66 protein-coding genes and 1 tRNA gene (2 of these 67 cut by a window edge) are annotated in these 53165 nt (G+C 67.1%); 37 read left to right on the plus strand and 30 right to left on the minus strand.

The annotated features are described in order from the left end of the window. A protein-coding gene (locus AC1U89_RS02415; protein WP_479898069.1) for a replicative DNA helicase crosses the window boundary here: on the plus strand, positions 1–545 show its 3' portion. The gene continues 934 nt to the left of window position 1, outside the view; the window shows 545 of its 1479 coding nt (coding positions 935–1479); the start codon falls outside the window, past its left edge; its stop codon occupies positions 543–545. Next, a complete protein-coding gene (locus AC1U89_RS02420) occupies positions 542–1492 on the plus strand; it encodes a DUF1376 domain-containing protein (protein WP_479898070.1) in 951 nt (316 codons plus the stop codon). Before AC1U89_RS02415 ends, AC1U89_RS02420 begins: the two co-directional genes overlap by 4 nt. Positions 1493–1512: 20 nt before the next feature. On the opposite strand, the gene AC1U89_RS02425 is transcribed toward AC1U89_RS02420, so the two are convergent. Then, entirely contained in the window at positions 1513–2067 is a 555-nt protein-coding gene (locus tag AC1U89_RS02425) for a hypothetical protein (RefSeq protein WP_479898071.1), read from the minus strand. Positions 2068–2139: 72 nt separating this feature from the next. Beyond that, positions 2140–2640 (minus strand): hypothetical protein, encoded by a 501-nt coding sequence (locus AC1U89_RS02430; protein ID WP_479898073.1) that lies wholly within the window; start codon positions 2638–2640, stop codon positions 2140–2142. Positions 2641–2914: 274 nt separating this feature from the next. Here AC1U89_RS02430 and AC1U89_RS02435 point away from each other — a divergent pair, with 274 nt between their 5' ends. Continuing rightward, the gene (locus AC1U89_RS02435) at positions 2915–3109 is read left to right on the plus strand and encodes a hypothetical protein (protein WP_479898074.1); all 195 of its coding nucleotides are present in this window, start codon (positions 2915–2917) and stop codon (positions 3107–3109) included. After that, complete coding sequence (locus AC1U89_RS02440) at positions 3106–4251, plus strand: hypothetical protein (protein ID WP_479898075.1); 1146 nt, start codon at positions 3106–3108, stop codon at positions 4249–4251. The genes AC1U89_RS02435 and AC1U89_RS02440 overlap by 4 nt, the downstream gene beginning before the upstream one ends. 238 nt (positions 4252–4489) lie before the next feature. On the opposite strand, the gene AC1U89_RS02445 is transcribed toward AC1U89_RS02440, so the two are convergent. Beyond that, positions 4490–5062 carry a hypothetical protein gene (locus AC1U89_RS02445; protein WP_479898076.1) on the minus strand — a complete coding sequence of 191 codons (573 nt, stop codon included), beginning with the start codon at positions 5060–5062 and terminating at the stop codon, positions 4490–4492. A gap of 452 nt (positions 5063–5514) precedes the next feature. Here AC1U89_RS02445 and AC1U89_RS02450 point away from each other — a divergent pair, with 452 nt between their 5' ends. The 6 genes from AC1U89_RS02450 (at position 5515) to AC1U89_RS02475 (ending at position 10765) form a co-directional block, all read left to right on the plus strand. Further along, positions 5515–5727 carry a hypothetical protein gene (locus AC1U89_RS02450; protein WP_479898077.1) on the plus strand — a complete coding sequence of 71 codons (213 nt, stop codon included), beginning with the start codon at positions 5515–5517 and terminating at the stop codon, positions 5725–5727. 249 nt (positions 5728–5976) lie between these two features. Next, entirely contained in the window at positions 5977–6453 is a 477-nt protein-coding gene (locus AC1U89_RS02455; protein WP_479898078.1) for a terminase small subunit-like protein, read from the plus strand. Beyond that, positions 6440–7786: a hypothetical protein gene (locus tag AC1U89_RS02460; RefSeq protein WP_479898079.1), complete on the plus strand. Its 1347-nt coding sequence runs from the start codon at positions 6440–6442 to the stop codon at positions 7784–7786. The genes AC1U89_RS02455 and AC1U89_RS02460 overlap by 14 nt, the downstream gene beginning before the upstream one ends. A gap of 8 nt (positions 7787–7794) precedes the next feature. Beyond that, the gene (locus AC1U89_RS02465) at positions 7795–9219 is read left to right on the plus strand and encodes a DUF4055 domain-containing protein (RefSeq protein ID WP_479898080.1); all 1425 of its coding nucleotides are present in this window, start codon (positions 7795–7797) and stop codon (positions 9217–9219) included. 2 nt (positions 9220–9221) lie between these two features. Further along, complete coding sequence (locus AC1U89_RS02470) at positions 9222–10340, plus strand: phage minor head protein (protein WP_479898081.1); 1119 nt, start codon at positions 9222–9224, stop codon at positions 10338–10340. Positions 10341–10516: 176 nt separating this feature from the next. After that, positions 10517–10765 (plus strand): hypothetical protein, encoded by a 249-nt coding sequence (locus AC1U89_RS02475; protein ID WP_479898082.1) that lies wholly within the window; start codon positions 10517–10519, stop codon positions 10763–10765. Here AC1U89_RS02475 and AC1U89_RS02480 read toward each other — a convergent pair. Then, on the minus strand, positions 10762–10998 hold the full coding sequence (locus AC1U89_RS02480) for a hypothetical protein (protein WP_479898083.1): 237 nt from the start codon (positions 10996–10998) through the stop codon (positions 10762–10764). The genes AC1U89_RS02475 and AC1U89_RS02480 overlap by 4 nt on opposite strands. 175 nt (positions 10999–11173) lie before the next feature. Here AC1U89_RS02480 and AC1U89_RS02485 point away from each other — a divergent pair, with 175 nt between their 5' ends. From AC1U89_RS02485 to AC1U89_RS02580, 20 genes are all read left to right on the plus strand, one after another. Next, on the plus strand, positions 11174–11938 hold the full coding sequence (locus AC1U89_RS02485; RefSeq protein WP_479898084.1) for a DUF6651 domain-containing protein: 765 nt from the start codon (positions 11174–11176) through the stop codon (positions 11936–11938). Between the two features lie 117 nt (positions 11939–12055). After that, positions 12056–13183, plus strand: coding sequence for a major capsid protein (locus AC1U89_RS02490; protein WP_479898085.1), 1128 nt, complete (start codon positions 12056–12058; stop codon positions 13181–13183). Between the two features lie 70 nt (positions 13184–13253). Beyond that, the gene (locus tag AC1U89_RS02495; protein WP_479898086.1) at positions 13254–14060 is read left to right on the plus strand and encodes a hypothetical protein; all 807 of its coding nucleotides are present in this window, start codon (positions 13254–13256) and stop codon (positions 14058–14060) included. 3 nt (positions 14061–14063) lie between these two features. Then, positions 14064–14480 carry a hypothetical protein gene (locus AC1U89_RS02500; protein WP_479898087.1) on the plus strand — a complete coding sequence of 139 codons (417 nt, stop codon included), beginning with the start codon at positions 14064–14066 and terminating at the stop codon, positions 14478–14480. Positions 14481–14482: 2 nt separating this feature from the next. Then, the gene (locus AC1U89_RS02505; protein ID WP_479898089.1) at positions 14483–15010 is read left to right on the plus strand and encodes a DnaT-like ssDNA-binding protein; all 528 of its coding nucleotides are present in this window, start codon (positions 14483–14485) and stop codon (positions 15008–15010) included. A gap of 9 nt (positions 15011–15019) precedes the next feature. After that, a complete protein-coding gene (locus AC1U89_RS02510) occupies positions 15020–15175 on the plus strand; it encodes a hypothetical protein (protein WP_479898090.1) in 156 nt (51 codons plus the stop codon). Next, positions 15172–15579: a hypothetical protein gene (locus AC1U89_RS02515; RefSeq protein ID WP_479898091.1), complete on the plus strand. Its 408-nt coding sequence runs from the start codon at positions 15172–15174 to the stop codon at positions 15577–15579. The genes AC1U89_RS02510 and AC1U89_RS02515 overlap by 4 nt, the downstream gene beginning before the upstream one ends. Then, positions 15579–16001: a hypothetical protein gene (locus AC1U89_RS02520; protein WP_479898092.1), complete on the plus strand. Its 423-nt coding sequence runs from the start codon at positions 15579–15581 to the stop codon at positions 15999–16001. Before AC1U89_RS02515 ends, AC1U89_RS02520 begins: the two co-directional genes overlap by 1 nt. Continuing rightward, on the plus strand, positions 15998–16396 hold the full coding sequence (locus AC1U89_RS02525) for a phage tail terminator-like protein (protein WP_479898094.1): 399 nt from the start codon (positions 15998–16000) through the stop codon (positions 16394–16396). Before AC1U89_RS02520 ends, AC1U89_RS02525 begins: the two co-directional genes overlap by 4 nt. A 113-nt stretch (positions 16397–16509) precedes the next feature. Further along, complete coding sequence (locus AC1U89_RS02530) at positions 16510–17727, plus strand: phage tail tube protein (RefSeq protein WP_479898095.1); 1218 nt, start codon at positions 16510–16512, stop codon at positions 17725–17727. An 82-nt stretch (positions 17728–17809) separates the two neighbouring features. Beyond that, positions 17810–18238 (plus strand): hypothetical protein, encoded by a 429-nt coding sequence (locus tag AC1U89_RS02535; RefSeq protein WP_479898096.1) that lies wholly within the window; start codon positions 17810–17812, stop codon positions 18236–18238. Between the two features lie 122 nt (positions 18239–18360). Next, positions 18361–18594, plus strand: a complete 234-nt coding sequence (locus AC1U89_RS02540) for a phage tail assembly chaperone (RefSeq protein ID WP_479898097.1) — start codon at positions 18361–18363, stop codon at positions 18592–18594. A 51-nt stretch (positions 18595–18645) separates the two neighbouring features. Continuing rightward, complete coding sequence (locus tag AC1U89_RS02545) at positions 18646–19035, plus strand: hypothetical protein (RefSeq protein WP_479898098.1); 390 nt, start codon at positions 18646–18648, stop codon at positions 19033–19035. A 79-nt stretch (positions 19036–19114) separates the two neighbouring features. Beyond that, a complete protein-coding gene (locus tag AC1U89_RS02550) occupies positions 19115–24259 on the plus strand; it encodes a hypothetical protein (RefSeq protein WP_479898099.1) in 5145 nt (1714 codons plus the stop codon). After that, the gene (locus AC1U89_RS02555) at positions 24256–25800 is read left to right on the plus strand and encodes a hypothetical protein (protein ID WP_479898100.1); all 1545 of its coding nucleotides are present in this window, start codon (positions 24256–24258) and stop codon (positions 25798–25800) included. Before AC1U89_RS02550 ends, AC1U89_RS02555 begins: the two co-directional genes overlap by 4 nt. Before the next feature lie 2 nt (positions 25801–25802). Continuing rightward, positions 25803–27221: a phage head spike fiber domain-containing protein gene (locus AC1U89_RS02560; RefSeq protein WP_479898101.1), complete on the plus strand. Its 1419-nt coding sequence runs from the start codon at positions 25803–25805 to the stop codon at positions 27219–27221. Between the two features lie 71 nt (positions 27222–27292). Next, on the plus strand, positions 27293–27643 hold the full coding sequence (locus AC1U89_RS02565) for a hypothetical protein (RefSeq protein ID WP_479898102.1): 351 nt from the start codon (positions 27293–27295) through the stop codon (positions 27641–27643). Further along, positions 27640–27930, plus strand: coding sequence for a hypothetical protein (locus AC1U89_RS02570; protein WP_479898104.1), 291 nt, complete (start codon positions 27640–27642; stop codon positions 27928–27930). The genes AC1U89_RS02565 and AC1U89_RS02570 overlap by 4 nt, the downstream gene beginning before the upstream one ends. Before the next feature lie 9 nt (positions 27931–27939). Further along, positions 27940–28485 carry a glycoside hydrolase family protein gene (locus AC1U89_RS02575; RefSeq protein ID WP_479898105.1) on the plus strand — a complete coding sequence of 182 codons (546 nt, stop codon included), beginning with the start codon at positions 27940–27942 and terminating at the stop codon, positions 28483–28485. Between the two features lie 112 nt (positions 28486–28597). Beyond that, positions 28598–29182 (plus strand): hypothetical protein, encoded by a 585-nt coding sequence (locus AC1U89_RS02580; RefSeq protein ID WP_479898106.1) that lies wholly within the window; start codon positions 28598–28600, stop codon positions 29180–29182. 63 nt (positions 29183–29245) lie between these two features. Here the strand turns inward: AC1U89_RS02580 and AC1U89_RS02585 are convergent, their stop codons facing one another. From AC1U89_RS02585 to AC1U89_RS02605, 5 genes are all read right to left on the minus strand, one after another. Then, positions 29246–30031 (minus strand): hypothetical protein, encoded by a 786-nt coding sequence (locus AC1U89_RS02585; RefSeq protein ID WP_479898107.1) that lies wholly within the window; start codon positions 30029–30031, stop codon positions 29246–29248. Between the two features lie 337 nt (positions 30032–30368). Then, positions 30369–31016 (minus strand): hypothetical protein, encoded by a 648-nt coding sequence (locus AC1U89_RS02590; protein ID WP_479898108.1) that lies wholly within the window; start codon positions 31014–31016, stop codon positions 30369–30371. 566 nt (positions 31017–31582) lie between these two features. Beyond that, entirely contained in the window at positions 31583–32029 is a 447-nt protein-coding gene (locus tag AC1U89_RS02595; protein WP_479898110.1) for a hypothetical protein, read from the minus strand. 42 nt (positions 32030–32071) lie between these two features. Further along, positions 32072–32683 (minus strand): SOS response-associated peptidase family protein, encoded by a 612-nt coding sequence (locus AC1U89_RS02600; protein WP_479898111.1) that lies wholly within the window; start codon positions 32681–32683, stop codon positions 32072–32074. 2 nt (positions 32684–32685) lie between these two features. Beyond that, positions 32686–33060: a hypothetical protein gene (locus AC1U89_RS02605; protein WP_479898112.1), complete on the minus strand. Its 375-nt coding sequence runs from the start codon at positions 33058–33060 to the stop codon at positions 32686–32688. A 38-nt stretch (positions 33061–33098) separates the two neighbouring features. Here AC1U89_RS02605 and AC1U89_RS02610 point away from each other — a divergent pair, with 38 nt between their 5' ends. Continuing rightward, positions 33099–33359, plus strand: a complete 261-nt coding sequence (locus AC1U89_RS02610) for a hypothetical protein (RefSeq protein WP_479898114.1) — start codon at positions 33099–33101, stop codon at positions 33357–33359. On the opposite strand, the gene AC1U89_RS02615 is transcribed toward AC1U89_RS02610, so the two are convergent. After that, the gene (locus AC1U89_RS02615) at positions 33356–33535 is read right to left on the minus strand and encodes a DUF3606 domain-containing protein (RefSeq protein ID WP_479898115.1); all 180 of its coding nucleotides are present in this window, start codon (positions 33533–33535) and stop codon (positions 33356–33358) included. The genes AC1U89_RS02610 and AC1U89_RS02615 overlap by 4 nt on opposite strands. A 307-nt stretch (positions 33536–33842) precedes the next feature. Here AC1U89_RS02615 and AC1U89_RS02620 point away from each other — a divergent pair, with 307 nt between their 5' ends. After that, entirely contained in the window at positions 33843–34115 is a 273-nt protein-coding gene (locus AC1U89_RS02620; protein WP_479898116.1) for a hypothetical protein, read from the plus strand. A 126-nt stretch (positions 34116–34241) separates the two neighbouring features. Here the strand turns inward: AC1U89_RS02620 and AC1U89_RS02625 are convergent, their stop codons facing one another. The 6 genes from AC1U89_RS02625 to AC1U89_RS02650 form a co-directional block, all read right to left on the minus strand. Continuing rightward, positions 34242–35459, minus strand: a complete 1218-nt coding sequence (locus AC1U89_RS02625) for a hypothetical protein (RefSeq protein WP_479898117.1) — start codon at positions 35457–35459, stop codon at positions 34242–34244. A 30-nt stretch (positions 35460–35489) separates the two neighbouring features. Then, complete coding sequence (locus AC1U89_RS02630; protein ID WP_479898118.1) at positions 35490–35702, minus strand: hypothetical protein; 213 nt, start codon at positions 35700–35702, stop codon at positions 35490–35492. A 3-nt stretch (positions 35703–35705) separates the two neighbouring features. After that, a complete protein-coding gene (locus AC1U89_RS02635) occupies positions 35706–36092 on the minus strand; it encodes a hypothetical protein (protein ID WP_479898120.1) in 387 nt (128 codons plus the stop codon). Beyond that, the gene (locus tag AC1U89_RS02640; RefSeq protein WP_479898121.1) at positions 36079–36330 is read right to left on the minus strand and encodes a hypothetical protein; all 252 of its coding nucleotides are present in this window, start codon (positions 36328–36330) and stop codon (positions 36079–36081) included. The genes AC1U89_RS02635 and AC1U89_RS02640 overlap by 14 nt, the downstream gene beginning before the upstream one ends. 2 nt (positions 36331–36332) lie before the next feature. After that, positions 36333–37523 carry a tyrosine-type recombinase/integrase gene (locus AC1U89_RS02645; RefSeq protein WP_479898123.1) on the minus strand — a complete coding sequence of 397 codons (1191 nt, stop codon included), beginning with the start codon at positions 37521–37523 and terminating at the stop codon, positions 36333–36335. A 183-nt stretch (positions 37524–37706) separates the two neighbouring features. Then, positions 37707–37796: transfer RNA gene (locus AC1U89_RS02650), tRNA-Ser, on the minus strand. A gap of 154 nt (positions 37797–37950) precedes the next feature. Here AC1U89_RS02650 and msrA point away from each other — a divergent pair. Then, on the plus strand, positions 37951–38604 hold the full coding sequence (msrA, locus tag AC1U89_RS02655; protein WP_479898124.1) for a peptide-methionine (S)-S-oxide reductase MsrA: 654 nt from the start codon (positions 37951–37953) through the stop codon (positions 38602–38604). Next, positions 38601–38936, plus strand: a complete 336-nt coding sequence (locus AC1U89_RS02660; RefSeq protein WP_479898126.1) for an MmcQ/YjbR family DNA-binding protein — start codon at positions 38601–38603, stop codon at positions 38934–38936. Before msrA ends, AC1U89_RS02660 begins: the two co-directional genes overlap by 4 nt. On the opposite strand, the gene AC1U89_RS02665 is transcribed toward AC1U89_RS02660, so the two are convergent. From AC1U89_RS02665 to AC1U89_RS02700, 8 genes are all read right to left on the minus strand, one after another. After that, entirely contained in the window at positions 38933–39670 is a 738-nt protein-coding gene (locus AC1U89_RS02665; RefSeq protein WP_479898351.1) for a DUF599 domain-containing protein, read from the minus strand. The genes AC1U89_RS02660 and AC1U89_RS02665 overlap by 4 nt on opposite strands. A gap of 112 nt (positions 39671–39782) precedes the next feature. Continuing rightward, positions 39783–41237 carry an MFS transporter gene (locus tag AC1U89_RS02670; RefSeq protein WP_479898127.1) on the minus strand — a complete coding sequence of 485 codons (1455 nt, stop codon included), beginning with the start codon at positions 41235–41237 and terminating at the stop codon, positions 39783–39785. A gap of 108 nt (positions 41238–41345) precedes the next feature. Further along, positions 41346–41501 carry a DUF3309 family protein gene (locus AC1U89_RS02675; RefSeq protein WP_081916837.1) on the minus strand — a complete coding sequence of 52 codons (156 nt, stop codon included), beginning with the start codon at positions 41499–41501 and terminating at the stop codon, positions 41346–41348. Between the two features lie 89 nt (positions 41502–41590). After that, entirely contained in the window at positions 41591–42448 is an 858-nt protein-coding gene (locus tag AC1U89_RS02680) for a hypothetical protein (RefSeq protein ID WP_479898128.1), read from the minus strand. A gap of 108 nt (positions 42449–42556) precedes the next feature. Next, positions 42557–42958, minus strand: a complete 402-nt coding sequence (locus AC1U89_RS02685) for a DUF983 domain-containing protein (protein ID WP_479898129.1) — start codon at positions 42956–42958, stop codon at positions 42557–42559. Between the two features lie 299 nt (positions 42959–43257). Next, the gene (locus AC1U89_RS02690) at positions 43258–43392 is read right to left on the minus strand and encodes an entericidin A/B family lipoprotein (protein WP_018061959.1); all 135 of its coding nucleotides are present in this window, start codon (positions 43390–43392) and stop codon (positions 43258–43260) included. 98 nt (positions 43393–43490) lie between these two features. Then, a complete protein-coding gene (locus AC1U89_RS02695) occupies positions 43491–45608 on the minus strand; it encodes an acylase (protein WP_479898130.1) in 2118 nt (705 codons plus the stop codon). A gap of 116 nt (positions 45609–45724) precedes the next feature. Further along, positions 45725–45964 (minus strand): hypothetical protein, encoded by a 240-nt coding sequence (locus AC1U89_RS02700; protein WP_479898131.1) that lies wholly within the window; start codon positions 45962–45964, stop codon positions 45725–45727. Positions 45965–46306: 342 nt separating this feature from the next. Here AC1U89_RS02700 and AC1U89_RS02705 point away from each other — a divergent pair, with 342 nt between their 5' ends. Then, positions 46307–47050, plus strand: coding sequence for a sensor histidine kinase (locus AC1U89_RS02705; protein WP_479898132.1), 744 nt, complete (start codon positions 46307–46309; stop codon positions 47048–47050). A 392-nt stretch (positions 47051–47442) separates the two neighbouring features. Here the strand turns inward: AC1U89_RS02705 and AC1U89_RS02710 are convergent, their stop codons facing one another. Both AC1U89_RS02710 and AC1U89_RS02715 read right to left on the minus strand, forming a co-directional pair. Continuing rightward, positions 47443–48018 (minus strand): hypothetical protein, encoded by a 576-nt coding sequence (locus AC1U89_RS02710; protein ID WP_479898133.1) that lies wholly within the window; start codon positions 48016–48018, stop codon positions 47443–47445. Positions 48019–48070: 52 nt separating this feature from the next. Beyond that, positions 48071–48241 (minus strand): hypothetical protein, encoded by a 171-nt coding sequence (locus AC1U89_RS02715; protein ID WP_479898134.1) that lies wholly within the window; start codon positions 48239–48241, stop codon positions 48071–48073. 71 nt (positions 48242–48312) lie between these two features. Between AC1U89_RS02715 and AC1U89_RS02720 the strand changes: the two genes are divergently transcribed. Beyond that, positions 48313–49200, plus strand: a complete 888-nt coding sequence (locus AC1U89_RS02720) for a protein NO VEIN domain-containing protein (protein ID WP_479898135.1) — start codon at positions 48313–48315, stop codon at positions 49198–49200. On the opposite strand, the gene AC1U89_RS02725 is transcribed toward AC1U89_RS02720, so the two are convergent. Then, positions 49158–50306 (minus strand): acyl-CoA dehydrogenase family protein, encoded by a 1149-nt coding sequence (locus tag AC1U89_RS02725; RefSeq protein ID WP_479898136.1) that lies wholly within the window; start codon positions 50304–50306, stop codon positions 49158–49160. The two genes, AC1U89_RS02720 and AC1U89_RS02725, sit on opposite strands and share 43 nt — an antisense overlap. A gap of 173 nt (positions 50307–50479) precedes the next feature. On the opposite strand from AC1U89_RS02725, the gene AC1U89_RS02730 reads away from it, so the two are divergent. Continuing rightward, positions 50480–51202, plus strand: coding sequence for a winged helix-turn-helix transcriptional regulator (locus AC1U89_RS02730; protein ID WP_479898137.1), 723 nt, complete (start codon positions 50480–50482; stop codon positions 51200–51202). 10 nt (positions 51203–51212) lie between these two features. Here AC1U89_RS02730 and AC1U89_RS02735 read toward each other — a convergent pair whose 3' ends face one another. The 3 genes in view from AC1U89_RS02735 to AC1U89_RS02745 are tightly spaced (at most 26 nt apart) and all read right to left on the minus strand, a layout consistent with a single transcriptional unit that may run on beyond the window. Beyond that, positions 51213–52010, minus strand: a complete 798-nt coding sequence (locus AC1U89_RS02735; protein ID WP_479898138.1) for a DUF4253 domain-containing protein — start codon at positions 52008–52010, stop codon at positions 51213–51215. A gap of 21 nt (positions 52011–52031) precedes the next feature. Then, positions 52032–52655 carry a glutathione S-transferase family protein gene (locus AC1U89_RS02740; protein WP_479898140.1) on the minus strand — a complete coding sequence of 208 codons (624 nt, stop codon included), beginning with the start codon at positions 52653–52655 and terminating at the stop codon, positions 52032–52034. Positions 52656–52681: 26 nt separating this feature from the next. After that, positions 52682–53165, minus strand: the final stretch of a protein-coding gene (locus AC1U89_RS02745; RefSeq protein ID WP_479898141.1) for an NAD(P)/FAD-dependent oxidoreductase. It continues 1145 nt past the right edge of the window; only the last 484 of its 1629 coding nucleotides appear in the window; its start codon lies off the right edge, out of view — the gene reads right to left on this strand; the stop codon is at positions 52682–52684.

The raw sequence follows: 53165 nt of genomic DNA on the forward strand, positions 1-53165 counted from the left end.
CCGGGTTGGGCCTGGCCTCGCTGCGATCCTTGGTCCGCCGGGAGCGCATGGTCTGGGAGCGCCGCGGCGTCCCCCTCGGCGCTCTGGTCGTCGACCACGTCGGGCTCATCAAAGCCGATCGCGGCGGGCGGTCCCGCTACGAAGATCAGACGGCCGTGTCGAACGGCATGAAGGAACTGGCCGACGAGCTGGGCATCCCGATCATCGCCCTGGCCCAGCTGAGCCGGGAAACCGAGAAGCGCGACAACAAGCGGCCGACGCTGTCGGATCTCCGCGACAGCGGTGCCTGGGAACAGGACGCGGACGTCGTCGTCGGCATCTACCGCGACGCCTACTACGCCTCGCGGGAACCCGAGCCCAAGGACGACGGCAAGCCGGGCAACAGCAACGCCTGGGCAGAATGGGACGCCCGGCGCCGATCCAGAACCATTGAGGCGATCATCCTGAAGGCCCGCGAGGGCGAGTGCGGGACGGTCGAGTTGTGGGGCGACATGCGGACGAACGCGATCCGCGCCGACGCCCCTGATCGTGGGGGCTTCCTGTGAAACGCGAGAACTTCTACCGCCGCGACCCGGGCGCGGCCCTCGCCGGCATGGCCGGGATGAGCCTGGAGGAGCGGGGGGTGTACAACACCATCATCGACCTCCTGTACCTGACCTGGCGCCCGGTCGAGGACAACCGCGCCTACATCGCCGGTCACTGCGGCTGCGCGGTCCAGAAACTCAACCCGCTGATCAACCGGCTGATCGACGCCGGCAAGCTCGTGCGCTTCGAGGAAGGCGGTCAGAACTACATCTCCAACCCCAAGTTCGAGGACGAACGAAGCGCCGTCAAAGGGCCTTCGAGAACGCGGTCAGGTCGGGGAGAAGTCGGGGAGAAGTCGGCGGGTGTCGAGGAGAAGTCGGCAGGTGTCGGAAAGAACCCCCCTAGCTGTCCGGACGAAGGTCAACAAAATCAGCCGGATACGCCCCTAGACAAGAGTAGAGAAGACAAGAGTAGAGGTTCCGAACCTATCGGTTCGGGCGACGGGGCGTCGCCGGACCAGTTTCTCGCAAGCCTCGAAGGCCTCGACCCGAAAGCCAGGGCCTGGAAGATCGCCAAGGTCGTGCTGGTCGAACGGGGCGGCATGAATCCGACCAGGGCCGGAGACGTCGTCGGCAAGCTGATCCGGGACCACAAGCTCGACATGACCGAGCTGGTGGAGATCGCCGAGGCCGCCTGGCGCAACGGCACCGAGGCGCCCGTCCAGTACCTGACCAAGGCCGCCCAGGAGGTGGCCAAGCGTCGGAACGCAACGGGCGGCCAGATCGACGCGCCGACCGAGCGCCAGCAGATCGCCTGGATGGAGGACTGGCAGGCTTCGCCGGCGACGTGGACGGGGCAGCGCGGGCCCAGGCCTGGCCAGCCCGGCTGCCGCATCTCGCCCGAGATCCTGGCTCGCTTCGGCGTCGAGCCGGTATCGGCGCTAGCGAACGAGGGGCGGGCGGCTTGATGCGCTACGGTCCAGTGGCCTCACTTCAGTTCCTCTCGGTAGGATTTGAAGCGGCCTGCGTGCTCGAGAGCTCGATCTCTCCACCACTCGGCGTCCAGACGGGTCACATTGGTCTTCGACAGAGGCTTAGCCGTCTCCCGTTGGAAGTCGTGCATCACGTCTTCTGCGCGATTGGCAATGCGTCGTTCGTTCAGCGGCAGCCTCATCACGTCGAACTGCCCCCATTCCTTGCCTACGGCGTGAAGGTCTTCGCGCAGGGCGGTTCGGAGTTCCTCATCAGGCCAATTTTGGTGATCGAATTCGCCAGCAAGCTCCTCTCCAAACTCGATGGCCAAGTCGAGGCAGTCGCGGAGGGCCTGCGATGCTACCGCGGTCGCGGATTTCTCGATGCGCTCGACCCGACGACGTTCGGAATCCGCCAACCACAGCGAGACGAGAACCACGAGAAGGTTGGCGCCAGCGCCCGCCCAGTCGGCGGCGCTGCCAAGGTCAGATTTGGGTCGAGCGGCAGCAAAGATTCCTGCCGTGATGGCGATGAAGGCGACAGCGCCGAGGAATTGTCGAAGAGCGTCCATACGGTGACGTTTCGCACGGGGCCGCCACCTTGGCCAAGTCTGGACGCCGACACTGGTGAGTTCGGAATTGTCCTAGAGCTTCCCGCCGGGCAGGTCCTTCGTCGCGTCCAGCGCGATGTTGTGGACTTGGCCCAGATCGGTCGCCAGCGCCGGCTGCCGATAGGTCGAGATCGTCCGAAACTTGGTCAGGCTCCTCGCGGCGTCGTCGAGCTGGCTGATGGCCACGACCAGGACCCTGATCTCCTTGACCGTCAGATTTCGGGTCAACATGACGTCGAGCACCCCCTTGGAGCGGGCGATCGAGCCCAGCCGCTCAAGGGCGAAGTTCTCGCGATCGCCAGGGGCCGCCGACAAGATCGCCGCGCGCTCCAGCGACAGCATCGCCATCCCCAGGGCCTCGCGAACATCGGCGGACAGTCGGTCGGCCGCGACCTTGGCGGTCTTCTCCGCATGCCGCAGCGGGATCTGCGCGATCCAGAAGCCGAAGCCCAGGGCGATCATGGCGCCGAAGAACTGAGCCCAGCCGGACATGTAGTCGTTCTCCCGCAGGTAGGCGGCGAAGTGCTCGAGCATCGTTGTCCTCCCCCGAGGCCTTGGCCGCCCCGCCCGCAATGCGTGTGTCACGACGCGCCCACGGTCAAGCCTGCGGCGGCGCGCCACAGGCCATGGAAACCGCCCTGACCGGGACCGTGCGTTGAGGCCCCCTCCGTCGTGACGCGATCATCGCCTCAACGCAGGAGCGCCCATGAACCCCAACCGCCCCCATCCCGCCGCCCGATCGCCGTTCGCCTGCTGGCCGCCGGCGCCCGATCCCCACCCCCGAAACCCCCATGCACGGAGCCGACCGATGATGATCCTGACCACCCCCGAAATCCGCGCCATGGCGGCCACGTTCGTTCGCGGCGCCGTCCCTGACGTCCAGCAGCTGCAGGTGCTCGAACGCGCGATGATCCGCATCGCCCAGCATGACGCCATGCTCGACAAGCTGGCCGCCGCCGCCGCGCCCGCACCGGCCGAGCCCCCGCCCAAGGTGCCGGCATGAACGCGCGGCGTCAGGGGCAGGGCCAGGCGGCGGGTCGCTGCCCGGTCCTGACGGTGCTGGGCCCCATCGGCCCCACCGGCAACCTGTCCGTCGTCACCCCGTATCCGCTGGCCTGGCTGCCCGATTGGGCGCTGGCGCTGATCGACAAGGCGGAGCGCGCCCACGTCGCCGGCATGTCGGCCGAGGCGGTAGGCCTGGCCCTGCAGGTCGAGACCCGTCTCGGCGTCACCGATGATGACCGTCACCGCGCCGCGGCGGCCAACGACGACATCGAGCAGGCCCTCGAGGAGGCGATCGCAAGGACCGTCGCCAGCTGGCCGCGCCCGAAGCGGATGCCGACGTTCGCGCGGCCGCAGTCGTCGGGCCGGAGCAAGCTCCCCCGGCCGGGCCCGGATCCCGCGCGCCTGACCCGCGACGAGCAGAAGCGCCTGAACCGGCTGGAGCGGGAACTCATCGGCGCGCGGACCTCGGGCGACAAGGAGAAGGCCAAGGCGGGCATCCTGGAGATAGGCGCCGCGCGGGACGCCCGGGTCGCCTTGGCTGACCAGGTCGCCATGCACGCCGAGACCACGGCCCTCGAGGCCGGCCGGGGCGCGGCCGTCGTTGTCGAGGAAATCGAGGTCCCCGGATTCGCCACGGACGAAAACGGGCGGCGGATCCTGGTCAACGGTCAGGCGATCTTCCAGGTGACCAAGGTCAGGCGCCTGAAGATCAGCGCCCGCGACGGGCTGGAGACCCTGCGCACCGCCGGCGCGATCGACCAGGTGCTCTACACGGCCGGCCTCCGCTGCCGCGCCGACTACGAGGATCTGGACCCGGAAAAGGGCCTGACCCCGCCCGACTACGCGACCGACCGGGTCATGGGCGGAGGCGGGGGCGAGAATTGGGCCCAGAAGCGCCAGGAGATCCAGAACCGGATTGGCCGGCTCGAAGGCGCAATCCAGCAAGAGGACGCCAGCTATCACGGGCCCGGCGCCATCCGCCCCATCAACCGCGTGGGCCGGGCGGTCCTCACCCTCCGGGAAGTGGCGGGCAAGGGAAACACGATCGCCAGCCTCGGAGCAGGCAAAGCGCAGGCGTTGAACACCAGGGCCTTGGCGCTGGCCTTGGGCTATGCGGCAATTCACTACGGTTTGGAATGACGCCCACCCTGGGGCCTGCGCTGCGAAAATCTGGGAGGAAGTGGGGGCGGCGCGGGCTTTTTCACCAAGCGTCGAGCGAATGATACCGCTGCTGCGGTCAGGTGGACGACGATCAAACACAGAAATAGCAAGATAAGGAACGGGCCCGCGTCGTTCACTCGAACAAGTAGGGCCGTCAAAATTGCGATCCCGGCGGCGAGAAAGTTCTTCCAGTTCGTCAAGGCTTCGAAGAAGTCTTTCATTTTTCGCGCCCCTTGGTCTTTGCGTTCGCTTTTGACACGCCCCAGAGGTCCGCAACCGCTGGGGCGGCGCTGTAGAGCGCTGTCTTAAAGCGCTGCCTCCCATTTGCCCGGACATACAGTGCTGAGGGACTTCCACTTCGGTAAAAGTCGAGGAAAGTCGAGTACATCTCGGTCAACTCATCGTCCGGCACGCCGCTCATGTCCCAGACGCCTAGCGGTCTCGGCCGTCCCTCGACATGTTTGACAACGGCGAAAAACGGTCCTCGCCCCATGAGCCCCAACCGGCCCCGTATTCTGGCTGACCGTTCGAAGTCATATTGCGAAACAAGTATATCGCAGTCTTGCTCAAGAGGATCGATGCTGGCGTTTGCGAGAGGCCAATAGACTCGCTTAAGGCCGAGTATCTCATGGTCAATTATGACATAGGTGTCATTGCTCTTATCGCGAACCATCCAGCTAAAGGCGTGGCAACTCAAATCTGCACGGTCGCTGTGATCAGCAAGCAAAAGAATGCCGAACGTCCCCCAAGTATCTTTCGGCAATTCACTAGGCATGAGCAAGTCGGCCACGGTCCGATAGCCAACAGGTCGAGGACTTGGTAGAACTTTCCGTCCAGGGCCATAGCCATAGCCCGCGCTCCCGTCCTCACCACTGCTCGCGGAAGCGGACGCATCAGCAGCCTCGTGAGACGACGAGACTGACGGCCCGTCGATTTGAGCTTCCTGTCTGGCGGGAACGGAACCGCCGCCGTACCAACCAATGTTTGACCAGGCGTAGAGCCCCCCGGCAAGTAGGCCCAGCACGGCAACGAGTGGCCAACGAAAACGCCGCCAAGCACTGGCCAATAGGCGCGGCCATCCTGCCAAGGCGAGTGCAATTAGCAGGCAAAGTGTAGCCGCAACGTCCATTCTCAAGCCCCCGCTTGTATCCTTCAAGGATGCGCTATCGCTTAAGGGGAGTCGAGAGTGCAACTATCGGAAATAGGCCAGGCGAGACCCGTCTGTGAACCTATGGATGGCGAATGTCCGAACAGATCATCTCAGACGTCGATTTCTGCACGACGCAGCTCAATGAGGTTCGACGACAGCTCGAACTGTTCAGGCGCGGAATACGCGTCCGCCGCGGTGTCCCTGGCCAGTTCAGCGACGACGTGACCAATGAACATGTCGCGCGCCTGGAGGAGCAGTTTGTCTATTGGACCCGACGCCTGGAAATAGCTGAAGGCCTCGGGTAGCGACGAGCGTACGGACCACAAGATGCTGTATCTGTACCCCGCGCAACTACAGCATGAGCTTGACCGGGTGTGCTCTTCATGCCTATAGGTCAGTTATTGGCGCAGTCGCGCCTCGAACGCCCCGAGCCCTCACCGGCCGGGGCGTTTGCGTTTCCGCTGCGCGGTGCGTCACCGTCTCCTGACCCGGAGGGCCTATGCGTGATGGCTCAGATGGGGACCCGCTGACCGCCTTTCGCATGGATGTCCCACATGGGGCGGCCTAGCACCTTCACCGAGGAGCTTGGGCGCGAGATCTGCGACCGGCTCTCCACAGGCGAACCGCTCGTCGACATCTGCAGCGATCCCCACATGCCTGCGGTGCGAACCGTCAGCGATTGGCGCGACGCTCATCAGGCCTTTTCCGCCGACTTCGCGCGCGCACGCGACGACGGTTACGACGCCATCGCCGCCGAATGTCTCCGGATCGCCGACACGCCGCTGATCGGGCGCGAGACGCTGACGAAGGGCAAGGGCGGCAAGACCGAGCGCGAGGTCCGCAAGGCCGATATGCTCGGCCATCGCAAGCTGCAGATCGAAACCCGCCTGAAGCTCCTCGCGCGCTGGGACCCGCGCCGCTACGGCGAGAACCGCAAGGAGGAGGGCGGGATCAACGCGGCCGATGCCGCCCAGCAGATCCGCGAGCTGGTCAAAGCCCTCGACGCGGACGCCGACGATGCTGCTGCCTAAGCGCTGCTACCCGCTGCGGGCGCATCCGGTCCAGAAGGCGTGGATGGCCAGCACGGCCAGGTTCAACGTCGTCCCGGCCGGGCGTCGGAGCGGCAAGACCGAGCGGGCCAAGCGCAAGCTGATCAAGCGGGCCCTGAAGGGCACGGACTACGACGATCCCCGGTTCTTCGCCGCCGCGCCGACGCGCGACCAGGCCAAGGCGATCTATTGGGCCGACCTCAAGGCGATGATCCCGCGCTCGCTGATGGCGGCGGCGCCCAGCGAAACCGAGCTGAAGATCCCGCTGATCACCGGCGCCGAGATCTGGGTCCTCGGCATGGACAAGCCCGAGCGGATCGAGGGCCGGCCCTGGGACGGCGGCATCCTCGACGAGTTCGCCAACATGAAGCCCGGCGCCTGGGGGGAGAACGTCCGTCCGGCGCTGTCCGACCGCCGCGGTTGGTGCGACCTGATCGGCGTGCCCGAGGGGCGCAACCACTACTACGACATCGCCAAGTACGCCCAGGGCGATGACCCCGAGTGGGCGTTCTGGACCTGGTTCTCGTCTGACATCCTCGACCCGGCCGAGATCGCCTCGGCCAAGCGCCTCCTCGATGAGCTGGTCTACCAGCAGGAATATGAAGCCAGCTTCATCAACTTCACGGGCCGGGCCTATTACCCGTTCCTGGAAGCCACCCACACCGCCTCGCTCGGCTACAACCCCGACGCCACGCTGGTCTTCTGCTTCGACTTCAACGTCGAGCCGGGCGTCGCCGCCGTCTGTCAGGAGCAGCGCCTCCCCGGCCAGTACGAGCGCGACGCCAACGGGGTCCAGCTGCTCGACAGGCCAATCACCGGGACCGGCGTCATCGGCGAGGTCTGGATCCCGGCCAACTCGAACACCCCGGCCGTATGCCGGCGCCTGATCCTCGATTGGGGCGAGCATCGCGGCCGGGTCGTTTGCTACGGGGACGCCACCGGCGGCTCGCGCGGGTCGGCTAAGGTCGACGGCAGCGATTGGGATCTGATCCGCAAGGAGCTGCGCGCCCACTTCGGCGATCGCGTCACCTTCAAGGTCAAGCCATCCAACCCGGCCGAGCGCGCGCGCCTCAACGCGATGAACAGCCGGCTCAAGTCCTCGACCGGCGAGATCCGCATGATGGTCGACCCGGCCAAGGCGCCGCACGTGGTCAAGGACCTCGAGGGCGTCGTCCTGCTGAAGGGCGGCTCGGGCGAGCTGGACAAGAAGGCCACCCCGGCCCTGACGCACATCTCCGACGGCCTCGGCTACTACGTCGAGGCCGAGTTCCCCGTCACCTCGCGCGCGGTTCAGGTCGCGCCCCTGCGCTTTTAGGAGGTCCGATGTCCGACGGGGTTGGGAAACGGTCGGCCAAGGTCGATCGCATGGCCTGCGATTGGCTGATGCTCGAGGCTCTGATGGCGGGGACGCCTGCGATGCGCGCGGCCGGCGCGACGCTGATGCCGAAGTTCGAGATGGAGGATCCGGCCGACCACAAGACCCGGATCGCCAAGGCCACCCTGTTCCCGGCCTTTCGCCGCACCGTGTCGGTCATGTCGGGCAAGCCGTTCTCCAAACCCCTGACCCTGTCGAAGGACACGCCGGCGGAGATCAAGACCTGGTCCGACGACATCGACCGGGGCGGCGTGAACCTGCACACCTTCGCCTGGGAGATGGCGGCCGAGGCCCTGGCCTTCGGGCTCTGTGGCATCCTGGTCGAGGCGCCTAAGCCGATCGCCAAGGACCGGGTTGTCACCAAGGCCGAGGAGAAGGAGGCGGGCATACGCCCCTATTTCGTCCGCGTCCGGCACGGCCAGATCCTCGGCTGGAAGGTGGAGCGTCGGAATGGCGCCACCATCACGACGCAGCTTCGTCTGGCCGAGACGGCCACGGTCGACGACGGCGACTACGGCGAGAAGGTCGTCCAGCGGGTCCGCGTTCTGGAGCCCGGGAAGTGGACCGTCTGGGAAAAGGAGGACGGCGCCGAGGGCGTGGCGGAGAAGTGGAAGATCTTCGAGGAGGGCGTCTCAGGCCTGCCGGTCGTGCCCTTCGTGCCCATCTACGGCTGGCGGCTGGATTTCATGGTCGGCGTCTCGCCCCTGCTCGACCTGGCGTACCTCAACGTCAAGCACTGGCAGGACGAGAGCGATCAGGACGACAGCGCCCGGTTCGCCCGCAAGCGGATGTTGGTCCTCATCGGCGGCGATCCCGACAAGCCGCTGGTCGCCAGCAGCAACTACGCCCTGACGGTCCAGACGGGCGGCGACGTGAAGGTGGTCCAGGGCTCGGCCGAGTCGGTGAAGGTCGGGCGCGACGAACTGGCCGCCCTCGAGGAACAGATGATCCAGGCCGGCGCCGAGCTGCTGGTCAAGAAACCCGGCGACCGCAGCGCGACCGAAAGCGCCAATGACGCCGAGGCCAACAAGTCGGACCTGCAGCGGATCACCGAGGGGTTCGAGGACAGCATCGACCAGGCCCTGCAGTTCATGGCCGCCTACGCGAACTTGGCGACTGGCGGCAACGCCACGCTCTACAAGGACTTCGGCGCGGCCAACCTGACCGACGCCTCGGCCCAGCTGATCCTGTCGGCGGAAGCGTCGGGCCTGATCCAGCCGAAGACCGCCATCCTCGAACTGCAGCGCCGCGGCACGCTCTCGCCCGAGGTCGATGCAGACGAAGAGGTCCGGGCGGCCGCCGCGCGCGGGCCAGGCCTCGGCACGATCACCGAGGACGACGTCGCGCCTGAAGACGTCGCGGCCGGCGCCTGACCGTGCAGACCGCGAACGAACGCCTTCTCAACGAGGCGATCGCCCACGCCATCGACCTCAACCGCTACAGCACCGGCGTGGTCCGGCGAATGATGGCGCTCCTCAACAAGGTCGACGCCGATCTCATCGCCCAGCTGACCGGCGCCCTGGAGCGCGTGCCGGAGGGTTCGTTCTCGGTCGAGCGGCTGGAGCAGTTGATCGCCTCGGTGCGGCAGCTCAACGCCGACGCCTATCGGGCCGTGTTCGACGCCCTGCCGCAGGAGATGGAGGCCCTGGCCGGATACGAGACCGGCTACCAGGTCCAGGCGCTGGAGCACGCGATCCCCGAGGAGATCCTGCTCAAGATCCAACTGTTCCGGGTCGCGCCGGCCCAGGTCTACGCCGCCGCCTTGTCCCGCCCGTTCCAGGGTGCGCTGCTCCGGACCTGGGCGGCCGAAGTCCCCGCCGCGAGGATGACGCTGATCCGCAACGCCGTGCGGGTCGGCTTCGTCCAGGGCAAGACCACCGACGAGATCATCCGCAGCATCCGGGGCACGCGCGCCCTGCAGTATCGCGACGGCCTCCTCGAACGCCCACGCCGCGAGCTGGAGAGCGTCGTCAGGACCGCCCTCAGCCACACCGCCGCCATCGCCCGCGACCAGGTCCACGAAGCCAACGCCGACATCATCGACGCGCTGGCCTGGGTCTCGACCCTGGACGGCAGGACTAGCCCGATGTGCCGGATCCGCGACGGCAAGCACTACACGGCCGACAGCGCCCACAAGCCGATCGGTCACCGCATCCCGTGGGGCCAGGGTCCAGGGCGTCTGCATTTCTGCTGCCGGTCCTGCTCGGCGCCGGTGACGAAGAGCTACCGCGAACTCGGGATCGACATCGACGAGCTGTCGCCGGGGACCCGCGCGTCCATGGACGGCCAGGTCCCGGCTGAGACCACGTATGGCCAATGGCTGGCCAGGCAGTCGGCGGCGCGCCAGGACGACATTCTCGGGCCCGAGCGCGGCCAGTTGCTGCGCAAGGGCGGGCTCAGCCTCGAGGAGATGTATTCGCCGCGTGGGGACTGGCTGACCCTGGACCAGCTCCGGGCCCGGGACGCTGCCGTTTTCCGCAAGGCTGGGCTATAGTCTCGTCATGGATCGTAACCGCGAGCCCATCGTCATCATCCTCGGAACCGTCGGCGCGATCTGCGGGCCTGTCGGTGTTCTTGGCGTCTGGCATGGTCCAGTGGCCCTCGCCACTGTCGCGGCCGTGTCGACGGCCGGTCTCATTTGCGGTGCTCGGCTGTTGCTATCGGTGCGGCGTGGTTGATCGCCGCTTCCATGTGATCGACGGCACGCCGCCACCGGAGACGCCGGTGACCGCGTCGCGCCGGCGCATGAAGGCCACGGCCAAGCCCGACGAGATGCTGGACTGCCCGCGCTGCTCGGGTCGGGAGTTCATCGAGACCAAGACCGGGATCCTGCTGCGCAACGGCAAGCCGACCGGCGGGACCAAGGCGTTGATCTGCGTGGCCTGCCTGACGAACGGCGAGCGCGTCCTGATCCTCTAAGGCAATCGGCCTGCTAGCAGCTCCAGCTTGAGGTGTTGGAAAACGGCAGCGCACGGGCTCGGTGAGCCCTGGGCCTTGGCGTCGTATTCCATCTCGTCCGACACGTCGGCGATGTTTCGCCGGATGATCTGGCCGTTCTCCCTGATGTGAAACCGCCAGGTCCTGTCGTGGCCGTCGAGGTTTTGGATCAGCCAGAACGTCCGCGCCCCAACCTTCACTTCCTCTTCTCGCATAATTCCCCTCCTCGCTGACCTCGAAGCGCTTACAGCCTCCGCGCCCAAGGGACCAGCGACGACCAGCCCCGAGCCCTCACCGGCCGGGGTTTTTTCATGCCCGCAGCCTGGAAGGGCGGGGCGCTCGGGCGGGATAGCCCACAGCCGCCGGCGGATGCCGGAGAAAGCCACGACCATGAAGCTCAAGACCATCGAGAAGGACGGCGCGATCTTCGCCGAGGTGAAGGACGGCAAGCCCGTCTACATCGGCGACGACGGCGCCGAGATCGCGTTCGACGCTCCGGGCACGACCGCCACCATCACGCGTCTGAACGGCGAGGCCATGGGCCACCGCCGGGCGAAGGAAGACGCCGAGAAGGCCCTCAAGTTGTTCGAAGGCCTGGACGCCACCGCCGCCCGCGAGGCGATCGACAAGCTGTCGAAGATCGACGCCAAGAAGCTGGTCGAGGCCGGCGACATGGACGCTGCCATCCAGGCCGCCATCAAGCCCTACGCGGACAAGCTCGCCGCGGCGGAGAAGACCAACGGCGATCTGAGCGGCGCCCTGAACAAGGAAACCATCGGCAATCGCTTCGCCATGTCGAAGTTCGCGGCCGAGAAGCTGACCCCGGCCGGCATCGACCTGATCAAGACCCTCTACGGCGACCGCCTGAAGGTCGACGGCGGCCAGGTCGTCGGCCTCGACGCGGCGGGCAACAAGATCCTGTCCCTGGCCCGCCCGGGTGAGGTCGCCAGCTTCGACGAGGTCATTGAGACATTCGTCGGCGTCTACCCGCACAAGGATCACATCCTCAAAGGCCAGACCGGCGCCGGTGGTGGTGCTGGTGATGGCGGCTCCGGCGGCGCCGGGGCCAAGACGATGAAGACCGCCGACTTCAACGCGCTCGAGCCCAAGGCCCGGGCCGCGAGGATGTCGGAAGGCGTCACCCTGGTCGACTAGGCCAGGCCACACGCGCACCTGCCGAACGCCTGGATGGGCTGTCGGTGCTCCGGGTCGGATGACCCTCCCAAGTCCCCCCTCCCTCAACACCTTCAGCCCTGAAAGGCTTGCATTCCTATGGCCAATACTCTGACCGCTCTGGCGCCGATCCTGTTCAGCGCCGCCAAGATCGTCGCTGCCGAGCCGTTTGGCGTCGTCGGCGCGATCAACACCAGCTTCGACGACAAGGGCGTCGCCAAGGGCGACAAGGTGAAGGTCGACGTCGCGCCCACCCGCGCCGCGTCGGACTTCACCCCGTCGAACACCACCTCGACCGGCACCGACGCCACCGGCTCGGCGATCGACGTCACGATCACCAAGTCGCGAAAGGTCGACTGGCACCTGACCGGCGAGCAGCAACGTTCGCTGGAGAACGCCACGATCTCGCAGGACTGGGTCAGCCAGCTGCTTCAGCAGGGCATGCGCACCCTGCGCAACGAAGCCGAGGTCGACGCGGCCCTGGCCGTGAAGATCGGCGCTTCGCGCGCCTTCGGCACGGCCGGCACCACGCCTTTCGCCTCGGATCTGACCGCGCTCACCAACTCGCGGAAGATCCTGGTCGACAACGGCGCGCCCAAGGCCGAGATGCAGATGGTGTTCGACACGAACGCTGGCCTGAACCTGCGCAACCTGGGCGTCCTGCAAAACGCCTATCAGGCTGGCGGCGACACCGAGCGCCGCACCGGCGAATTCCTGCCGCAGATGGGCTTCCGCCTGTCGGAGAGCGCCGGCATCGGTCTGCACACCAAGGGCACCGGCTCGGGCTACCTGGTGAACAACGGCGCCGGCTATCCGGTCGGCACGACCGCGATCCAAGTCGACACCGGCACCGGTACCGTTCTGCCGGGCGACGTCGTCACCTTCGCCGGCGACACCAACAAGTACGTCGCGGCGGGTCTGTCGGGCACCACCCTGACGCTCAACGCGCCGGGCCTGCGGGTGGCGGTGGCCGACAACGTGGCGATCACCGTCGGCAACAACTACACCGCCAACCTCGCCTTCGAGCGTTCGGCGGTCGTGGGCGTGCTGCGTCCGCCGCTGATGCCCGCCAACCCGACGATCACCCAGATGCTGGTCAGCGACGACAAGGGCATGACCTACCTCATGCTCGACATCGCGCAATACGGTCAGCGGACCTGGGAGCTGCACCTGGCGTGGGGCTTCATGGCGGTGAACGGCGAGTTCATCGCCATGCCCATCGGCTAGGCCTCGGCCGGCCATTCGTGTGGGGCTGGGCTTCGGCCCGGCCCCTTTTCTTTAGATCTGGAGCAATCCCATGGGCGACTTCTGCCCCACCATTCGCGTCGTGGCCGGCGACAGCTTCGCCATCATCAACGCGGTCGACTTCGATCCCGCCATTCACGAGCGCTTCGAGGGAGACGACACGCCCATCCCCGTTGTCGGCCCCTATGACGGCTGGTCGCGCCTGGCGCTGATCACCGCCCTGACCGACGGCTTCAAAGCCGACATGGACCGGCTGGACGACGACGATCTGCGCGACGCGCTGTTCTCGATGGAGCGCTATCGCCAGCGCCGCGACGAGGGCGACGACCTGTTCGAGGGCCTGCTCGCCGGCAAACCCGCCATCAACTCCCCGGCCGTCGATCTGCCGCCGGCCGATCCCGCCGCTCCGCTGGAGCAGGGCGTTTCCGACGTCGGCGCCGACGACACGCTCTACGGCTCCAGCGTCCTCGACGCCATCGTGACCATCGGCGATCTGCGCGTGCAGCTGGGCGGCGTGGTCCGGGCGTCGTTCACCGAGAGCGGCCTGAGCGTCCAAGCCTGGAACGACCTGCCCGAGGCCGACCGCGAGGGCCGCCTGGCCGCGACGATCGAGCGCCTTACCCAATCGCCGGAAGCTGCGGCGGCCGAGATCGATCCGGCGACCGTCATGCCGCCGCTGAACGCCGCCGCCCAGGTGGAGATCGCCGACGGCTGGAAGGATCTGCACTGGACCAAGCGCGTGGCCATGGCTCAGGCCATCGCCGACAGCGACGAGACCCTGACCGCCGAACAGGCCAACGGCGTCATCACCGCCGAGCTGGCCCGACGCGCGGCCGGCGCCGAAGGCGGCGAGGCCTAAGCCGTGACTGGCGACGTCATCACGTTCCCGAAGCGGGAAGATCCCAAGGTGGTGTGGACGTGCGGCTGTGGCTGCATGACCCACTATCTGCGGGCCGATGGCGTCGTCGAGTGCGCCTCCTGCCGCAACGAGGTCACCGAGGGTGACTGGCGCGCGCGCCTGCCGGATACGCCGGCCGAGCCGGAACCGGCAACCAGCGACACCTTCAGCAGCACGGACGTCCAGTCTGACGAGCTGTCGATCCGACGGGTCATCAAGGCCATCGTCCCGGCAGAGGCCGCCCTTGTCGCGCTGGTCCGCGCCGACGGGTCGATCTGCCTCTGGTCCGATTGGATGGAGGGGCCCGAACGCCACGCTTGGCTGCGCGACAAGCTCGCGATGATCGAGACGCTGGCGATCAACCAGTCGAGAGGAGCCTGATCATGCCCTTGGTGGTCGAAAACGGCTCCGGCCTGGCCAACGCCGAAAGCTACATCTCCGTCACCGACGCGACGACCTATCACGCCAACCGGGGAAACGCGGCCTGGGCCGCCCTGGCCAGCGACACGATCCGCGAGCAACTGCTCCGCAAGGCCACCGACTACATGGTCGAGGTCTACCATCAGCGCTGGGCCGGCCGCCGCGTGACCTCGACCCAGGCGCTCGACTGGCCTCGCGACTTCGTGCCGATGCGCGACGGGCCCGGGGCAGCCTGGACCGTCACCTACTATCCCAACAACGCGGTCCCGGCCCTCGTCGCCCAGGTCTGCGCCGAGCTGGCCCTGAAGGCGGCCGCCGGCCCGCTGATGCCCGACGAGACCCAGGCCCTCAAGCGCAAGAAGGTCGGCCCGGTCGAGGTCGAATATCAGGACTATTCCCGGGCGACTAAGACCTATCGGGCCATCGACAACCGCCTCGGCGCCTTCCTGCTCGGCGGAGGCGCGGGCGCCGTCAAAATCTTCCGAGGCTAGGAGGCCGCCATGGCTACCACCATCTCCAAGCTGACCATCACCCTGCCGTGGTGGTCGACCCTGTTTGTCCGTGCGGCGATCGTCGCGGCCGTGCTCGGCGCCAAGGTCGATCCCAACCGGATCGCCAAGGTGATCGTCGACCGCGCGCGGGTGGGCGTCGCGTGAGCGACTTCTACGACGACATGGCCGCTACGGCCGCCGAGCTGCTGACCACAGACGGCCAGCCCGTCACGATCGCAGCCGCTGGCGACGTGTCGGCCTCGGGGACCTATGACCCGACCACGGGGAAGGTCACCAGCGCCGCGCCGGCGACGCAGGCGGTCATGGGCGTCGAGGAGGCCTACAGCGCCTTCCACGTCAACGGGACCTCGATCCTTGCCGGCGACAAGAAGCTGCACGTCTCGCCGGTGGCGATCGACGGCACGGCGACGCGCAAGCCGGCGGTCGACGACACGGTCACCTTCGCCGACGCCTCGGTCTGGCTGGTCAAGAAGGCCGATCCCATCGCCCCGGCCGGGACGCCGGTCCTCTTCACCCTGCAGCTGCGCGCGACGCAGCAGGCCGCCTGATGGGCCCGTTCGAGCTGGCGCTGACCCGCTTCGCCGCGAAGGCCGAGGACAAGGCCGATTTCGTGGTCCGCAAGGTGGTCTTAGACATCGGCACGCGCCTGGTCCTGAAGTCGCCGGTCAAGACGGGCCGCTTCCGGGCGAACTGGTTCTACGCGGCCGAGAGCCGGCCGACCCAGAAGACCGAAGCCGAGGACAAGTCCGGCCAGGTGTCGATCGACCGGATCAAGCCCGCCAAGGGCGCCTCCATGGGCCGTGTCCACTGGTTCTCGAACAACCTGCCCTACGCCCTGCCGCTGGAGCGCGGTTCCAGCAAGCAGGCGCCGTTCGGCATGGTCGGGCTGACGGTCATGGAGTTCAACACGATCGTCGGCGCCGCGGCGGACGCCTATGCCGGCCTCGGGGTCCTGGGAGCCGAACGATGAGCACCGTCGCCCTTCGCGCCGCGCTGGAGACCGCCCTGATCGCCCTGGGCTGGGCCGATCAGACAGCCTGGGAGAACAAGGGGTTCACCCCCACGGCTGACGTCGCCTACCAGCGCGTGACCCTGCGCCTGGCCGAGCCCGACGATAGCGAGATCGGCGCGCCGTCGGTCGATCGCGGTTTCATGCAGGTCGACCTGATGTTCCCGCCCGGCGGCGGACCTGGCGACGCCGGGGTGCGCGCCGACGCCATCCGTTCCGCCTTCTTCAATGGCCGGACTCTGACCGCCTCCGGCCAGACCGTCCGGGTCTGGGGCACGCCCGAGATCATGGGCGGCTACTCCGACGACGGGACCGACCGCTACGTCGTGCCCGTCAGGATCCGCTTCCGGTCCTAGCCCCACCCCCAAAGCCCTGCGTCACGCAGCGCCCACCGTCCGCCGGTTGGCGGCGGCCCACCCATGCCGGCCCGCGTGGGTCCGGTTCCCTCGTCTCATAAGGAGCTGATCCCATGCCCGCATCCGCCCAGGGCCTTCTCAAGCAGACCGTGTTCGCCAAGCAATCCGCGCTCGGCACGCCCGCCACGACCGGCGGTCAGATCATGCGTCGGACCAACTCGGTCTTCACGCTGACCCGCGACACCTTCGAGTCGAACGAGATCGTGTCGCACCAGATGTCGACCGGTTCGAATGCCGGCATCCAGAAGACGACCGGCAAGCTGGACTGCCTGCTGTCGGCCGGCACCTATGCGCTGCTCATCGGCTCGCTTTTGCGCAAGCTGTTCGCCGCCACGACCGCGATCACGGCCGCGTCGATCACCATCGGCGCCGTCGCGTCGGGGGTCTATCCCGTCGGCCGCGCGACCGGCTCGTACCTGACCGACGGCATCAAGATCGGCGATGTCGTCCGCCTCACCGCCGGCGGCTTCAACGCCGCGAACCTGAACAAGAACCTGCTGGTGGTCAGCGTCACGGCTCTCAGCATCGGCGTGCGGGTTCTGAACAACTCGGCGCTGGTCCCGGAGGGCCCGATCACCGGCGCAACCGTGACCGTCCCGGGTAAGAAGGCCTGGACGCCGATGACCGGCCACGTCAACGAGTACTGGTCCGTCGAAGAGTGGTATTCGGACCTGACGAAGTCGGAGCTGTTCACCGACACCAAGATCGCCAAGGCCGACGTCACCATCCCGGCGACCGGCAATGCGACGATCAGCTTCGATGTGCCCGGTCTGGGCCGCACGCGCGGCACCGCGCAGGCCATCACCGCGCCGGCCACGGAAACCACCTCCAACGTGCTGACGGCGGTCAACGCGCTGATCATCGTGAACGGCGTGGTCACGCCGATCACGGGCGCTCAGTTCTCGATCGACGGGAGCATCCAGCCCGGCGAGCCCGAGGTCGGCTCCAACAGCATCTCCGACCAGATCCGGGGCGAGGTGGCGGTGTCGGGCAGCTTCACCGGCAAGTTCTACAACACCCTGATCCAGGACATCTACGACCAGCAGACGGTCATTCAACTGATCCTGCCGGTCACCGACGGCTCGGCCGCCGCGGCCGAGTTCATGGTGTTCAACCTGATCGCCGTGAAGGTGTTCGGCGACGCCCCCGACGACGGCGAGGCCAAGGAAATCATCCGCACCTATCCGTTTACGGCCCAGCTGAACGGCTCCGGCGGCGCGGCCCTGGCCAACCTGCAGACCATCATGTCGGTCCAAGACAGCCTGGCCTAATCGGCCCGGCCAACACCAGTACGCGTCCCCCCTCAACTTTACGGCCGGGTCGCGCCCGGTCGCCTTTTCAGGACACCCCACCATGACCAAAGTCGACGAGTTTTCGCTGTCCGACCTGAACGCCCGCAAGCAGGCCGACACGCCCTTCGAGTTCCCGTTCCTGCGGCCCGACGGCACGAAAACCGGCGTGACCCTGCTGGTGCTCGGCGCCCAGTCCGAGACGGTCATGAACGAGACGAACCGCATCATCAACGAACGGCGCGCCACCGACGCGCAGCGGGAGCTTATGCAGACCGGCATCGGCGCCCCGCCGGTGACCCCGGTCGAGGTCGACATCGAGTTCACGCAGAAGCTGACGGCCGTGCGGCTGGTCGGCTGGAAGGGCATCAAGGAGCCCTGGAGCAAGGAAAACGCCCTGCTGCTGATCAAGTCGAACCCGCAGCTGGCCGACCAGGTCACCAAGCAGTCGGCGAACATCGGAAATTTTACCGGCGCCTCGCCGACGGCGTAGTCGAGTACGCCCGGGTCCAGTTCGCCCTTAACACTATGGAGGGCGAGGGCAAGCTCCGGGCCCCTCGTCGAGACCACCTTGAGGCGCTGGCGAGATCCGGCGACGTCGACGCGCTAGCCGAGTTGGACAGCATCCCCACGCTGCCGCGGCTCGGCGCCCACCTCTGGACCCACTTCTCGGACCTCAACAAGACCAGGTCCGTCAACGGCATGGCGGTGGCCAGGCTGACGCGCCTGGAGATCCGGGTGTGGGAGGAGGACACCGGCCACTATCTGGCCCCCTGGGAACGCCAGGTGATCCTCGACGTCGACGGCCTGTTCGTCGCCAGCTGCTACCCCGAACCGCGCGAGGCTTGAGCTCCCCGACCTTGGCGCATACCCTCGCGCTCCGGTTGGGGAGGACTTCCGATGCGTGCATGGTTCGGTGTGGCGGCGGTCATCGTGGCGATGGCCGCCGTTGTGATATCGCTGGCGGTGTGGCCGTTTCTAGAGCGGCGGCGGGAACAGGAAGCTCTCACGCGCGCAGTGGCCGCGCAGGATGAGGCCGCGATCCCAGACGCTGTGGCGGTAGTGAAGGCCGGCCTGAAAGACCCCGGATCGGCGCAGTTCTCCGAGCTACGAGTTGTTGGCGCGGAAATGCAACAACGGGTCTGCGGCTTAGTAAACGCCAAGAATAGCTACGGCGGCTACACAGGTAACCAACGCTTCCTAGTCATGGCCGGGTCGGCCTACTACGGCGATGATAGGCCTGGGCCAATCGTTTGGGACAAGCCGGAGCATCCTTGCGACGCCAGCTAGTCGCAGCCTGCCGGACAATCAATTTCAAAGCAGGAAGGCTCGGGGAAACCCGGGCCTTTCGCCGTTTCAGGAGGTCACCATGGCTGACGGCTCCGTCGACCTCGCGTCGCTTGCCCTGAAGATCGACGCCACTGAAGTCGATCCGGCTGCCGCCAAGCTGGACAACCTGACGAAGGCCGGCGGCCGTGCCGAGGGGCAGGCCAAGAAGACGGCCGGAGCCTTTGGGGGGCTGGCGAAGGGCGAGGACGACGCGGCGAAGTCCGCGCAGGACCTCGAGCGCCGCCTGGACGCGCTGTTGAGCAGCGTCGACCCCCTCTACACGGCCCAGCGGCGCCTCGACGGCGAAATTCGCGAGGCGAACCAGCTGATGAAAGCCGGCGTCTTGTCCGCCGACGACTATGGCCGCGCCATGACCGTGCTCACCACTCGCCAGAGCGCCCTTCACAGGGTCATGGGCGACCTGAGCAAAGGCGCGAAGCTCCAGACCTACGAACTCGGCAATCTCGGTCGGCAGGCGGCTGACGTCTTCACGATGGGCCTTTCGGGGCAGAGCTGGGTCATGATCCTGATCCAGCAAGGGCCTCAGATCGCCGACGTGTTCGCCACCGCAGCGGCGCGCGGCGTGACGTTCAAGGCGGCACTGGCCGGCGTCGTCGCGGAGGTGACCCCCCTCATCGCGACCTTCGGGCCCTGGCTCGCGGGGCTCGCCGCCGTTGGCGCTGGCGTCTGGTCTCTCGTCGACGCACACGACAAGGAAGCCAAGGCGGTCAAGGACCTCAACAAGGCTCTGGCCGAACAGCACGACGAGCTCTCGCAGCTTTCCCCCTGGATCTTCTCGACGGCCGACAACGCCAACCTTGCCGCCGACGGGCAGCGCAACTTCGACAACTGGCTGCGCACGACCAACGTCTCGCTGGCCGAGCAGAACCGCCTGCTCCGCGAGAACACGCTCAACAAGCTCAACGACAAGGCCTTGGAGGTCGCCGAGAACTATCGAAAGGCCCGGGAGGCATTCGACAAAGTCAACAAGCCTGGCCCCACGATGATGGCGTCGCCGGGGGGCTTTGGCGTCGTCGCGCCGGTACAGGCCACTGACCCGAAGAACAATCCCTTCTACCGGGAGGCCGAGGCGAACCTTCGGGTCGCTAAGGAAGCCGCCGACGCCATCGGCGCCTACCAGGCCAAGATGGGGCAGGCTCCGAACGACGCGTTCGCGTCCCAGGAACGGCAAGCTCGAGCGGCGGCCAAGGCGGTGCAACAGCACACCCAGGCCGTCCAGGTGAACACCGAAACCGTCTCCGCGACGACGGTCGTCTGGCCGGAGGCTGCGGCGATCGCCCAGGCCTACAAGATCCAGATGGATGCCGTCGCGACCGCGCAGCGCGGCACGGTGCGGACGATGCAGGAGATCCTCGGTGTCGCCCCGCACTTCACGACCGCGCTAGAAAGCATGGCTATGGACGCCGAGCGCATCGCGCGGCAGGCCTACGACGTCCGCACCGGCATCGAGGACATCGCCTACGCCATCCAGCACAACGATTTCACCGGTGCGTTCTCCGACCTGCTTCGCGTGCTCCAGATGGTCAAAGGAGCCTTCGCCGAGGGGGCCACCGCCGCCGACAAGTTCGCGGCCATCTCTGGCGTCGCCCAGGGCGTTGGTTCCGTCGTCGGCGGGCGGGCGGGCGCGACGATCAGCGGGATGGGCTCCGGCGCCGCGGCGGGCTTCCAGCTGGGCGGCCCTGCCGGTGCAGCCATCGGCGCGGCGATCGGCGGCGCGCTGAGCTTCATCGGGGCGTCGAACGCCAAGGCCCAGGCGCAATACGCGTCGCTTTTCCAGGCCCAGAAGGATCTTCAGGCCAAGCAGCAGGTCTCGACGGAGAGCATCGCCGGCGCGCTGACCGAGGCGGCCAAATACCAAAACCGCGACCTCGAATACAGCAACTCCATGCTGACGGCGCTGCGGTCGATCAACGGCCAGATCGGCGCCCTGGCGAACTCGGTGGCGCGGTCGATCACGACCGGCGGTCTGTCGGACACCTCCGGCCTGGGTCTCGGCACGTCGGCCAAGGGCCCGGGCCTGCTGACCAACCTGCTCAGCCCCATCTCGCTCCTGCTGCCGGGTCTGTTCGGGTCGAAGTCGACGACCGAGCTGCTCGACCAGGGCATCCAGTTCAACCCGACCACGTTCGGCCAGGTCGGCAACCTGCAGGGCCAGAGCTACGCGGACCTGGTCACCACGACCAAGAAGAAGTTCCTCGGGATCACGACGGGGACGAAGGTCTCGACCAGCACCTCGACGGGCGGTCTCGACGGCGACCTGCTGAGCCAGGTCAGCGGCGTGATCTCCGCCCTCGGGAGCGGCGTGATCGAGGCGGCTTCGGCCTTCGGCGACGCGGCGGGCAAGGCCGCCCAGGATGCGCTCGCCGGCGCGACGATCGACCTCGGCAAGCTGTCGCTGAAGGGCCTGTCGTCGGAGGAGATCGAGAACCTCCTCAACGCCACCTTCAGCAGGGTCGGCGACGACCTGGCTAAGGCCGGCGTCCCGGGCCTCGAGGCGCTGGCCAAGGCGGGCGAGGGCAGCTTTGAGACGCTGGTCCGGGTCGCCCGCGAGTACGAGGTGGTCGACGTCTCGCTCCAGGCCATCGGCAAGACCTTCACGACCGTCGGGGTTGGCTCGATCGCCGCGCGCGACCGTCTCGTTGAACTGGCGGGCGGCCTCGACGAGTTCACGGCCCAGACGTCGTTCTACGCCGAGAACTTCCTGACGGAGGCTCAGCGCCTTCAGCCGATCCAGAAGGCGGTGACGATCGAGATGGCGCGCCTTGGCCTGGCCAGCGTCCAGACGAAGGAGCAGTTCGTCTCGCTGGTCAGCGGCCTCGACGTCTCTACGGCCGAGGGGGCCCAGCTCTACGCCGCCCTGATGGCCGTGGCCCCGGCCTTCGCCAAGGTGGCCGACGCCGCTGCCGAAGCTGGCACGGCGATCAAGTCCCTCGGCGATCAGATCAGCGACGCGATCGGGCAGGCGTCGTCGCTCCTGGACGAGCAGATCAGCGCCTCGTCGTCGGCAGCCAGCACGGCCAAGTCGGCGGCGGCCAACTACCGAGCCCTGAACCAGTCGCTGAAGGACAGCATCACCGCACTGCGCGGCGGAGATCTGTCGACGCTGAGCCCGGAACAGAAGCTCACCGAGCAGCGTGCGGGCCTCGACAGCGTCTTCGGCAAAGCGCTCTCCGGCGACGCCGGGGCGCTGGCCAAGCTGCCCCAGGTCGCGACGGACTTCCTGAACGCCAGCCGCGACGTCAACGCCAGCTCGACGGCCTACTCGGCGGACTTCAACCGGGTCATGGACATGCTGGCCCAGGCGGGCGTGGCGGCCAACGCCGACGCCGGCATCATGGACTACCAGGCGACGCTCCTGGACGTGCAGACGGGCGTTCTGAAGGAGATCCGCGACAACTTGGTCAAGCCGACCCCGGACCTCGACCTCCTGGCCAAGCAGGCGAGCCTGCTGGAAACCATCGGCACGCTGCTGACGGACCAGACGACGCAGCTCGTCACCGTCAACAGCTCGCTCGTCGACGCGAATGGCAACCTGATCCAGGGCAACTCGATCGTCAGCGCTCAGACCGGCCAGCTGGTCGCGGTGCAGTCGGCCAGCACGATCAGCCTGACCCAGGCCCAGGTCGCGGCCGTGGCCCAGACGATCGCGGCTCAACAAGTCACCGCCGCCCAGATCGTGGCGTCCAATGACAACGGCACGGCCCTGCTCGTCGGGTCGAATGCGTCGCAAACAGGGGCCTTGACGGCCTCGCAGACCGGCTCCACCGGTCAGCTCACTGCGGCTCAGGCGAGCGCGGCCAATCAGGTCGCGGCGGCCAACGCGGCCGGGGCGAGCCAGGTTGTCGGCGGCGCGCAGGCCCAGACCAGCGCGCTCACCGCCGCCCAGGCGAACGCGGCGGCCCTGATCGGCGCCTCGCAAGCCAGCGCGGCCGGGCAGGTTGTCAGCGGCAACGCCGCCGGCGTCGGCCAGATCGTCGGCGGGCAGACCTCGACGTCGGGCCAGATCGTCACGGCCCAACAGGCGGCCGCCGCGGCGATCACCGCCGCTCAGTCGCTCCTGGGCGTGAACCTCGGCGGCGCCATCGGCCAGCAAACCGGCCAGATCAACGCCAGCCAGTCCCAGACGGCCGGGCAGATCGTCCTCTCGCAGCTGGGCCTCAACACGCTGCTGACGACGGGCAATCAGACCGCCACGCAGCAGAACGGCCTGATCCAAGCCGGCAACCTGCTGATCAACGCGCAGACCGGCGTCGTCACGACCCTCGACGGCCACGTGGTGACCGGCAACACCCTGATCAACGCCCAAACCGGCGCGGTGACCTCGGTCGGCGGCGCGGTGAAGGATCAGACCGGCGCCGTTGTGACCGGCAACCAGTCGACCGACGCGATCAAGAACATCAACGCCCTGAACAACCAGTACAGCGAGGAGACGCTGAAGGCGCTGGTGGCCTCGAACGTGACCCAGGATGCGACGTTCGGCTCGCTGCTGACCGGCAACAACACCATGGTCGGCCTGCTCCAGCAGATCCGCGACCTGACGGCGGCCAAGACGACCCAGGACGCGGCCGCTGCTGCTGCCGCCGCCGCCCAAGCTGCTGCCGCCGCTGTCGCCGCCGCTCAGGCCGCCGCCGCAGCCGCCGCCCAGCAAGCGGCTCAGCAGGCCGCCGATGCCGCCGCAGCCGCCGCCCAGCAGCCGAACTGGTCCTCGTACCTGACGTCGAACCCCGACGTGATGGCCGAGTACAACCGCCTGTCGAAGAACTACCTGAAGACCCTCGGCATCTACACGCCCGAGCAATTCGCGCAGTACCACTGGACGAACAACGGCCAGTACGAGGGCCGCAAGCCCTACGCCAAGGGTGGCGTCTTCACGAACGGCATCGTCACCCAGCCGACCATGTTCGACGCCTCGATCATGGGCGAGGGCGGCCGGCCCGAGGCGATCGTCCCGCTCGTGCGAGGTCCTCAGGGCCTTGGTGTGCGGATGTCGGGCGCCAATGACAACTTCGACGCTCAGATCGCTGCGCTGCTGCGCGAGATCCGAGTGGAGCTGCAGGCGGCGCGGATGCAGCGCGGCGTGATCGCGACGGCCACGATCGAGAAACTCGACAAGGTCATCGACAGCCAGGACGCGCAGACCCGCGCGACGCGGAGGGCGGCGTGAACGTCGTAGAAATCACCGGCGTCGATAGCGGCGGCACGCCGACGGTCTTCTACATCTCCGACAAGAGCTACGTCACAACCTCGTTCGACACCCCGGCCCACACCGCATTTATCCCGGCGCTGCAGGATCCGGGCTCCATCGGCCTGAACCTCTTTGCCGACGGGGTCACCGGCGGGGCAGTTAAATTCGAAATCGGCGAGATCGTGATCGCCAATTCGGGCGGCGACTTCGACAACTGGCTGACCACCTATGGCTTCGATGGTCAAACCGTCCTGCTGCGCCATGGCGATCCGGCGCCGGGCTATCCGGCCGGCTGCCCGGTGATCATGGTCGGCACGATCGACAGCGTCGAAGCCGACTTTCAGACGATCATCGTGCGCCTGCGGGACGGCCGCTTCGTCTTCAATCGGCCCATTCTCACCGACGTTTACCTGGGCAACAACGTCTTGCCGAACGGGGTCGAGGGCACCGCCAACGACGTCAAGGGCAAGGTTAAGCCCAGGGTCTACGGGACGGTGACCAACGTCTCGCGACCGTGCATCAACACGGCCAAGCAGATCTACCAGATGAGCGACCGGTTCTGCGATGTGACGGCGGTCTACGACGCCGGCGTCGCGCTCACGCCGGGGTTCCCCCGCGCCAGCTTGGCTGCGCTCCAGTCCACCACGCCGGCCGCTGGGTCCTATGACTACTTTCTTGGGCCGCCGGCCTATTTCCGCCTGGGGTCGGACCCGATCGGCGAGGTGACCTTCGACGGGGGTGCGACGGGCGGAGGGCTCGGCTCGGCCACGGCCGCCACCGTGGCCTTCATGCTGGCCACCGACGCAGGCGTGGCCAGCATCAGCTCGTCGGACAGGAACGATGTCAACGCCGCGAACGGGGCAGTCGTCGGCATCAATCTCGACGACGGCAAGACCTTCCAGGAAGCGCTCGACGAGGTCCTGAGCAGCGTCGGGGCGGCCGCTTTCTTCGACACGTCCGCACAGCTTCGGATGGGGATCCTGACCGCGCCGTCGGGCACACCGGTTCTATCGCTGGCGCCCTACGACATTATCGGCGTCCCGAGCCGGTTTGCGCCAGATGATGTCCCGATCCCGGCTTGGTCGGTGACGGTCAACTACGGTAAGAATTACACCGTCCAGGATACCGGCCTGGCCGCTGGCACGACCACGGCTCGCCGGGCCCTGGTCGGTCAGGAGCGTCGGTCCACGGCGCCTGCCCAGGACAGCTCGGTCAAGCTGCAGCACCCGATGTCGCCGGCGCTGTCGATCGACACGCTGTTCGCTGATCCGACGAACATGGCGACCGACGCCGCGACCGAGGCCGCCCGTTTGCTGGCGCTCTACAAGGTCTCGCACTGTTTCTACAAGGTGACGATCAGCGATGAGCTGTTCAGTTCCTTGAACCCGCCGCCGAAGTTTCTCGACGTCATCCAGCTGACCTATCCGCGCTTCGGCTTGGACGCGGGCCAGATCTTCCGGCTGACCGGCGTCACCTTCGCGCTCGCCAAAAAGCAAGTCATCCTGACGCTCTGGGGCTGATCATGACCAACGCCGTCATCGGCTATCGCAACCGCCTCAACGATGGCTTCGACCCGCCTTCGGGCGGCAGCTGGCAGACCACGCTGCCGCTCACCAACCTGTTGAACCGGACCCTCGGCCGGGTCGCCAGGTCGACTTCGGCCGCCTTGGTCGCCACGACTTTCAGCCTGCTAGCGGCGTCCGGCCAGACCCCGCCGGTCCAGATGGTCGCCCTGGCCGGCCACAACATCAGCCCGGGCGGCAACGTCCGTATCCGCTATTCGACCGAGACGTTCGTCGTCAATCAGGCGCTGAAGTCCGAGAAACTCGATGATGCGGCCTGGACGCTATCGGACGTAACCGTCACGGCCAACGCGACGGCAGCGCCCGACGGCCAGACCACTGCGGACTTCGTCAATGAGGCCGCCGCGACCAACGTCCACATCGCGCGCTCGAACTCGGTCACGAAAGCCGGCTCCGCGCAGTCCTGGTCTCATTCGATCTACGTCAAGCCGAACGGCCGAAACTACGTGAAGCTGAAGGTCGCCAAGAACATGCTGGGCGGCTCCTATCAAGAATATGTCTTCGACCTGGTCGGCGGCACGATCGTGTCCAACGCCAACAGCGGGTCGGAGTTCACAGGCTTCAGCGCGGCGATCACGGCCGCGCCGAACGGCTTCAAACGCATCTCGGTCTCCGGGGTCTGGGCGTCTACCGTCACCTCGTTCCGCGTCGACCTCCTCCTGATGAGTAATTCGACCACGGACAACTATCTCGGTGTGCCTGGCAACGGCGTCTATGCGTGGGGCCTTCAGATCGAGCAGAAGGCGGCGCCCACCTCGTACTATCCGTCGGACGCGACGGCCGGCAATCGACCCAGCGGCTACATCGACAGCTGGCAGACCTATGATTTCGACATCGTCGAAGCGGCCCATCGCGGGTTCACAACTGCCGACGACCTGATCGGCTACACCAACACCTACATCTACACCTTCGCCTCTCCGGTCTCGGCGCGCGGCTGGCGCTTCGACATCCAGAACACCGGCAACCCCGACGGCTACGTCCAGCTCGGTCGCGTGTTCTTGGGTCCGATGTGGTCGCCGACGATCAACATGGCGCTAGGCGCCTCGCTGGAATGGAACGACGATTCCGAGGTGCAGACGGCGATCTCCAACGCCGAATACTACTTGGAAAAGCAGCCGTACCGGGTCGCCCGCTTCACCCTTCCGAACATGAACGAGGGCGAGGCGTGGGGCACGGCCTTCGACATCCAGCGCCGGGTCGGTGTGACAAAGGAGGTCATCTTCCTGTGGGCGGGTGACGACGCCACCTTCCGGCGTGAGCGGTCGATCTACGGCCGGCTGCGCGCCCTCTCGCCAATCGAGTACTTCAACATCGACGCCCACCGCACCGCCTGGGAGGTCAAGGAGCTGACCGCCTAGACCAGATCCTCGACCGCTCGACCACAACCGCCCGCCCTCACCGGCGGGCTTTTTCATGCCTGGAGAGCCTTATGGAAATTGATCCCGACCGCCTCCGGGCGGCCGTGGGCGCGCTCGGGGGTGCGGCCATTTACGGCCTCGTCCAGTTCGGCGCCCTGGCCCTGAGCGGCCATGCCGTATCTCGCGAGGAGTACCTGCGTCTGGCGATCAACATCGCCTGCGCCACCCTCGCTGGCGTGATCGTGGCCGCCTTCCTGGTCAAGACGCTCGCCCCCCTGATCCCCTGGCCGCCGCTCCGTGAGGCCTCGGCGTTCGGGTTCGGGGTCGGCGCCTTCAGCTGGGAGCTGCTGCCGGTCATCTTCAAGGCCCTGCGCAATCGGGGTGTGAAGAAGATCGAAGAAGTCACGGGAGGCGACGAATGAGCGCCCCCCTCGACTTGGTCTCGATCCTCGAGGCGGTCATCGCCGCGCTCGCGCTGGCCCTACGGGGCAACATGCTGAAGCCCGAGGCCAAGGGTTGGGCGTCCAGCCGCGCCGCTTCCCTGATCATCCTGGGTCTCTCGATCACCATGGCCGGCGTCGCCATCGACGTCTGGAACCGCGGCGGATCGACGATGCGCGAAGCCGTCATCCTGACCGCGATCGCCGCGGCGAGCGTGGGGATGCTGATCCACCTCTGGCGGCAGCGTCGCGCGCCGCCGACAGCCTAGGAGACCGGCATGGCATCTGCCGCCCTCATCGACGCCTTGGCCCGCGACGAGGGTCTGCGCCTGAAGGCCTATCCTGATCCACGCTCTGCGCTGGCCCAGGCCTGCATCAAGGCGCGGATCGACTTCACCCGGAACTATCGCGCCCTTCCGGGCTGGGAGAAGCTGTCCGGCGCGCCCTGGACCATCGGCTGCGGCCACACGGGCCCGGAGGTGAATCCGGACCTGGTCTGGACCGACGCGCAGGCCCGGGCGCAGCTGGTCAAGGATGCTGACGGCCACAGCGTCGAGCTGCTGAGGGCCGAGCCGTGGATCGCCAAGATCGACGCTGTTCGGCAGGACGTCCTGTTCAACATGGCCTTCAACATGGGCGTCGGGTTCCCGCCCACCGCGAAGGCCAAGGGCAAGGGCTTACGGGCCTTCATCAACACCCTGGCGAAGGTCCGGTCTGGCGACTTCGCCGGCGCATCCATGGCAATGCTCGCGAGCCCCTGGGCCGTGCAGGTCGGCGGCCGCGCCCAGCGCTTGGCCAAGGAAATGCGCACCGGCGCGCGATGAGCGCCTTCCTCGGTGGCCTGGCCGGCGGGGCCGTCGGCTGCGTCCTCACCCTCATCTTCGTCGTCGCCATGACCGTCGTCGGCTGGCGCTGCCTGTTCCGGAGGTTCTTCTGATGCTCGCCCTGATCTTCAAGGCCTTCCTCGACGGCCTGATCCACTTCGCCAAGACGCCGGCCGGCCGGATCCTATTGCTGATCGTCATCGGCGCCGGGCTGTTCGCTGGCGGAGAGTTCCACGGTCACGCGCGCGGCGTGGCCGACGAGAAAGCGGCCGAGGCCAAGCGCCTGAAGGCCGCCCAACCCGCGATCGCCAAGGTCAACGCCGGCGGCGTCGCGATCACCCGCAAGACCGAGGAGCAGACGACCGCTGCGGTCGAGCGGATCAAGGTCGTCTATCGCGACCTCATCAAGGAGGTGCCTACCTATGTCACACCTGAAGCTGATCGCCGCTGCGATCTGCCTGTCGGCTTTGTGCGCCTGCACGACCAAGCCGCTGCTGGCCTGCCCCAAGTTTCCGCCCCTGCCGGCGACGTTCGGGACGCCCCTTCCGGAGTTCCGCTCTCTGCCGCCTCCGGGGTCATCGTCGGTAACTACGGCGTCGCCTACCAATGGCGGGAGCGCGCTGTAGCCTGCGAGACCTGGGCGGCTTCGCAGGCCGATCTCTGGAACACGAATATCAGGACGGTGACCACGCCCTGACCGCTCGCCGCGGCTGAGCGAAACAACGCGCCCTCGGCTTCGGCCGGGGGCGCTTTCGTCGTTTCAGGACTTGTCTTCGGCGCTCTTCGAGCCTGTCCCCAGTTGATCGGAATCCGCCACTTCGAATGTGGGCGCCGCGCCAGATCGTTGCTGAGCGGCGCGGGTTGCCTTGGCGTTGACCAGGTCGAGGAAGGGAAGGGGGGCTCTGTTCGCAACCGCGAGGCCGAACCCGAACGAGGTGGGCAACTCTCCCTTTTTCAGTCCGCTCCAGGCGCTCCGGCGGACCTCGTTTTTTCGCCCCTCGACCTGCTCCGGGTATTGAGCGTCGAGGTCACGCACTTCGTCGGTGATCAGGGTGTAGACGGCCTTCCCGAATTCGAAGGCCTCACTGGAGCTTGGAAAATAGCCCTTGTGGATCACCTTGTTGCGGAACTTGACTTGCTTTTCGTCGAGCACTGCCGGCGGGCTGCCCTGTTTCATCGTCTTGATACCGATGTACAGGCCGAGCTGTCGCTCGGATTGGCCGCCTACGAGCTTCCACATGGCGTCGACGGCATCGCCCCCGGCGCCCGACGACGACAGGATCACCCTGGTAGAAAACTCGTACATGCGCTCCAGCGCGGCAGCAAAACTGCTTACCGACTCCCGGAAATAGCCGTCGGCGAAGGCGTCGAGGCCGCTTTCGAATAGTAATTCGAAATCTTGGTGTTCCAGGACCCCGACGACCGAGTGTCCTGCCGGGCAGGTGACCCGATACACTCTGTCGTCTTGAACATGAACTTGCCTGCTGAACATCGCTTGTCCTTTGGACTGCAATGCACACTCGACGCAGGGGACAATGATTTTCACCGGCGCCCTCCTACGTCGTCAATCTCTGAGGTGTAGCCGCAGTTTCGGCTCGTAGCGAAGTCTTGGGAAGCGGTCGTCGAAGCGCATGAAATGCGGAGGATAGACGCCGTTCGAAGCGGGGCGGCTTATCAGTCAACGACTCGATTACGTCAATAGGTTGAATTGGGTTTTTAAAAAGGGCGTCAGCCCAACTCTTCCCCACGGCGACAGTCACGCCAGTGAGGATTGAAGCGAACATGCCTATGACTGAAATGTCGGCCATCACGAGAGGATACGCTCTTTCCGGAGCTTGGCGAGTCCTCCCTGTCTGGTCCTAAGGTAGGCGGGCGTCACCTGATCAATCTTGCTCGTAGATCAATAGGATCTGATCGTGAGCCCAGTTCACCGCATTCTCGCGGGCCTCTTGGAGTTTGGCTTGCGCCTCTGCGAGCTTTTCCATGTTCGCCCGGATCGCCGCAATCACGTTGTTAGGATCGAACTGGACCTCCAGGAACGGCCAGTTCGCGAAAATCTCCAGACCTTGGCACGTTGCTAGGATCGCGTCCTCGTCTGGTGGCGGGCGCGACATCAGGGCCTCGACCGCGCGCTTCACGCGATAGCCTTCGGCAATGAAAGCACTGCTATTGGCGTGGCCGCCCGGCTGGATGGCCGCCAGCGCGGCAAGTTCGACTCGGGCGGCTCGTCGAAGGGCCTCGAATGTCTGGTCGACCGTGATGCAATAGCTGATGATCTCGTCCCGCTCCCGGGCGGCCCGATCTTCCCGTTCCTTCTTCTTGGCCGTGATCAAAGCCTGCCGGTCTTTGGCCTCCGCTGCGTCTTTCGCGTCCGCCGCATCCTGGCGAGCTATTCGGGCCTCCCGGAATTCCCACCAGAGCGCCGCGGCCGTCAGGCCCAGAGCGATGACAGACAAGAGCCCTTGGTTGTGCTCGAACCACGGCAACATGCCGTCGCTGGAAATCAGCCACGCCCAGATGTTCGAAGCCATGGATGTCCGCCCCGCCGCCACTGAAGAACTCTACCGGCATCGGCGTGTCCTTCAAGCAGCTGTCCGAGGCTATGGTTAGCCGGCTTCACGAAGGACGGATCGGACCTTAGCCATAGAACTTGTGAATGAGTGGAAGCTGATGGTCCAAATGGGGTAGCAACCCCCTTTACAGCCCTGCTCATCCGGCTGCTAATGAAGGCGGGTTTGGACCCGGACAGCAGCGCCAACTGCCGCCCAGGCCCTCTCCTCCTAGGGCTACTTCCTATGGAACCTCACGGCGGCGATGAGGGCGATCAACCCAACCGTCGTGAGGACTAGGAGCCCAGGGATTGTGATGGTGATGTCGAACATCGCCACCTCCCTTGCTAAGCCGAGATTTCACCCGACACGCGCAGCATGACCTCGAATCGCGCTTTTCGCGCGCCTCGGGCACCAGATGAACGGGGATGTTCTGTGTATATTCCGTCGTTCAGCTACGCCAAGAACGGTCGTGGCACCGTCAACCGCCCTGCACAGCCCAAATTACGCCTCGAGACTGCCCGGCATAGCGATGCCTCAGCTTCACATTACGAGTCTGATCGAGAGATCCATTCCGGCACTTCGCTGCTCGATCCAGCCATGATGACCGCAAGTTCTTCGACGAACTCTCGCGCCAGTCGTCCGAGTGTGGAAAGGTCCGGTATCCAGACATTCAGGTCGTCGGGCAAATACCTGAACGAGTGCTCGAGATGAGGCTTGGCCAGGAGGTCGATGATCTGGCTGAGCTGTGGAGCGATGCCTAGGCCATTCTCGTCGACGGCTGCATAGAGAGCTTTCAAGTTATGGCCGAAGCGACGGCTGTCGCCTCGCGAGCGTATGAAGGCCTTTCCGGCAAGCTCGAAGGTGAAGCCGGCGAGCATCAAAATCGGAAGTGAATCGACGCCGTTGTCATCCGGCAGGTCTTTGCAGAGCTTCTCGATGGCGATCGAATAGGCGTAGGCCGCTTGCCAGAGCGACTGGACGGTGTCCGACATGAAGTTCGGCCTTCCTGAGCCCGGGGCGTCGGCGTGAGGCCGCTAGCCATTGCCTTTGTCATTGTCGAACAAGGTGACGGGGACGTTCAGTGGTGGAAAGTCTCGCTCCACCGAGAGGGTCCCGGCGGGTGCCGGCGCGAGCATTTCCGTCTGTGGTCGGCTCAAATCGAGCCAGTCGCGACCGCCTTCAGCCGACAGCAGCACGATCTGCCGATCATGGTAGGGCTGGATGTCTGGGCCTGGCTCGGTCGTCAGCATGGTCCAGCAGCCGTTCTTAACAATGCCCGCCACCCAGAACAGCGGGTTGTCCACCATCGTGAACTTCCACCGCGTCTTCCGCTTCTGGCCCGGCAGTTTGTCGGTGAACTCGTAGAAGGCGTCGGCCGGGATCAGGACGCGGTCGCTCTTGGCGAAGTCGCGCCCGTCGGATTGGAAGTTGAACACCGGCCCCTTCGGCCCCGGCCAGCCCCACTTGGTCATCGAGACAACGGCGCTGTCTCCGATGTGGCGGACGATCGGCGCGGGCTCGGTCATCTTGATCTCGGGGCGCGGCTCGAAGTTCGAGGCCTGGCCTTCCCAGACGACCGGCAGCTTCAGCACCTTGTTCCAGGTGGCGAACAGGTCGCCGGTCTTGAGGCTGTAGAGGTTGCACATCTCTAGAGCGCTCCGGTCCAGATGTAGGCCCACCAGTTCCCGCCATCGCCTGGATCATACTCGATCGTAAAAGCGGTGACGTCCGGGTGACGGGGCCAAAACGACGGCGGCGGAATGTGGCCGGCGTTGTCAAACGTGAGGTCTGGAGAGCGGTCGGGCCTCCGTTCACCGAGCCACTTCTTCGGGAGCGCGTCAGTGTCGTTGGTCGGCTCCCTCACCCACAGCGCCCACTGCTCCCACGGGGGTCGGCCTTCAATCTCATCGACCACCTGGGCGTAATCGACATAGACGATGTCCGGGTGTCGGCTCCAGAAGGCCGCGTCGACCGGCCCGCCATGCACGATGGCGTCGGCTGGACGTGGAGGTTTGGGCATCATGTTCTCCCGCTTCTCGGGCAAGCCTAGCGGCACGGCGCGTGCTCGCCTACCTTCTCGATATGGCCGACATGCCCGACATTCCCGATCCGCACCCCAGCCTGGTCGCCAAGGAAGTCTCCGAGGTGCTGGCCGAGTACGGCCCCGCGAGCACGCCGGAGGACTTGGAGCGCCTGGCGCGCGGCGCGGAGGTCAGCGCCAAGGCCTATGACGGCGGTCCCGCCCTGGCGCATGCCGTGGCGGCCGAGCTGCGCCGCCGCGCCGAGCACATGCGGCGGGGCGGCATAGGCCCGCTGCTCTAGTCCTTCTTGAGATAGCGCTCGACCTCGGCCGCGCTGACGCCGACGACGGTGACCGCCTGGATCAGGTCTTCCTCGCTAACGCCGAACTTCTCGGTCCAGTAGCGGACCTCGTGGGGCTCGTTGACGTTGACGCGCGCCCGGTCCTGAGCGCCGCGATCCTGCAGATTGTCGGCCATGTCGGTCTCCCTTTGGGCGAGGAGAACCCCGCATGCGCGGCCGAGGTTCCGATCAGCGTCGCGCCGCCCATTCATCGACCAGGTCTCGCAACGCCTGGGCCGCGACGTCCGCCGGCTGCTTGCGCCCCTTAGGCGCTCGCTTGGAGCCAAAGGCGCTGGTGACGCAGACGTCCTTGCCGTCCACTTCCCACGTCCCGCGCCACTTCTGACCCCGGGCGTCGACGCTGAATGTGTATCCGTGAGGTGTGAGCATGGTGCGACAACGGCGGGTCGCGCGAGAACGCTCCGACTCAGCTATGCCGCCGCCATGACCTTCCCAGAGATCGATCAATTGATAGACGCCATGGTCGCCGAGGCGGCGAAGACCGGCGACGAGAGCCATCTGCCCGGCGCGATCTTCCTTCACCCCGACCACTACGTCGGCAACATGCTCAAGACCGAGATGACGACGATCGGCCGAGGCATCCGCTATCGCGGCGTCCGCGTGCTGGTGTCGCGCGAATTCGAGAGCAAGGTCGTAGCGCGGGTGGACCTCCAGCGCGACGTCGGCGAGTTCGAGCCAATCACGCCGGCCGCGTGACCGAGTTGGGCTCGGTGCGGCAGGACTAGGCGCTCGCTAAGGGCGGTCTTCGGCCGTTCAGAGTGAGCCGTTACCACCAGCCAACTTGGGCCTTTGGCAGACATTGATCGGCCGTGTGCGGGCGTTTCAATCGATGCCGTAAAGCTCTTTGGCCTCGTCGCGCACGTCTTCAGGAGCGGAATCTGCGAGCCCCTTGATGTAGGCCAGGAACTCATCACCGCGCTTCAGGGAGAAGACCTTCGCGTCGAGGCCGCTGCCGCTCTTGACTCGACTTTCGTTCAGGAAGCCGGCGAATTCATTGTCGATGAGCATGGCATCAACATACGGGGCGTAGCACGAAATAGCCCTTACGTCGTTTAACGTGCCACGGCCTGGAGGTCGCTTTTGACCAGAGGCCATCTTTGACGCGATGGCGGCAAATAAATAAGCGGATATCCGGTGACTAGGGATGTGCTCGCACCCCTTCCACCTCCAGAATTTTCCGACCTCGGCTGCTGCTGCGTCTGACGCAATACCTCGCTCTTCGAAGAAATGCTTTAGCGCCTCAAGTTCACGCCGAGCCTGGCTGTGAGTAGCCTCAAAGACCTCCATCATGTCGCCTGCTAGAGCGCCACGCTGGAGCCGTTCCTGCGCCGCCTGTAGAGCTGCAACATGGCTGGAGCAGTATGCGCCGAGCTCTGCTCTCAACACGTCTTTGAAAGTTGGCTTCTCAGCTGCCCACTTCGCCGCCAGTGTATCGAAGGCATCGCCGGACTGATCACGATTTTGCCTAATGCCAGGTGCGAAGAACGAAGTATCCATATTGGCAGTCACGTGGATCGTGGGCAGCCAATCGTTCCGGTTTCCCTCAAGGACGTCATCGACATCAAACTTGACGACTGGAATCGTCGCGCCTCTACCGTAGATCTCGGCAAAGGCCAGCGCTTGGGCTAGTTCGATTTCTTCGGTAGTGCGGAAACTTGTGTCGCCAGACAGCATCTCATGCGCGAGCCGAAGTTCTGCCGCGAAGGGCGAAACAATGGTCTCTCTGTCATGGATGTTGGAGTCGGGGAAGATAGCCTGCTGCAAGAGGTAGGCGCGATTGACCTGCTTTTCCGCTTCAACCCAGAATGCCCTGCTGTTGGCGTCCGCAGGCATGGTTCCTGACTTCACGCGGTAAAGGGCACTAATCGCGAACTGATCGAGGTAAATGACCTTCTTATCCAGCGCTGGCAGTTCTTCAGAGTGAGAATAACGGCAGGCTTTACACCGACGCGTGACGAGCTGGCCCCCAACGTTAAGAACGCCGAAGCTGTCAGGTTGGCCACACCGAGGGCAGGGCCGGAAGGGACCGTGTTCGAACATCTGAGCAGTCTAGCTTAAACCCTCTTGTCGTTACATGCGCGCGTCCGTGTCGATCAGACCGTCACTACCTCGGGCACCACACCGGCTGCACCGCAGCTTGCTCTTGATCGTGTGAGGTTGGGTGTGCCCACCAAGGTTGATGATCGCCTTCTCGCGCGACCAGACCTGGCGGTTGCCGCAGCTTCGACAGGTGATGGTCAGCGGGGATTTGATCCGCTGCAGGGTCGGCCAGATGATCGCCATCGCTTACTGCCCCGGCGGGCGCCAGGCATAGCCCAAGGGACCGGGATCGATGCCGCAGTCCAGCAGCAACTCGATCAGCCGGGACCGGCGGTCGGCCTCGGTCGACGTTGGCCGATCCTGATATCCGCCCTTCAACAGCGCGACGGCGGGCATGCGTCCTGGGCAGCGCGGGCAATGCACCCTGGCCTGCACCTCGGCTAGCGTCATGCCGAGACGATCGCGGTGCGCGGTCGTCAGCTCCCAGCGCCCCCACGTCTTGGTCGTGCCGCAGTACTGGCACTTGAAACGGATGTCTTCACCCTGCTCCAGGCAATCCACCAGCCGCGTCGCCGCGAGCTGAAAGCCCAGATCGGCCGCCTTGCGGCGATCGCTGGCGCTAGGCTCTGGCATCGGGATGGTTCCGACCGATCACGTCCGGTTGTCGGCTGACGGTGTAGAAGCTGCGCTGCTTGGTGAAGAACTCGGCAGCCACGTCCAGCGCCGAGATGATGACGAACATCATGTGATAGCTGGGGCCGCTGGGGCCAAGGTTACGCAACTCGTCGACGCAGGCTTGGCGCGCGGGGCGAAGTGCTTCGAAGAACTGGATCGGGTCGTTTAGGCCGGCGCGGCCGTTCCGGGCGGACATCGTCAGGCCTGCTTGAACTGGAGGATGTTGGCTGCTGGTGGCGTGGTGCAGTAGGTCGACCAGGCCGTCATCAGGGCCCGGCGCTTCTCCAGGGCATCCCGGCGGCGATAGGCCCGTTCGACGGCCCCACCGACCGCATGGGCCAGGGCCTCCTCGATCACATCGCGGGGATGCGGCGTGCAATCGCCAGCCCAGTCCCTGAAGGCTGATCGGAAGCCGTGCACGGTGACGTCGACATCCATCCGGCGCAGGAGCATCAGCATCGCCATCCGGGACAACGGCTCGATGCGTTGGTCGCCGGGGAAGATGAAGTCGCCGGCCGCGCGGAGCGGGCGCATCTCCTCGAGCAGTACCTGCATGCGGTCGGTGATCGGGACGCGGTGCGGCTTGGAGGCTTTCATGCGCTCGGCCGGAATCGCCCAGACGTCACCCTCGATCTCCGCCCAGGTAGCCTCGAGGACCTCGGTCGTGCGCGTCGCCGAGAGAATGGCGAACTCCAGAGCGCGCGCAGCGGTGGCTGAGCGCCCGCGCAGGCGCTCCATGAAGGCAGGGACGTCTTCGTAGCGTAGCGCCGCGTGATGCCCCCTGACGCGCGCTTGGCGGGCCAGGAGGAGTTGCATGTGGCCGCGCCACCGCGCCGGGTTCTCTCCGGTCCTGAGGCCCTTGATCTTGGCCACGTCCAGAACGCGCTCTATCCGGGAGCGGACGCGGGTCGCTGTCTCCGGGATGGCCAGCCAGATCGGCTTGAGCACGCCTAGGACGGCGGCGTCATCCACCTCGGAGATCGGCATCTCCTTCAGAGCCGCGGCGTGCTGCTTCAAGCTCGCTCGCCACTGCGATCCGGCCTTCGGACTTTTCCAGCCGGGCTCGAGGTCGGCAATGACGGTTTCGGCGAATGCGCCGAAGGTGATGGTGACCGCCGCCTCGAGTTTGCGCTCGGCGATCGGATCCTTGCCGGCGGCGATCAGGGCGCGGGCGTCGGCGGCGGCTAGCCGAGCGGACTTGAGGGTCACAGTCGCTGCTGAGCCGAGGCCCATCTCCCGGCGCTTCCCGCGCCAGAAGAAGACGAACACCCAGCGCCGGCTCGATGTCTGGTCGACGCGGAGGTAAAGCCCGGCGCCGTCGGCGTGCATGCCGGGCTCTTCGAGGGCTTTCGCCGTCACTGCCGTCAGTCTGTCGATCTTGCGCGCCATGTTCCACCGTGAACGAAGGCGGAACATACGCCCGCCGGTTCTGGCTCGCCACCCTAAGTCACGCCCTAAGACCAGCCCTAAGTTGTCGGGCGGGAACGTGCGGTGACCAGCGGGAGACGAGGCGCAGAACCTTGGCGCGCCTTGGGCGGCAGAGGCAATGAGCGGCAATGAGCGGGAGAGCGGTGGCGGTGAGAGAGGGATTCGAACCCTCGATAGAGTTTCCCCTATACACGCGTTCCAGGCGTGCGCCTTCAACCACTCGGCCACCTCACCATGCGCACCAGATGCGGAAGGCGGTTGAGACCCCCGACGCAGGAAGGGGCGCAATATACTCAGGACGATTGCGGTAGCAAGCGGCCATACGAGGTGAAACGAGATCGCGAACGGCTTAGGATCGGCGGCTCAGTTTCGATCCCGAGATCTCGCCATGGCTTCCGCCCCCAAAACCCTGGACATGCCGACCGTCGACACCGCCCTGCCGGGGCGGGAACAGGCGATCCCGGCGGCCCGGACCCACTTCGTCAACGGCCATCCGCTGAAGGGGCCCTATCCCGACGGGACCGAGATCGCGGTGCTGGCCACGGGCTGTTTCTGGGGCGTGGAGCGGGTCTTCTGGAAGGTCCCGGGCGTCTATGTCACCGCCGCCGGCTACGCGGCGGGGATCACGCCGAACCCGACCTACGAGGAGGTCTGCACCGGCCGCACAGGCCATACCGAGGTGGTGCAGATCGTGTTCGACCCGCGCGTGGTCACCTACGAGACCCTGCTCAAGACCTTCTGGGAGAACCACGACCCGACCCAGGGCATGCGCCAGGGCGGCGACATCGGCACCCAGTACCGCTCGGGGATCTATGTGACCTCCGACAGCCAGGCCGCCGCGGCCGTGGCGTCGAAGGAAGCCTACCAGCAGGCGCTGGACGCCCAGGGCCTGGGGACCATCACCACCGAGATCGGCGCGGCCGGTCCGTTCTACTTCGCCGAAGACTACCACCAGCAGTACCTGGCCAAGAACCCCGAGGGCTATTGCGGCATCGGCGGCACCGGCGTGGTCTGCCCGATCGGGATCGGGGTGGAGGCATGACGCCCGAGCAGTTCGACAAGGCCGCCCTGGCCCTGCCGGCCGCGACCATGACCGTCCAGTGGGGCGCCGACCAGGTCTACAAGGTGGGCGGCAAGATGTTCGCCGTGCTGGGCGAGGGCGGCTTCTCGTTCAAGGCCTCGGACGTGGCGTTCGAGGTGCTGACCGAGACCGGCCCCGGCGTGCCCGCGCCCTACCTGGCCCGGGCCAAGTGGGTGCGGTTCTACGACCTGGCGGCCGCCGACGCGGACGAGGTCGCCGACTGGCTGAAGACGGCGCACGGGCTGATCGCGGCAAAGCTGACCAAGAAGGCGCGGGCGGAGCTGGGGCTCTAGGCCTGCTCGCTGTCCTTGCTGGCCAGGTGCGGGCCCACCACCACGGGCTGGTGCTCGAGGATGTGGCGGATCTTGCGCACGGCGGCCGAGGCCGGGCTGCGGCGCTGGCGCCAGAGCAGCAGGGCCATGGCTCCGCCGGTGGCCACGGCGAAAGCGATCGGACCCAGCAGCCAGGCCGCCGCCGCCAGGGCGAAATAGTAGCCGCGCACCCCGGCGTTGAAGGCCGAGAGGGCGGGGTTGAGGATCGCGCCCGCCGCCTCGGCGTACTCTTCCAGCACCGCGCGCGGGGCCCACATCGGGGCCGCGCCGATGGCGGCCAGGCAGTAGTTCATCTGGCGGATCGCCCAGATGAAGTCGAGCAGGCCGCGGGCCAGGGCGACCAGCACCACGCCCAGCTTGATCTGGAACACCAGGGCCGAGGCCGGGGCCAGGACGGCGATGCCCTCGATGCTCTTCAGCGCGCTGTCGCCGCCGAACAGCACCCCGGCCGCGGCGGCGATCAGGATCAGGTTCGACGAGGCGAAGAACGAGGCCGAGTTGATCGCGTGACCCAGCAGCTGGCCGTCCAGCAGGGCCACCTCACGCACCGCCATCTCGGCCATCCACCGCCGGCGGATCACCGTCATGTCGGTGTTGATGACGTTCTTCTCCTTGCCCAGCTGCTTGAGCATCGGCTCGTAGAACAGCCAGCAGAACAGGAAGAAGGCCAGGACGACCAGGTCGATGACCGGCATGGCCAGGAACTGCTTGGACAGGGCGTGGGTGAGCGAAGAAGCCATGGCGCGAACTTAGGTCGATAACGAGAGTCGATGAAAGAGGGCCGCAAGGGCGAAGCTGTGAGCGGTATCAGTCCTCGAGGATCAGGCTGTGCTTGCCCGTGTCCTTCAGCAGCAGCGAGACGGTCAGGCCCACGGCCATGATCGCCGCCACATAGAGGTAGAAGCCGCTCTCCATGTGCTCGGACTTGAACCACAGGGCCACATATTCCGCAGTGCCGCCGAACGCGGCGTTGCCGATGGCGTAGGGCAGGGCCACGCCCAGGGCGCGCACATGGGTGGGGAAGAGCTCGGCCTTCACCACGGCGCTGATCGAGGTGTAGCCCGACTGCACGAACAGGGCCGCGAAGATCAGGCCGAAGGCGACCAGCGGGCTGGTGGCCTTGGCGGTCAGGCTGAACACCGGCCAGGCGATCAGGGCGCCCACCCCGAAGGCGAAGACCAGCATGGTCTTGCGGCCCAGGCGGTCGGACGCCCAGCCGAACAGCGGCTGGATCAGCATGAAGCCGGCCAGGGTGGCCAGGTTCACCGCCCCGGCCGTGGCCTTGTCGAAGCCGGCGGTGTTGACCAGGAACTTCAGCATGTAGGTCGTGTAGGCGTAGAAGGCCAAGGAGCCGGCGGCGGTCAGGCCGATGATCGCCAGGGTCGGCTTGGGGTGTCGCGAGACCAGGGGGGCGGCCAGGGCCACATAGGTCGCGACCAGCAGGACCACGGCTCCGTACTGCGCCGTCGTGGCGAAGGCGGCCTCGGTGAAGCCCACGACCATGGCCGCGACCGTCGCCGCCAGCAGGCCGACGACCCAGATCACCTGCCGCCGGCTGACGGGGTCGCGGGGCGCGGCGGCGTTCTGGTGCGAGATGCTCTCCTCGATGCCGGTGCGGATCCAGAACACCACCACGGCCAGGGCCGCGCCCACGAAGAACGGGACGCGCCAGCCCCAGTCGGCCAGGTCGGCCTTGCTGAGCGTGTTCTGCAGGATCACCAGCACCAGGGCCGCCACCAGCTGGCCCATGATCAGGGTCACATACTGGAAGCTGGACCAGAAGCCGCGGCGCTTCTTGCCGGCCATCTCGCTCATATAGGTGGCGCTGGCCCCGTACTCGCCGCCCACCGACAGGCCCTGCAGCAGGCGGGCCAGCAGCAGGATCACCGGGGCCGCGTCGCCGATCGTGGCGTGGCCGGGGCAGAGGGCGATGATCAGCGAGCCGACGCACATCAGGCCCACCGCCAGGGTCAGGCCGGCCTTGCGGCCCTTGCGGTCGGCGTAGAGACCCATCAGCCAGGCCCCCACCGGGCGCGCCCCGAAGCCGACGGCGAAGATGGCGGCGGTCTGCATCAGCTGGGCGGTCTGGTCGCCCTTGGGGAAGAAGACCTTGGCGAAATAGATCGAGAAGGCGGCGTAGGCGAACCAGTCGTACCACTCGACCAGGTTGCCGGCCGATCCGCCGAGGATGGCCCGGGTGCGTCGCCAGGCGCCCAAGGGGGCAACATGTGGCGGCGTCGCCGTCGCGGCGGTGTCGGTCATCTGGCCCCCCTCAGGTCATCTTGGCGACGACCTTAGGCGAACATCGGTCGTTCGGGGAGGGGGCGTGGTCGGGGACACGCGCGGGCGCGTGTCCCCGGGGTGTGGTCGCTAGATCCTGCCGAGCAGGACCAGGATGATGATGATCACCAGGATCAGGCCCAGGCCGCCGGAGGGGAAGTAGCCCCACGAGCGGCTGTGGCCCCAGGTCGGCAGGGCGCCGATCAGGGCCAGGATCAGGATGATGATGAGGATCGTGCCGAGCATGTCCGTCTCCGTTGCATTCGTGCGCCCTGCGCGCCGGGGTTAGGCGGAGGGAATGCGAGAAGCGCGGCCAAGGTTCCGCGAGCGGAGCCTCAGGGATGCGGCGGCGTCGGCGGTGGTGGTGGGGGAGGCGGGGTCGGAGCCGGCGGTGCGGAGTGACGCCGCCGCCACCAGCGGCGCAGCTTGGCGCGGTTGGCGAAGGCGGTCCCGAGCAGGGCCAGCAGGCCGCCGAGCACCCACTGCAGACCCTTCATCTGCTCCATCTGCCAGTTCAGCCAGTCCAGCAGGCCGATCTTCACCGACATCTCGTGGACCAGGGCGGGACGTTCCAGCTCGATCGGCCCCTCGGGCGTGACCAGCTCGTTGTAGATCCGCAGGGTCAGGGTGGTCCGGCCCGGGCGGGTGGGCTTCACCAGCCAGACGAAGGTGACGTTCTGCAGGGCGGTGACGTCGCGGACCTGCTCGGGCTTGTCGATCTCGACCTCCAGCCCGGACAGTTCGGCGCGCACCCGGCGGCCGATCGCGACGGGCTTCTCCTCGACATGGGCCCCGCTCCTGGCGGTCGCGGTGTCGAGGGCGGCGACGGCCGCCGCGCGGTCGGCCGAGGCGATGACGGCGGTGATCGGCGTCTGCCGGCCCCAGGGCAGCTGGTCGCGCCAGCCGACGAGCACGGGCAGTGTGCGGATCTGCCGCCGGGCCAGGTCGGCCAGGTAGCTGGCGCGTTCGGCGTCGTCGCAGGCCGGGTCGGGCGTGGCGGCGGCGCAGGGCGAAGGGGCGGGCGCCTCGCTGGCCGCCTCGTAGCGGGCGTCGCAGCCGGCCAGGAGGACGGTCAGGGCGACCAGGGCCAGGAGCGTGGCCGGCCCCCCGGCGAGGCGGCGCGTGGCCGGCCGATCGGGAAGGCCCGCGGCCGCGACGGCGGCAAGGATGAGCAGGACGAGCACGCCGACCATTTCGCGCCTCCCCGGAGGATGGCCCGATCCTCGTCCTATCGGCGCGGCATGGCAACCATGACGGGCGTCGTGGCGAAAGGTCGCCTATCGCGCGCCTTCGGGGCGACGTCAGCCGCCGGGGCAGTCCTCGGTCTTGCGCAGGCCCACGGCCCACAGGGCGCCGATCACCGCGCCCTTGACGCGCGGCAGCAGCAGCAGGGTCAGGCCGGCCAGGGGCAGCACGGTCAGCGGCACCACCAGGGCCGGCGTCATCTTCCAGATGAACGGGAACAGCAGCAGCGGCGCCACCACCAGGTGGCCGATGATCAGGATGGTGAAATAGGCCGGGCCGTCGTCGGCCGGATAGCGCGCCAGGTCATGGCCGCAGACCTCGCAGTCGAGGTCGACCTTCAGATAGCGCGTGTACAGCCGGCCCTCGCCGCAGTTGGGGCAGCGATGGCGCACGCCGCGCTTCATCCCGGTCAGCATGCTGACCGGCTGGGCGCTGGAGGGGGACGGCTGGTCGTTCATGGGCGTGCATATGCCTCCGCGACGGTCCTGACGGAAGGGGGCGCACGGTCGCATGCGCCATTTTGAATCAGGTTTCGTTGAGATGAACGACGGTTTCGCAAAGCATTCGCCCGCAAGGCGAGCCAGTAGAAACGCCGTTACCTGGGCGGGTTAACCACGACTGCTTTGGTGGTTTTTGGCTAAGCCACGGTTCGCTTGGGAAAAACGCGACGCTCGCGGCGTCGCCGGCTCAAGCAGCTTAACTATACCGAGGTTCGCGGACTCCGGTCGGCCGGAATCCGCAACCCTCGATCCTGCGACTATTTGGCGTCCTTGGCGGTGTTGGTCACGGCGCGGCCGGCGGCCGAGACGTCCTGGCCGACGCCGGCGACGGTGTTGCAGGCCGAAACCATCAGGGCGGCGGCCACGGTGGCCAGGATCACGATCTTGCGCATGGAGAGGTCTCTTGGTTTGAAGAATGGCGGCGGACCTTAACCTTGGCCCGTGACGACGTTCAAGCGTGTGACCGCGGCGAAGTCATGGCGCCGGCGCGCTAGCGCTTCCCGGGCCGATAATCCTCCTTCACGTGCCCGCGAAGTGCATCTTCCGTGAACAGCACCGGCTTGGTGCGCATGGTCGCGAACAGCGGGGTCTGGTCGGCGTAGTGGGGCGAGGCGGCGTCCAGGGTGGCCGAGCCGAACTGGTGGATGCTGTCGGAATGCACCGCCCCGGCCGCGTCCCAGCGCACGAACATGATGAAGGTGTCGCCGGCGTCGGCGGTCAGGGTGCCGTCCTTCTGCGGGACGCCCCAGACCGAGCGATAGGTGTCGGACCCGCCGTCGATGGGCAGGTCGACCTTGCCGCGGCGGATGCGGTTGACCTGGCCCCATTCCGGGTCGAGGCGGCCGAAGTTGCTCTTCAGCGTCTTGATCGCCGCCCTCAGGCTGTCGATCGGGGCGGGCGGCGTGTCGCCGTTGGTCTGGGCCACCAGCACCGGCTGGATCGTCAGCGAGGCCAGGGCGGCGGCGCGGTTGTGGACGTCGGTGCGCCGGTCCCAGCCGCGCAGGATCGCCTGGGCGGCCTTCAGGTCGGCGTCGGTCCCTGGATCGATCGCTGTCAGCGCCTTGATCATCGCCACCTCGGACGAGTGTTCCGAGTAGGTGATGTCGAACTTGTAGCGGCGGAACGCCTCGTCGGTGATGGCGTGGTCGGCCCCAACCAACTCCTGGATGCGCAGGGCGCGGTTGGTGACGTTGGTCTGCAGGCCCTGGCTGGCCGGGAAGTCGGCGGGTTTCAGGTTGTCGGCCGGATCGCTGGCCAGGAACGGGCTGTTGTTGGAGTTGTAGACATAGCCGGACTTGGGGTTCCACAGCTGCGGAATGGCCTCCACCGGGCGATAGCCTTGCCAGATCAGGTCGGACCGGTCGCCGGGCAGCACGCCGCTCCAATCCACGGTCTTGGCCACGCCCTCGGGGCGGTTCGGATACTGGCCGTTGTGCACGAAGCCGATGTTCCCGGCCGCGTCGGCATAGATGTAGTTCAGGCTGGGCAGCGCGTGGACGGCGATCCCGGCCCGCCATTCCTCGACGTTCCGGGCCTTGTTCAGCCGCCAGTACTGCAGCGGCTGGCGGTACTCGCCCATGCCGGCGTAGCGCAGGGCGAACAGGCCGTGCTTGGTCTCCAGCACCGGGCCGTGGACGGTGCGCAGGGCGTGCTTGGTCACCGAGATGACGATCGGGCCCCACAGCCTGACCTTCAGCTTCACGTCGTGGCGTTCGAAGTCGCGCCAGGCGCCGTCCAGCCGGTACTGGTTCTTGTTGTCCGGATTGATCACCAGGCGGTAGGCGTCGAACAGGTCGGGCTTGGACACGGTGTTGGCCCAGCCCAGGTTGGCGTTGTGGCCGTGCAGCATGAACGGCGCACCGGGGAAGAAGCCGCCGGCCACGTGCCAGCCGTCGCCGCTCTCGACCACGGCCTCGTACCAGGCGACGGGGCCGGTATAGGGCTGATGCGAATTGACCAGTAGGCGGGGCAGGTGGTCGGCCGTGCGCGAGGGCGCCAGGGCCAGGCCGTTGGAGCCCTTCGGCGGGGCCTTCTGCGGCGTCTCGGGCGCGTTCAGTCGCTTCAGCTCGCCGTCCAGGCCGTAGAAGAACGGCTGCTTGAACACGAAGCCGGCCAGCACGTCCTTGCCGGTCATCGGCAGCAGGCCGGGCGTCACGGCCTTCGGATGGGTGGCGGCGTAGTAGTTGGCCCCGTCGGCATAGGCCTCGAGCACGGCGCGCAGGTCGGCCGGCAGCTTGGGATAGCCGGCCTCGACCGTCGGCCAGACGTCCAGCAGGCCGACCAGGTAGTCGGTGACCGCCGCCTTGGGGCCGTCGCGGCGGGCCAGGGTCCCGCGGGTGGCCAGCACCACCGACTGCAGGGTGGCGAAATCGTCCTCGGACTGGGCGTAGGCCAGGCCGAACGCGGCGTCGGGGTCGTGCTTGCCCAGGACGTGCGGCACGCCCCAGTCGTCACGGCGGATGCGCACGTCGTAGGTCGCGGCCTTGGCGAGGATCGCCTGGGTGTCGGGCTTGGCGGGCCGGTCGGCCAGGTCCAGCCCGACGAGGGCCAGCACGGCGACCAGCGCCAAGCAGACGACGGCCAACAGGCCTCGCAGAATCCACCGCATGACGTTCCGCCCCTATCGCTCTTTTGACGCGATGATGGGCGCGGATCGTGGTCCGGGATAGGTGGACGTAGGGGAAAGGCGAGGCTCGCTCGAAAACGGCGAGCCTTGGGACGGCGTCAGCCTTCGCCGTCGCCGGATCCCGAGCGCAGTGGGCCGTCCACCACGCCGAAGTCGCGCGAGCGCATCTTGCCGTCGGCCAGCTGGACGCCCTCGGCGTCGAGGCCTCGCTTGAGCAGTTCGCGCACGGCGGCGGCGCGGCTGGGCATGCGGCGCGCGAAGCGCCAGTCGTCCAACGCGGCGAGCTCTTCCTGCGTGAGCATGATCTGCAGGCGTTCGGGTCGGGTCAGGTCGTTCATCGGTCTCGGCCCCCGGAAAAGGGGCGGCTCTCCTCTTGTTCGGTGGAGCTAACGCGCGAGGGCCGCCACCGGGTTCCATGATAACGCCAAAGCTGTAAGTGACCAAGAATGAGCCACTTACTCATTAAGCGTATTAGGCGTTTTTCACTAAGTTAACGCCAAGTGATTGGTTGGCTGAATTTAAGTCTCTGTTCAGTCGAGTTTCCGACATTTGGGGTTGTGATTGTGATCACTAAATAAAACTCGGATTCCTCGTCAAACAAAACCGTCGCTTTTTACCTCAGTTTGTGCTCTCTTGGCGATGACGGAATATCCTGCCGCCTTACCGAAAGCCCCCGAGCCATGGACGTCGAGCACCGAGAATTCGGTGATGCGGTCGTTCGCCATGTCGGGTCTGACGACCGGCTGAGCGAAGCCCAGCATCGCATCGCCAACAATCTGGCCCTGATCGCGGGCTATACGCGCCTGCAGGCCACGCGACTGCAGAAGTCCGGCCGGCCCCTGTCGGCCCGCGAGGCCTGCATCGCGCTGGAGGAGGTGGCCGCGCGGATCGAGACGGTCGGCGAGCTGCACCGCCTGCTGTCGGCCGCGCCTGGCCACGGCGCGGGCGGCGTCGACCTGGGCCGGTTCCTGGCCAAGCTGTGCCGCAGTCTGATGGAGACCGTCAGCTTCGCCGGCGATACCGCCATCACCCACCGGGACACGGGGGGCTGCCTGGTGCGGCCGGACCAAGCCACCCCGGTCGCTTTGATTGTCAGCGAGTTGGTGACCAACGCCCTGAAGTACGCTCATCCCAGCGGCGTGGCGGGTCGTATCCTGGTGTCGTGCCGCTCGACCGGCGGCGGCCTGGTGGTCGAGGTGACCGACGACGGCGTGGGCCTGAGCGAGGACTTCGACCCGCTCACCGACGGCGGCCTCGGCTTTCGCGTCGTGCGCGGCCTGGCGCGCCAGCTGGGCGCGGACCTGGTCTATGAATCCCGCGGTCTCGGCCTGACCGTGCGCCTGACGCTGGGCGCCGACGACGAGCACCGGGTCATCCCCCTCTGGCCGGGTCGAGGCGACGGATCGAGCACGGATCGGGACTAACCGCTCGCGTTCTAGGGTTTTACCCGATGGCAGGCCGGTTGCGGATGCTGCAACCTGAACGGGCTTGCAGACGTCGAGGTGTCCTCCCCCGATTCCCCTCGACGCGCCGGGCCGCCTACTTCCGACGGGGCGTGTCCAGCCGCAGGCCGAGAGCCGGCCGGGGTGTCCCGACGCACGAATTCGGCCGGCTCTCCCCCATTCCTTTCCGTTGAAGCGCTCTTTCTTTTCGTCATTCCCGCCCTTGTGGCGGGAACCCCTCTATCCGCGGCAAGTGCGGATGAGTGGCGCGCTGGCGCGCCATTGACCTTCACGCGCCAGCTGAACCAGGGGTTCCCGCCACAAGGGCGGGAATGACAATGGAAGATGAGAGCGGCCGATATGCCGACCAGCCCCTACGGCGTGGTCCTGGGGATTTCCGGCGCTTCCTCCACGGGCATGTCCAGGCCGCCCAGGCCCGCGGCCTTCATCGCGTCGCGCAGGTTGGTGACCGGGTCGCCGGTTCCCGTCGTGAAGCTCAGGGCGCTGGGCGCGGCGCGGTTTTCGGCCAGGTTGCTGAAGGCCGGGCCACCGGACGCGGCCGGATTCAAGGCCACGGCGTAGGTCTTGCCCGGCAGCGTCGTGCACAGCAGGACGTAGGTCTTGGCGTCGTTCAGCAGGCGCGGGGTCTTCAGGCAGGACAGCTTGTCCCCGCCCGAGCTTCCCAGATCGTAGGCGAAGTCGCGCGGCGTCATCTGCTGGTCGAACACCACCTTCAGCACCAGCACCCCCGGGGCGACGGTCTGGCCGTTCTCGGGCCACGTGGTCACCACCTTGGGCTTGTCGGTGGGCGGCATGACGGTGATGGGCGAGACCGGCGTCGGCGTCTCGGCCGGCGGTTTGGCCTGGGACGTGGTCGGCGGCTTGCCGGCCTGGGCCAGGACCGGACCGGCCGCGAGACTCAGGAGCAGGACGAGGGGGAGGGCGCGCATGGTCTGCAAGGTGCGGTCAAAGCACGGCGTTCTCAAGGCGCCGCTTCGCACCCTAGCGCGTCATCCAGGGCTTGCTCTTGCTGCTCGAGGCGGCCGCGGCGGCCTGCTCGCGCTGGAACCGGCCGCCGCGCGGCGGCTGCGGCTTGGCGGCCAGGGCGGCCTTCTTCAGGCGCAGGGCGCGCTGGATCGGGGTCTCGTTGGGATCTTCGGGTTGGTCGCTCATGAGCGGCTTCTAGCACGCGGAACGCGATCTGTCCGAGCACGGCGTCCGGAATCCTGGCGCTGGGCCCAGGCTTGGGGCATCGTCGCCGCGTGGGCGACTCGGCGATCAACGGCAAGACCTGGAACGAGGCCGAGCAGGACATGGTGGTCGGCGACTACCTGGTCATGCTCGACAAGGTGATGACCGGTCGCGCCTACGACCCGGCCAACCATCAGCGCGCCCTGCGTTTCGTCACCAACCGCTCGGGCGGGGCGATCACCTTCCTGCAGGGCGAGATCTCGGCGGTGCTGACCCTGATCGGCCTGCCCATCCTGAAGGACCACCCGCCGCGCTGGGACTTCGGCGACAGCCTGGTGGACTCGGTCGACCGCTGTCTCACCGCCAAGCCCACGGCCCTGAAGGACCTGGCCCAGCCGCCGATCCTGCTGGGCCGTTCGGTCGCCCCGACCCTGGCCGAGGGCGCGCCGCCCCGGGCCCATCACGCGCCGCCCAGCGAACGGACCGAGCGGCTGATCGCCAAGTTCGACCCGGCCGCCCGCGACCTGGACGCCCGTATACTGGCCCGAATCGGCGTCGCCGCCGCCCTGGTCTATGAACAGCGCCGGCTGGAGGAGCGCGGCCGGGCCGACCTGGCCGAGCAGGTCCGCCTGGTCCAGCCGACCGATCCGGAAGGCTGCGACCTAGTCAGCTTCAGCCGCACCGGCGCCCCGCGCCTGATCGCGGTCAAGACCACCACCGGCGGCCCGGCCACGCCCTTCCGGCTGACCCCGACGGAGGAAGCCCTCCGCGAAGCCCAGCCGGGGGCGTTCATCGTCTACCGCCTGTACGACGTGGCCCGCGAGGCCCGGGTGTTCCGGGTGCGGGGCCAGCCGCAGGTTTCCCAAGATCAGGCGTCCCAGGATCAGGCGTCCCAAGATCAGGCGTCGATATCCCAGCCCAGCGCGACCCTGCCCGAATAGCGCCGCTGCGGTCCGTCCTGAAGGGGATGGAAGCGTGCGCCCTGGACGTCGCGGAACGCCCGCTCCAGGCCGGTGTCGCGATAGAACGAGATCCCGCCCGCCGCCTCCATGGCCCGCTCGACCGTGGCGATCGCATTCTGGGCCAGCAGGGTGCGGCAGATCATGACGCGGCTGGTGGTCTCGGGACCGGGGACGCCGGTCTCGGCGGTGTCGACCATCCGCTCCCAGGCCATTTCGGCGCCGGCGAAGGCGTTCTCGATCGATCCGACCAGCTCGGCCGCGGCGGTGTCGGGCGACTTGCGGCCCACCAGTTCCAGCGCCCGGGCCCGCGCGCCCTCGGCCACGCCCAGATAGGCCGAGTAGATCAGGGGGAAGGCGATCATGCCGATGATGTGGAACAGCGGATGCCACGGCCCGCTGGGCCGGCGGCCCGAGATCGCCGCGTCGGGCACGAAGACGTCGGTCAGCACCACGTCGTGCGAACCCGTGCCGCGCATGCCCAGGGTGCGCCAGGTCTCGATGATCTCGACGCCGGGTCCCTTCAGCGGCACGGCGAAGTGCAGCACGGTCGGGCCGGCCTCCGGATCGTTCCAGACCGCGCTGGTCGACAGCAGGTCGCCGGCCAGGCAGCCGCTGGAGAACGCCTTGCGGGCGGTGATCGCGAAACCGCCCTCGACCTTGACCGCCTGACCGCCGCTGGCCAGCCAGTCCGACCCGCCGCTGGAGACCAGCACCAGGTCCTCGGCCGCCACGCGCTTGAGCAGGCCCTCGGTCGGCGCGCCCTGCTTGCGCCAGCGCCACGCGGCGGCGGCGACCAGGTGGCTGTGCATGGCGAAGGCCAGGGCCGTGGAGCCACAGGCCGCGCCCAGCCGCCGGATCGCGCGGCACAGGTCGCCGACCTCGGCCCCGCCGCCGCCGAACTCGACCGGGACCAGGGCCTTGAAGAAGCCCTCGGCCTTCAGCAGGGCGTAGGCGTCGGCCACGAAGCTGTCGTCGGCGTCGTGGGCGGCGGCCTGGGCGGCGATCGCCTGGGCCAGGCGGTCGGCGCGGGCGGACCAGTCGGTGGCGGCGTGGGTGATTTCGGGCGCTGCGTCGTCGAGCGGCATGTCTTGGACCTTCCTGTCGGAGGCGGGACCTGACCCCGCCGGTTCCACGACCTTGCCCAAGACGCCCCTCCGCCAGCTAGTTCAGCAACTGAACCTGGCCGGTACAGTCACTGAACTAGTCCGCCCGGCCCGGCGGGCTTAATCTAACATCGTTATGTCTTCGGGAGGTGGCGATGTCGCAGCGCAGCTACGGGCAGTTCTGCCCTGTCGCGATGGCGGCCGAGATTCTGTGCACGCGGTGGACGTTGGTGCTGCTGCGCGAGATGGTCGCCGGCTCGACCCGGTTCAACGACCTGCGGCGCGGCGTGCCGCGGATGTCGCCGGCCCTGCTGGTCCAGCGCCTGCGCGACCTGGAGGACCACGGCGTGGTGCGCCGCGTGGCCGGTCGCGACAGCGGGGTGCTGGAATATCACCTGACGCCGGCCGGCCAGGAGCTGGAGACCCTGGTCGGGGCCATGGGCCATTGGGGCCAGCGCTGGGTGACCAGCGAGCTGTCGCTGCAGCAGCTCGACGCCTCCCTCCTGATGTGGGACATGCGCCGCCACCTCGACATGGAGCCGATGCCCAAGCGGCGCAGCGTGATCCAGTTCCTCTACGCCGAGCAGGCCGCCGTCGACCGCTCGTGGTGGCTGATCGTCGAGCCCGACACGGGCCCCCACGCCGGCAAGGCCGGCGCGCCGGTCGACCTGTGCTCGGTCGAACCGGGCTTCGACGTCGACCTCTACGTGGCCTGCGACCTGAAGACCATGACCGGCATCTGGATGGGCGTGGACACCGTCCGCGCCGCCCTGGACAGCCAGCGCATGCACCTGACGGGGGACGCGGAGCTGGCCTCGAACATGCAGTCCTGGCTGGGGCTGAGCCCGTTCGCCAAGACGCGGAAGCTGGCGAGTTAGGGCGGGGCGCCTAGTCCCACCAGAAGAACCACCAGTCGCTGTCCATCAGGGCGGCGGCCAGAGGTCCCAGGTCTCCCGAGCCCTGAAAGACGATGTCGGGGCAGTAGGCCAACTGCTCGCGCGCGACGGCCAGGGCCTCTTTCCGGGTCTTCGGTCGTCGGGCGACACGCATGTTCACGACGTCGCCGCTGATCCCGACCACCTCCGCGCCATAGCGGCGCGCCCAATCGCGCGCCGTCAGGACGTGGAGTTCCGGCGATGGGCACGAGTTCCAGAGGCCCCATCGCAGGTAGGCGAAGGCCTCGGCGCCGTCGCGCGTGGGCAGCAGCAGGATATGGACCTTGGGCTTGGGCTTGCCGTCGAGGTCCTTGGCGACGGTGAGGTCGACATACCCCTCGGCCGCGGCTCCGTCCTCGGGCCAGTTCCCGATCTCCACCGATCCGAAATCGTCGCCCCATTCGGCCCTGGCGAAGGCGTTCACGGCCTTGGGGTAGGTCAGCCCCTTGGCGGCGGCCAGGATCGTCGCGGGCGAACGGTCGGGTTGAGCGTCGAAGTTCTCGGCGATGCTCAACAGATCGGCGTCGTCGCCCACCACCACGGGCCAACCCTTGCCTTCCGACTTCAGGCGCTCCCAGGTCGCCAGGGCCTCGGCGCCGGTGGTCTCGATGCGGGGATAGGGCAGGGCCGCGAGCGCGCGGGCTTTCAACGCCTCGAGTTCGGCTTCGCTGGGCGGGTTGACCTGGGCTCCGGCGGCGGCCGGAAGAAGCGTCGATGCGGCCAGCCCGGCGAGGAGATGTCTGCGGTCCATCGCCAAGGCATAGCTTGAAGTCTAGGGCACGTCATCCAACGCCCAGCGCCCGAACTCCGGCCGGTCCTTCAACCGCGCGTAATAGGCCCGGACGGCCGGCAGGTCGGCGTGATCGATCGGCGTCCGGACCCAGCGGTGCACCGACACTCCCAGAACCACGTCGGCCAGGGTGAAATCGTGGCCGGCGGCGTGGGCGTCGGTCTGCTCCAGGCGCTGATCGAGGATGGCCATGGCCTTGTTCCAGGCCTGGGCGCTGGCGGCGATCTTCTCGGGATCGTCATAGCCCGGCGTCGGGCGGCCCAGGGCCAGGAAGGCGTAGCCCCAGGTCGGGTTCAGGGTGGTGGCCTGCCAGTCCATCCACTGCTCGACCCCGGCGCGGGGGCGCGGTTCGACCGGCAGAAGGTGGCCGTGGCCGAAGCGGGCGGCCAGGTATCGGCAGATGGTGTTGCTCTCGTAGAGCGCGCCCTGCTCGTCGATCAGCACCGGCACCAGGCCGTTGGGGTTCAGGGCCAGGAACTCAGGGCTGCGGGTCGAGGCGAAACCTGTCCCCCAGTCCTCGCGCTCATAGGCCAGACCCAGTTCATCGCAGGTCCACAGCACCTTGCGGACGTTCAGCGAGGAGGTGCGGCCGAGGATCTTGAGCATGGGGGTCTCCGTCTCGATGGAGCGGTCTAGGCGACGCGTCCAACATAGGAAGCCGCCACCGCCTCGGCGACCTTGATGCCGTCCACGGCCGCCGAAAGGATGCCGCCAGCGTAGCCCGCGCCTTCGCCGGCCGGGAACAGGCCCGCGACGTTGAGGCTCTGGAAGTCCGGGCCGCGGGTGATGCGGATCGGCGAGGAGGTGCGGGTCTCGACGCCCGTCATCAGCACGTCGGGATGGTCGTAGCCGGCGATCTGGCGGCCGAACACCGGCAGGGCCTCGCGCATGGCCTCCAGCACGAATGGCGGCAGGCATTCGGCCAGGTCCGTCATCTTGATGCCCGGCTTGTACGAGGGCTCGACCACACCGAGTTCCTCCGACGGCCGCCGGGCCAGGAAGTCGCCGACCTTCTGGGCCGGGGCCTTGTAGTCGCCGCCGCCGGCCGTGAAGGCCAGGCTCTCCCACTTGCGCTGGAATTCGATGCCGGCCAGCGGGTGGCCCGGATAGTCGCGC

It is taken from the genome of Caulobacter sp. 05T431, from assembly GCF_056665975.1.

Coding starts and splice junctions, on each gene's coding strand:
- AC1U89_RS02700 (WP_479898131.1), bottom strand. CDS start 45,964: ATGAACGACCTGACCCGACCCGAACGCCTGCAGATCATGCTCACGCAG.
- AC1U89_RS02520 (WP_479898092.1), top strand. CDS start 15,579: ATGGGCCCGTTCGAGCTGGCGCTGACCCGCTTCGCCGCGAAGGCCGAG.
- AC1U89_RS02505 (WP_479898089.1), top strand. CDS start 14,483: ATGCCCTTGGTGGTCGAAAACGGCTCCGGCCTGGCCAACGCCGAAAGC.
- AC1U89_RS02615 (WP_479898115.1), bottom strand. CDS start 33,535: ATGGCCGACAATCTGCAGGATCGCGGCGCTCAGGACCGGGCGCGCGTC.
- AC1U89_RS02675 (WP_081916837.1), bottom strand. CDS start 41,501: ATGCTCGGCACGATCCTCATCATCATCCTGATCCTGGCCCTGATCGGC.
- AC1U89_RS02635 (WP_479898120.1), bottom strand. CDS start 36,092: ATGCCAGAGCCTAGCGCCAGCGATCGCCGCAAGGCGGCCGATCTGGGC.
- AC1U89_RS02440 (WP_479898075.1), top strand. CDS start 3,106: ATGAACGCGCGGCGTCAGGGGCAGGGCCAGGCGGCGGGTCGCTGCCCG.
- AC1U89_RS02530 (WP_479898095.1), top strand. CDS start 16,510: ATGCCCGCATCCGCCCAGGGCCTTCTCAAGCAGACCGTGTTCGCCAAG.
- AC1U89_RS02455 (WP_479898078.1), top strand. CDS start 5,977: ATGGGGCGGCCTAGCACCTTCACCGAGGAGCTTGGGCGCGAGATCTGC.
- AC1U89_RS02535 (WP_479898096.1), top strand. CDS start 17,810: ATGACCAAAGTCGACGAGTTTTCGCTGTCCGACCTGAACGCCCGCAAG.
- AC1U89_RS02715 (WP_479898134.1), bottom strand. CDS start 48,241: ATGAGCGACCAACCCGAAGATCCCAACGAGACCCCGATCCAGCGCGCC.
- AC1U89_RS02725 (WP_479898136.1), bottom strand. CDS start 50,306: ATGCCGCTCGACGACGCAGCGCCCGAAATCACCCACGCCGCCACCGAC.
- AC1U89_RS02625 (WP_479898117.1), bottom strand. CDS start 35,459: ATGTTCGAACACGGTCCCTTCCGGCCCTGCCCTCGGTGTGGCCAACCT.
- AC1U89_RS02425 (WP_479898071.1), bottom strand. CDS start 2,067: ATGGACGCTCTTCGACAATTCCTCGGCGCTGTCGCCTTCATCGCCATC.
- AC1U89_RS02735 (WP_479898138.1), bottom strand. CDS start 52,010: ATGGACCGCAGACATCTCCTCGCCGGGCTGGCCGCATCGACGCTTCTT.
- AC1U89_RS02435 (WP_479898074.1), top strand. CDS start 2,915: ATGATGATCCTGACCACCCCCGAAATCCGCGCCATGGCGGCCACGTTC.
- AC1U89_RS02560 (WP_479898101.1), top strand. CDS start 25,803: ATGACCAACGCCGTCATCGGCTATCGCAACCGCCTCAACGATGGCTTC.
- AC1U89_RS02570 (WP_479898104.1), top strand. CDS start 27,640: ATGAGCGCCCCCCTCGACTTGGTCTCGATCCTCGAGGCGGTCATCGCC.
- AC1U89_RS02640 (WP_479898121.1), bottom strand. CDS start 36,330: ATGTCCGCCCGGAACGGCCGCGCCGGCCTAAACGACCCGATCCAGTTC.
- AC1U89_RS02670 (WP_479898127.1), bottom strand. CDS start 41,237: ATGACCGACACCGCCGCGACGGCGACGCCGCCACATGTTGCCCCCTTG.
- AC1U89_RS02565 (WP_479898102.1), top strand. CDS start 27,293: ATGGAAATTGATCCCGACCGCCTCCGGGCGGCCGTGGGCGCGCTCGGG.
- AC1U89_RS02605 (WP_479898112.1), bottom strand. CDS start 33,060: ATGATGCCCAAACCTCCACGTCCAGCCGACGCCATCGTGCATGGCGGG.
- AC1U89_RS02660 (WP_479898126.1), top strand. CDS start 38,601: ATGACGCCCGAGCAGTTCGACAAGGCCGCCCTGGCCCTGCCGGCCGCG.
- AC1U89_RS02730 (WP_479898137.1), top strand. CDS start 50,480: ATGTCGCAGCGCAGCTACGGGCAGTTCTGCCCTGTCGCGATGGCGGCC.
- AC1U89_RS02465 (WP_479898080.1), top strand. CDS start 7,795: ATGTCCGACGGGGTTGGGAAACGGTCGGCCAAGGTCGATCGCATGGCC.
- AC1U89_RS02690 (WP_018061959.1), bottom strand. CDS start 43,392: ATGCGCAAGATCGTGATCCTGGCCACCGTGGCCGCCGCCCTGATGGTT.
- AC1U89_RS02480 (WP_479898083.1), bottom strand. CDS start 10,998: ATGCGAGAAGAGGAAGTGAAGGTTGGGGCGCGGACGTTCTGGCTGATC.
- AC1U89_RS02630 (WP_479898118.1), bottom strand. CDS start 35,702: ATGGCGATCATCTGGCCGACCCTGCAGCGGATCAAATCCCCGCTGACC.
- AC1U89_RS02595 (WP_479898110.1), bottom strand. CDS start 32,029: ATGTCGGACACCGTCCAGTCGCTCTGGCAAGCGGCCTACGCCTATTCG.
- AC1U89_RS02510 (WP_479898090.1), top strand. CDS start 15,020: ATGGCTACCACCATCTCCAAGCTGACCATCACCCTGCCGTGGTGGTCG.
- AC1U89_RS02485 (WP_479898084.1), top strand. CDS start 11,174: ATGAAGCTCAAGACCATCGAGAAGGACGGCGCGATCTTCGCCGAGGTG.
- AC1U89_RS02575 (WP_479898105.1), top strand. CDS start 27,940: ATGGCATCTGCCGCCCTCATCGACGCCTTGGCCCGCGACGAGGGTCTG.
- AC1U89_RS02645 (WP_479898123.1), bottom strand. CDS start 37,523: ATGGCGCGCAAGATCGACAGACTGACGGCAGTGACGGCGAAAGCCCTC.
- AC1U89_RS02430 (WP_479898073.1), bottom strand. CDS start 2,640: ATGCTCGAGCACTTCGCCGCCTACCTGCGGGAGAACGACTACATGTCC.
- AC1U89_RS02620 (WP_479898116.1), top strand. CDS start 33,843: ATGACCTTCCCAGAGATCGATCAATTGATAGACGCCATGGTCGCCGAG.
- AC1U89_RS02490 (WP_479898085.1), top strand. CDS start 12,056: ATGGCCAATACTCTGACCGCTCTGGCGCCGATCCTGTTCAGCGCCGCC.
- AC1U89_RS02740 (WP_479898140.1), bottom strand. CDS start 52,655: ATGCTCAAGATCCTCGGCCGCACCTCCTCGCTGAACGTCCGCAAGGTG.
- AC1U89_RS02710 (WP_479898133.1), bottom strand. CDS start 48,018: ATGCGCGCCCTCCCCCTCGTCCTGCTCCTGAGTCTCGCGGCCGGTCCG.
- AC1U89_RS02600 (WP_479898111.1), bottom strand. CDS start 32,683: ATGTGCAACCTCTACAGCCTCAAGACCGGCGACCTGTTCGCCACCTGG.
- AC1U89_RS02460 (WP_479898079.1), top strand. CDS start 6,440: ATGCTGCTGCCTAAGCGCTGCTACCCGCTGCGGGCGCATCCGGTCCAG.
- AC1U89_RS02705 (WP_479898132.1), top strand. CDS start 46,307: ATGGACGTCGAGCACCGAGAATTCGGTGATGCGGTCGTTCGCCATGTC.
- AC1U89_RS02580 (WP_479898106.1), top strand. CDS start 28,598: ATGCTCGCCCTGATCTTCAAGGCCTTCCTCGACGGCCTGATCCACTTC.
- AC1U89_RS02680 (WP_479898128.1), bottom strand. CDS start 42,448: ATGGTCGGCGTGCTCGTCCTGCTCATCCTTGCCGCCGTCGCGGCCGCG.
- AC1U89_RS02525 (WP_479898094.1), top strand. CDS start 15,998: ATGAGCACCGTCGCCCTTCGCGCCGCGCTGGAGACCGCCCTGATCGCC.
- AC1U89_RS02665 (WP_479898351.1), bottom strand. CDS start 39,670: ATGCCGGTCATCGACCTGGTCGTCCTGGCCTTCTTCCTGTTCTGCTGG.
- msrA (WP_479898124.1), top strand. CDS start 37,951: ATGGCTTCCGCCCCCAAAACCCTGGACATGCCGACCGTCGACACCGCC.
- AC1U89_RS02495 (WP_479898086.1), top strand. CDS start 13,254: ATGGGCGACTTCTGCCCCACCATTCGCGTCGTGGCCGGCGACAGCTTC.
- AC1U89_RS02685 (WP_479898129.1), bottom strand. CDS start 42,958: ATGAACGACCAGCCGTCCCCCTCCAGCGCCCAGCCGGTCAGCATGCTG.
- AC1U89_RS02695 (WP_479898130.1), bottom strand. CDS start 45,608: ATGCGGTGGATTCTGCGAGGCCTGTTGGCCGTCGTCTGCTTGGCGCTG.
- AC1U89_RS02450 (WP_479898077.1), top strand. CDS start 5,515: ATGTCCGAACAGATCATCTCAGACGTCGATTTCTGCACGACGCAGCTC.
- AC1U89_RS02545 (WP_479898098.1), top strand. CDS start 18,646: ATGCGTGCATGGTTCGGTGTGGCGGCGGTCATCGTGGCGATGGCCGCC.
- AC1U89_RS02590 (WP_479898108.1), bottom strand. CDS start 31,016: ATGGCTTCGAACATCTGGGCGTGGCTGATTTCCAGCGACGGCATGTTG.
- AC1U89_RS02550 (WP_479898099.1), top strand. CDS start 19,115: ATGGCTGACGGCTCCGTCGACCTCGCGTCGCTTGCCCTGAAGATCGAC.